The 56,900-nt window shown below is 60.2% G+C and carries 49 protein-coding genes (2 of these 49 cut by a window edge); 27 read left to right on the plus strand and 22 right to left on the minus strand.

Annotated features, from left to right (window positions below):
• From BBB56_RS04810 to BBB56_RS04825, 4 genes are all read left to right on the plus strand, one after another.
• Nucleotides 1–309 carry the 3' end of a sigma-54 interaction domain-containing protein gene (locus tag BBB56_RS04810; protein ID WP_123799308.1) on the plus strand. Its footprint begins 1,143 nt before the window's first position, so the window shows 309 of its 1,452 coding nt (coding positions 1,144–1,452); the start codon falls outside the window, past its left edge; it ends in the stop codon at nt 307–309.
• A 381-nt stretch (nt 310–690) separates the two neighbouring features.
• A complete protein-coding gene (gene rhlE / locus BBB56_RS04815) occupies nt 691–2,028 on the plus strand; it encodes an ATP-dependent RNA helicase RhlE (RefSeq protein ID WP_123799310.1) in 1,338 nt (445 codons plus the stop codon).
• A gap of 4 nt (nt 2,029–2,032) precedes the next feature.
• On the plus strand, nt 2,033–2,983 hold the full coding sequence (gene dusC / locus BBB56_RS04820) for a tRNA dihydrouridine(16) synthase DusC (RefSeq protein WP_123799312.1): 951 nt from the start codon (nt 2,033–2,035) through the stop codon (nt 2,981–2,983).
• A gap of 72 nt (nt 2,984–3,055) precedes the next feature.
• Nucleotides 3,056–4,252, plus strand: a complete 1,197-nt coding sequence (locus tag BBB56_RS04825; RefSeq protein WP_123799314.1) for an MFS transporter — start codon at nt 3,056–3,058, stop codon at nt 4,250–4,252.
• Here the strand turns inward: BBB56_RS04825 and BBB56_RS04830 are convergent.
• Nucleotides 4,249–5,853: an inorganic phosphate transporter gene (locus BBB56_RS04830; protein ID WP_123799316.1), complete on the minus strand. Its 1,605-nt coding sequence runs from the start codon at nt 5,851–5,853 to the stop codon at nt 4,249–4,251. The genes BBB56_RS04825 and BBB56_RS04830 overlap by 4 nt on opposite strands.
• A gap of 269 nt (nt 5,854–6,122) precedes the next feature.
• Between BBB56_RS04830 and BBB56_RS04835 the strand changes: the two genes are divergently transcribed.
• Nucleotides 6,123–6,752 carry a LysE family translocator gene (locus BBB56_RS04835; protein ID WP_123799318.1) on the plus strand — a complete coding sequence of 210 codons (630 nt, stop codon included), beginning with the start codon at nt 6,123–6,125 and terminating at the stop codon, nt 6,750–6,752.
• Between the two features lie 134 nt (nt 6,753–6,886).
• On the opposite strand, the gene BBB56_RS04840 is transcribed toward BBB56_RS04835, so the two are convergent.
• A complete protein-coding gene (locus BBB56_RS04840; RefSeq protein ID WP_123799320.1) occupies nt 6,887–7,972 on the minus strand; it encodes a L,D-transpeptidase family protein in 1,086 nt (361 codons plus the stop codon).
• Between the two features lie 173 nt (nt 7,973–8,145).
• Nucleotides 8,146–9,960: a glycoside hydrolase family 15 protein gene (locus BBB56_RS04845; RefSeq protein WP_123799321.1), complete on the minus strand. Its 1,815-nt coding sequence runs from the start codon at nt 9,958–9,960 to the stop codon at nt 8,146–8,148.
• A 119-nt stretch (nt 9,961–10,079) separates the two neighbouring features.
• On the opposite strand from BBB56_RS04845, the gene BBB56_RS04850 reads away from it, so the two are divergent.
• Nucleotides 10,080–10,862 (plus strand): SDR family oxidoreductase, encoded by a 783-nt coding sequence (locus BBB56_RS04850; protein WP_123799439.1) that lies wholly within the window; start codon nt 10,080–10,082, stop codon nt 10,860–10,862.
• Here the strand turns inward: BBB56_RS04850 and BBB56_RS04855 are convergent.
• Nucleotides 10,859–11,434: a DedA family protein gene (locus tag BBB56_RS04855; RefSeq protein WP_123799323.1), complete on the minus strand. Its 576-nt coding sequence runs from the start codon at nt 11,432–11,434 to the stop codon at nt 10,859–10,861. The two genes, BBB56_RS04850 and BBB56_RS04855, sit on opposite strands and share 4 nt — an antisense overlap.
• Before the next feature lie 210 nt (nt 11,435–11,644).
• Here BBB56_RS04855 and BBB56_RS04860 point away from each other — a divergent pair, with 210 nt between their 5' ends.
• From BBB56_RS04860 to BBB56_RS04870, 3 genes are all read left to right on the plus strand, one after another.
• The gene (locus BBB56_RS04860; RefSeq protein WP_123799325.1) at nt 11,645–12,232 is read left to right on the plus strand and encodes a Yip1 family protein; all 588 of its coding nucleotides are present in this window, start codon (nt 11,645–11,647) and stop codon (nt 12,230–12,232) included.
• 199 nt (nt 12,233–12,431) lie between these two features.
• Nucleotides 12,432–13,376: a D-alanyl-D-alanine endopeptidase gene (pbpG, locus tag BBB56_RS04865; RefSeq protein ID WP_123799327.1), complete on the plus strand. Its 945-nt coding sequence runs from the start codon at nt 12,432–12,434 to the stop codon at nt 13,374–13,376.
• A gap of 134 nt (nt 13,377–13,510) precedes the next feature.
• Nucleotides 13,511–15,943, plus strand: coding sequence for a DUF3772 domain-containing protein (locus BBB56_RS04870; protein WP_123799329.1), 2,433 nt, complete (start codon nt 13,511–13,513; stop codon nt 15,941–15,943).
• Between the two features lie 121 nt (nt 15,944–16,064).
• Here BBB56_RS04870 and dld read toward each other — a convergent pair whose 3' ends face one another.
• On the minus strand, nt 16,065–17,765 hold the full coding sequence (gene dld, locus BBB56_RS04875; RefSeq protein ID WP_123799331.1) for a D-lactate dehydrogenase: 1,701 nt from the start codon (nt 17,763–17,765) through the stop codon (nt 16,065–16,067).
• 157 nt (nt 17,766–17,922) lie between these two features.
• Here dld and bglX point away from each other — a divergent pair, with 157 nt between their 5' ends.
• Both bglX and BBB56_RS04885 read left to right on the plus strand, forming a co-directional pair.
• On the plus strand, nt 17,923–20,220 hold the full coding sequence (bglX, locus tag BBB56_RS04880; protein WP_123799333.1) for a beta-glucosidase BglX: 2,298 nt from the start codon (nt 17,923–17,925) through the stop codon (nt 20,218–20,220).
• Between the two features lie 72 nt (nt 20,221–20,292).
• The gene (locus BBB56_RS04885) at nt 20,293–21,165 is read left to right on the plus strand and encodes an oxygenase MpaB family protein (RefSeq protein WP_123799335.1); all 873 of its coding nucleotides are present in this window, start codon (nt 20,293–20,295) and stop codon (nt 21,163–21,165) included.
• An 84-nt stretch (nt 21,166–21,249) separates the two neighbouring features.
• Here BBB56_RS04885 and BBB56_RS04890 read toward each other — a convergent pair whose 3' ends face one another.
• Complete coding sequence (locus BBB56_RS04890) at nt 21,250–21,543, minus strand: hypothetical protein (protein ID WP_123799337.1); 294 nt, start codon at nt 21,541–21,543, stop codon at nt 21,250–21,252.
• Nucleotides 21,544–21,806: 263 nt separating this feature from the next.
• On the opposite strand from BBB56_RS04890, the gene BBB56_RS04895 reads away from it, so the two are divergent.
• From BBB56_RS04895 to idi, 3 genes are all read left to right on the plus strand, one after another.
• Nucleotides 21,807–22,916, plus strand: a complete 1,110-nt coding sequence (locus BBB56_RS04895; RefSeq protein WP_123799339.1) for a suppressor of fused domain protein — start codon at nt 21,807–21,809, stop codon at nt 22,914–22,916.
• Nucleotides 22,917–23,083: 167 nt separating this feature from the next.
• Nucleotides 23,084–24,979 carry a methyl-accepting chemotaxis protein gene (locus BBB56_RS04900; RefSeq protein WP_123799341.1) on the plus strand — a complete coding sequence of 632 codons (1,896 nt, stop codon included), beginning with the start codon at nt 23,084–23,086 and terminating at the stop codon, nt 24,977–24,979.
• A 265-nt stretch (nt 24,980–25,244) separates the two neighbouring features.
• Nucleotides 25,245–25,778, plus strand: a complete 534-nt coding sequence (idi, locus tag BBB56_RS04905; RefSeq protein WP_123799343.1) for an isopentenyl-diphosphate Delta-isomerase — start codon at nt 25,245–25,247, stop codon at nt 25,776–25,778.
• Nucleotides 25,779–25,817: 39 nt separating this feature from the next.
• Here the strand turns inward: idi and BBB56_RS04910 are convergent, their stop codons facing one another.
• A complete protein-coding gene (locus BBB56_RS04910; protein ID WP_123799345.1) occupies nt 25,818–27,293 on the minus strand; it encodes an MFS transporter in 1,476 nt (491 codons plus the stop codon).
• Between the two features lie 209 nt (nt 27,294–27,502).
• Between BBB56_RS04910 and osmF the strand changes: the two genes are divergently transcribed.
• From osmF to BBB56_RS04930, 4 genes are read left to right on the plus strand one after another with little or no spacing between them, the layout of a single operon-like run.
• On the plus strand, nt 27,503–28,417 hold the full coding sequence (gene osmF / locus BBB56_RS04915; protein WP_123799347.1) for a glycine betaine ABC transporter substrate-binding protein OsmF: 915 nt from the start codon (nt 27,503–27,505) through the stop codon (nt 28,415–28,417).
• Nucleotides 28,418–28,420: 3 nt separating this feature from the next.
• Nucleotides 28,421–29,602 carry an ABC transporter permease gene (locus BBB56_RS04920; protein ID WP_123799349.1) on the plus strand — a complete coding sequence of 394 codons (1,182 nt, stop codon included), beginning with the start codon at nt 28,421–28,423 and terminating at the stop codon, nt 29,600–29,602.
• Nucleotides 29,589–30,524: an ABC transporter ATP-binding protein gene (locus tag BBB56_RS04925; protein ID WP_123799351.1), complete on the plus strand. Its 936-nt coding sequence runs from the start codon at nt 29,589–29,591 to the stop codon at nt 30,522–30,524. The genes BBB56_RS04920 and BBB56_RS04925 overlap by 14 nt, the downstream gene beginning before the upstream one ends.
• Nucleotides 30,524–31,255, plus strand: a complete 732-nt coding sequence (locus BBB56_RS04930) for an ABC transporter permease (protein WP_123799353.1) — start codon at nt 30,524–30,526, stop codon at nt 31,253–31,255. Before BBB56_RS04925 ends, BBB56_RS04930 begins: the two co-directional genes overlap by 1 nt.
• Here the strand turns inward: BBB56_RS04930 and BBB56_RS24040 are convergent.
• The gene (locus tag BBB56_RS24040) at nt 31,236–31,343 is read right to left on the minus strand and encodes a YohO family small membrane protein (RefSeq protein WP_491565906.1); all 108 of its coding nucleotides are present in this window, start codon (nt 31,341–31,343) and stop codon (nt 31,236–31,238) included. The two genes, BBB56_RS04930 and BBB56_RS24040, sit on opposite strands and share 20 nt — an antisense overlap.
• A gap of 77 nt (nt 31,344–31,420) precedes the next feature.
• On the minus strand, nt 31,421–32,161 hold the full coding sequence (locus tag BBB56_RS04935; protein ID WP_123799355.1) for a MerR family transcriptional regulator: 741 nt from the start codon (nt 32,159–32,161) through the stop codon (nt 31,421–31,423).
• 158 nt (nt 32,162–32,319) lie between these two features.
• Between BBB56_RS04935 and BBB56_RS04940 the strand changes: the two genes are divergently transcribed.
• Both BBB56_RS04940 and BBB56_RS04945 read left to right on the plus strand, forming a co-directional pair.
• The gene (locus tag BBB56_RS04940; protein WP_199756195.1) at nt 32,320–32,877 is read left to right on the plus strand and encodes a helix-turn-helix domain-containing protein; all 558 of its coding nucleotides are present in this window, start codon (nt 32,320–32,322) and stop codon (nt 32,875–32,877) included.
• Nucleotides 32,874–33,398, plus strand: coding sequence for a GNAT family N-acetyltransferase (locus BBB56_RS04945; RefSeq protein WP_123799359.1), 525 nt, complete (start codon nt 32,874–32,876; stop codon nt 33,396–33,398). The genes BBB56_RS04940 and BBB56_RS04945 overlap by 4 nt, the downstream gene beginning before the upstream one ends.
• Here BBB56_RS04945 and BBB56_RS04950 read toward each other — a convergent pair.
• Entirely contained in the window at nt 33,395–34,666 is a 1,272-nt protein-coding gene (locus BBB56_RS04950; RefSeq protein WP_123799360.1) for a histidine-type phosphatase, read from the minus strand. The two genes, BBB56_RS04945 and BBB56_RS04950, sit on opposite strands and share 4 nt — an antisense overlap.
• Before the next feature lie 182 nt (nt 34,667–34,848).
• Between BBB56_RS04950 and dinG the strand changes: the two genes are divergently transcribed.
• Both dinG and ybiB read left to right on the plus strand, forming a co-directional pair.
• Nucleotides 34,849–37,029, plus strand: coding sequence for an ATP-dependent DNA helicase DinG (gene dinG / locus BBB56_RS04955; protein ID WP_233592987.1), 2,181 nt, complete (start codon nt 34,849–34,851; stop codon nt 37,027–37,029).
• A gap of 59 nt (nt 37,030–37,088) precedes the next feature.
• Nucleotides 37,089–38,057 carry a DNA-binding protein YbiB gene (ybiB, locus tag BBB56_RS04960; RefSeq protein WP_123799362.1) on the plus strand — a complete coding sequence of 323 codons (969 nt, stop codon included), beginning with the start codon at nt 37,089–37,091 and terminating at the stop codon, nt 38,055–38,057.
• Between the two features lies 1 nt (nt 38,058).
• On the opposite strand, the gene BBB56_RS04965 is transcribed toward ybiB, so the two are convergent.
• From BBB56_RS04965 to hutH, 3 genes are all read right to left on the minus strand, one after another.
• Nucleotides 38,059–39,216 carry a M20 aminoacylase family protein gene (locus BBB56_RS04965; RefSeq protein ID WP_123799364.1) on the minus strand — a complete coding sequence of 386 codons (1,158 nt, stop codon included), beginning with the start codon at nt 39,214–39,216 and terminating at the stop codon, nt 38,059–38,061.
• 272 nt (nt 39,217–39,488) lie between these two features.
• Nucleotides 39,489–41,174, minus strand: coding sequence for a urocanate hydratase (hutU, locus tag BBB56_RS04970; RefSeq protein WP_123799366.1), 1,686 nt, complete (start codon nt 41,172–41,174; stop codon nt 39,489–39,491).
• Nucleotides 41,175–41,184: 10 nt separating this feature from the next.
• On the minus strand, nt 41,185–42,744 hold the full coding sequence (gene hutH, locus BBB56_RS04975; protein ID WP_123799368.1) for a histidine ammonia-lyase: 1,560 nt from the start codon (nt 42,742–42,744) through the stop codon (nt 41,185–41,187).
• 263 nt (nt 42,745–43,007) lie between these two features.
• On the opposite strand from hutH, the gene hutC reads away from it, so the two are divergent.
• Nucleotides 43,008–43,763, plus strand: a complete 756-nt coding sequence (gene hutC, locus BBB56_RS04980; RefSeq protein WP_123799370.1) for a histidine utilization transcriptional repressor HutC — start codon at nt 43,008–43,010, stop codon at nt 43,761–43,763.
• Here the strand turns inward: hutC and BBB56_RS04985 are convergent.
• Both BBB56_RS04985 and BBB56_RS04990 read right to left on the minus strand, forming a co-directional pair.
• On the minus strand, nt 43,747–44,286 hold the full coding sequence (locus BBB56_RS04985) for a HutD/Ves family protein (RefSeq protein WP_123799372.1): 540 nt from the start codon (nt 44,284–44,286) through the stop codon (nt 43,747–43,749). The two genes, hutC and BBB56_RS04985, sit on opposite strands and share 17 nt — an antisense overlap.
• Nucleotides 44,283–45,638, minus strand: a complete 1,356-nt coding sequence (locus BBB56_RS04990) for a formimidoylglutamate deiminase (RefSeq protein WP_123799374.1) — start codon at nt 45,636–45,638, stop codon at nt 44,283–44,285. Before BBB56_RS04990 ends, BBB56_RS04985 begins: the two co-directional genes overlap by 4 nt.
• An 85-nt stretch (nt 45,639–45,723) precedes the next feature.
• On the opposite strand from BBB56_RS04990, the gene hutI reads away from it, so the two are divergent.
• Together hutI and hutG are read left to right on the plus strand one after the other, a co-directional pair.
• Nucleotides 45,724–46,941 carry an imidazolonepropionase gene (gene hutI, locus BBB56_RS04995; RefSeq protein WP_123799376.1) on the plus strand — a complete coding sequence of 406 codons (1,218 nt, stop codon included), beginning with the start codon at nt 45,724–45,726 and terminating at the stop codon, nt 46,939–46,941.
• On the plus strand, nt 46,938–47,729 hold the full coding sequence (gene hutG / locus BBB56_RS05000) for an N-formylglutamate deformylase (protein WP_123799378.1): 792 nt from the start codon (nt 46,938–46,940) through the stop codon (nt 47,727–47,729). Before hutI ends, hutG begins: the two co-directional genes overlap by 4 nt.
• A gap of 17 nt (nt 47,730–47,746) precedes the next feature.
• Here hutG and BBB56_RS05005 read toward each other — a convergent pair whose 3' ends face one another.
• Nucleotides 47,747–48,379, minus strand: a complete 633-nt coding sequence (locus BBB56_RS05005) for a flavin reductase family protein (RefSeq protein WP_123799380.1) — start codon at nt 48,377–48,379, stop codon at nt 47,747–47,749.
• Nucleotides 48,380–48,519: 140 nt separating this feature from the next.
• Here BBB56_RS05005 and rlmF point away from each other — a divergent pair, with 140 nt between their 5' ends.
• Nucleotides 48,520–49,440, plus strand: coding sequence for a 23S rRNA (adenine(1618)-N(6))-methyltransferase RlmF (gene rlmF / locus BBB56_RS05010; RefSeq protein WP_123799382.1), 921 nt, complete (start codon nt 48,520–48,522; stop codon nt 49,438–49,440).
• A 2-nt stretch (nt 49,441–49,442) separates the two neighbouring features.
• Here rlmF and ybiO read toward each other — a convergent pair whose 3' ends face one another.
• From ybiO to rhtA, 6 genes are all read right to left on the minus strand, one after another.
• A complete protein-coding gene (ybiO, locus tag BBB56_RS05015) occupies nt 49,443–51,710 on the minus strand; it encodes a mechanosensitive channel protein (RefSeq protein ID WP_123799384.1) in 2,268 nt (755 codons plus the stop codon).
• 127 nt (nt 51,711–51,837) lie between these two features.
• Nucleotides 51,838–52,560 (minus strand): glutamine ABC transporter ATP-binding protein GlnQ, encoded by a 723-nt coding sequence (gene glnQ, locus BBB56_RS05020; RefSeq protein ID WP_123799386.1) that lies wholly within the window; start codon nt 52,558–52,560, stop codon nt 51,838–51,840.
• Nucleotides 52,557–53,216, minus strand: a complete 660-nt coding sequence (gene glnP, locus BBB56_RS05025) for a glutamine ABC transporter permease GlnP (protein WP_123799388.1) — start codon at nt 53,214–53,216, stop codon at nt 52,557–52,559. The genes glnQ and glnP overlap by 4 nt, the downstream gene beginning before the upstream one ends.
• Before the next feature lie 74 nt (nt 53,217–53,290).
• Complete coding sequence (gene glnH / locus BBB56_RS05030) at nt 53,291–54,037, minus strand: glutamine ABC transporter substrate-binding protein GlnH (RefSeq protein WP_123799441.1); 747 nt, start codon at nt 54,035–54,037, stop codon at nt 53,291–53,293.
• Nucleotides 54,038–54,360: 323 nt separating this feature from the next.
• A complete protein-coding gene (gene dps, locus BBB56_RS05035; RefSeq protein ID WP_123799390.1) occupies nt 54,361–54,864 on the minus strand; it encodes a DNA starvation/stationary phase protection protein Dps in 504 nt (167 codons plus the stop codon).
• A gap of 327 nt (nt 54,865–55,191) precedes the next feature.
• A complete protein-coding gene (gene rhtA, locus BBB56_RS05040; protein ID WP_123799392.1) occupies nt 55,192–56,103 on the minus strand; it encodes a threonine/homoserine exporter RhtA in 912 nt (303 codons plus the stop codon).
• Nucleotides 56,104–56,480: 377 nt separating this feature from the next.
• Here rhtA and ompX point away from each other — a divergent pair, with 377 nt between their 5' ends.
• A protein-coding gene (gene ompX, locus BBB56_RS05045; RefSeq protein WP_123799394.1) for an outer membrane protein OmpX crosses the window boundary here: on the plus strand, nt 56,481–56,900 show its 5' portion. The gene runs 93 nt beyond the window's last position; the window shows 420 of its 513 coding nt (coding positions 1–420); its start codon is at nt 56,481–56,483; its stop codon lies beyond the right edge, outside the window.

Genomic DNA, 56,900 nt, shown 5'->3' on the forward strand with positions numbered 1-56,900 from the left:
CAGAAAAAAACGGGACCGCTGGAAGAGCTGATCTTTAACAGTGAAACCGATGTTGTCAGTAGCTTTCCCACCCAGCCAGAAACAGAGATAAAGCGTTCAGTGGAACAGGCTGGGGCAAAAAGGTTTAATCACAGCGCAACCCTGGCGGAAAAACTCGAAGCATATGAGCGCGAGCTTTTAATCGAAGCGTTAAAAAGTGCGCAGGGGTGCGTGGCGAAAGCGGCCAGGGAGTTAAGGGTGTCGCGTGGGGCTGTGCAGTATAAAGTTAAAAAATATGGTATCGCCTTCACCCTGGAAGAAAAACGCTAATCCCTGGATAAAGCGGGGGGAATTGCCCGATCGCGGCAGGCTTTCGATAAAAGCGGTAAGGGCGCTGGCAAATCACTTAGCAGCCAGTGACGTCAACGGGATATCAGTTAAACGCCGCCGCTGAGGCCGCCTGAAGGACAGGATGCGCTTCAGGCGCGGCTCGCGTTGACCTGCCGCCGTGCGGCTCTCGCCACTCGCTCAGCGCGCCGAAATTACGTAAGACGTGCCTTTCTCGCACCACGCTACAAAAGCTGCTACACTGCCCGCCTTACGCATCGTAGTTTGTGCCCTTTTCACACGTTAGCCGCTGGCTGACGTCACTATCCCCTCTGAAAACTACACCGTGGATCACGGTCAGGGCGGACCGGAGTAACACACTTAATGTCTTTTGACTCTCTCGGCCTGAGTGCCGATATTTTGCGCGCGGTTGCTGAACAGGGCTACCGCGAACCTACGCCTATTCAGCGCCAGGCGATCCCTGTGGTGCTCTCCGGTCGCGATCTGCTGGCAAGCGCGCAGACCGGCACCGGTAAAACCGCTGGATTTACGCTGCCCCTGCTGCAAAAACTCTCTTCTCAGCCTGCATCGGGACGCGGTCGTCGTCCGGTTCGCGCGCTGATCCTGACCCCAACGCGTGAACTGGCCGCTCAGGTGGGTGAAAACGTACGCGACTACAGCAAATACTTGCAGCTGCGTTCGCTGGTAGTATTCGGCGGCGTCAGCATTAATCCGCAGATGATGAAGCTGCGCGGCGGCGTTGATATTCTGGTCGCCACGCCAGGCCGTCTGCTCGATCTGGAACACCAGAATGCGGTCGATCTGTCGCAGATCGAAGTGCTGGTGCTGGATGAAGCGGATCGCATGCTCGATATGGGCTTTATCCACGACATTCGTCGCGTGCTGGCGAAGCTTCCGGCTAAACGTCAGAACCTGCTGTTCTCCGCGACTTTCTCGGACGACATCAAGGCGCTGGCGGAAAAACTGCTGCACAACCCGGAGCAGGTCGAAGTCGCACGCCGCAACACCGCCTCTGAGCAGGTGTCGCAGCAGGTGCATTTCGTTGATAAAAAACGCAAGCGCGAACTGCTTTCTCAGCTGATTGGCGAAGGTAACTGGCAGCAGGTGCTGGTCTTCACCCGTACCAAGCATGGCGCGAACCACCTGGCGGAGCAGTTGAATAAAGACGGCATCACCGCCGCCGCGATCCACGGTAATAAAAGTCAGGGCGCGCGTACCCGCGCGCTGGCGGATTTTAAAACCGGCGCGATTCGCGTGCTGGTCGCCACCGACATCGCCGCGCGTGGTCTTGATATTGAAGAGCTGCCGCATGTGGTGAACTATGAGCTGCCGAACGTGGCGGAAGACTACGTGCACCGTATCGGTCGTACCGGCCGCGCGGCCGCGACCGGCGCCGCGCTCTCTCTGGTCTGCGTGGACGAGCACAAACTGCTGCGCGACATCGAGCGTCTGCTGAAGCGTGAAATTCCGCGTCTGGCCGTGCCAGGCTATGAGCCGGATCCGAGCATCAAGGCGGAGCCGATTCAGAACGGTCGCCAGCAGCAGCCGCGCGGTCGCGGCCGTGGGCAGGGTGCGCCGTCATCACGCCCGCAGGGCGACAAGCGTGCGCCGCAGTCGCGCCGTCAGGGACAGGCCGCGCAGGGCGATAAGCCTGCTCGTCCGCCGCGTCGTCCGGCCGTGAAGAAAACCGGAACCGCGTAACGCCATGCGAGTTTTGCTGGCCCCCATGGAGGGCGTGCTGGACTCGCTGGTACGCGAGCTGCTGAGCGAGGTCAACGACTATGACCTCTGCATCACCGAGTTTCTGCGCGTCGTGGATCAGCTGCTGCCGGTCAAGTCGTTCCACCGTCTCTGTCCTGAGCTGCGCAACGCCAGCCGCACGCCGTCCGGCACGCGGGTGCGTTTACAGCTGCTGGGCCAGTACCCTGAATGGCTGGCGGAGAATGCGGCGCGCGCAGCGGAACTGGGTTCCTGGGGCGTTGACCTTAACTGCGGCTGTCCGTCGAAGCTGGTAAACGGCAGCGGCGGCGGCGCTACGCTGCTCAAGGATCCGGAGCTGATCTATCGCGGCGCGAAAGCGATGCGCGAGGCGGTGCCTGCTCATCTGCCGGTAACGGTCAAAGTGCGCCTCGGCTGGGATTCCGGCGCGCGTCGCTTCGAAATCGCCGATGCGGTGCAGCAGGCCGGCGCCAGCGAGCTGGTGGTGCATGGCCGCACCAAAGAGGATGGCTACCGCGCGGAGGCGATCAACTGGCAGGCGATTGGCGAAATCCGTCAGCGACTGCATATTCCGGTGGTGGCGAACGGTGAAATCTGGGACTGGCAGAGCGCGCAGGATTGCCTGCGCATCACCGGCTGCGATGCGGTGATGATCGGTCGCGGCGCGCTCAACGTGCCCAATCTCAGTCGGGTCATCAAATACCAGGATGCGCCCATGGCCTGGCCGGAGGTAGTCGCGCTGCTGCAAAAGTATACGCGGCTGGAAAAGCAGGGCGACACCGGGCTTTATCACGTCGCGCGCATCAAGCAGTGGCTCGGCTATCTGCGCAAGGCCTATCCGCAGGCAGACGGCCTGTTTACCGAAATCCGCACCTTAAAACACTCCGCTGCGATCGCCGAAGTCATTGATCGGCAGGCGGTCAGCATGACCTCGTGATAAAAATTCAGGCGACCCGTTAGCAGGCTAAGCGTATAGTGGAGGCTATTCTCCATAACAAACCAGCCTGCTATGTCTGATGTCGCGATACTGACTAACGGTCAGCTCAACAAACGCATTCTCTCGGTTCTGATCTTCACCTTTTTCTGCTATCTCTCGGTCGGCCTGCCGCTGGCGGTGCTGCCGGGCTTTGTGCATAGCCAGCTCGGTTTTAGCTCCTTTGTCGCCGGCCTGATTATCAGCCTGCAATATTTCGCCACGCTGCTGAGCCGTCCGCAGTCGGGCCGTCTGGCCGATCGGCTTGGTCCCAAACGCGTCGTGATGCTGGGCACCCTCTGCTGCGGCATGAGCGGCGTGCTGACGATTTTCGCCGCGCTGTGCCGCGACTGGCCGCTGCTGAGTCTGCTGCTGCTGGCAATTGGGCGGCTGTTCCTCGGCGTCGGCGAGAGCTTCAGCAGCACCGGCTCGACGCTGTGGGGAATGAATATCGTCGGCCCGATGCAGACAGCGCGCGTTATCTCCTGGAACGGCGTCGCCACCTATCTGGCGATGGCAATAGGCGCGCCGCTGGGCGTAATGCTGAATCAGGGCATGGGCATCAGCGGCTTTGCCGGTCTGGTGGCGCTAATGGGCGTGACGGGGTACGTGCTGGCGAGCCGTAAACCGGCGGTTGACGTCAGCCAGGGGCAGCGCATTCCGTTTCATCGCGTCTTTTCACGCGTCTGGCTGTTTGGTCTGGCGCTCGGTTTCGGCACCATCGGCTTCGGCGTGATCTCCACTTTTATTACCCTTTACTTCGCCAGTCGCGACTGGAGCGGCGCCGCCTTTGCGCTGTCGCTGTTTAGCCTGGGCTTTGTGCTGTTTCGCCTGCTGTTCAGCCGTGCCATCACGCGCTTTGGCGGGCTGAAGGTGGCTATGTGCTCTTTTCTGCTGGAGTGCGCGGGCCTGCTGATTATCTGGCAGGCGGAAAGCAGCCTGCTGGTGGATCTTGGCGCGCTGCTGACCGGCTGCGGCTTTTCGCTGGTCTTCCCGGCGCTGGGCGTGGAGGCGGTGCGGCAGGTGGAGCGGCAGGATCAAGGCTCGGCGCTGGGGGTCTACTCGGCGTTTCTCGATCTGGGATTAGGGCTGACCGGACCGGTGGCCGGGTTGCTGATAGGCTACTGGGGCATGCAGTCGGTCTATCTGGCGGCGGCGCTGATGGTGCTGGGCGCGTTTGCTATGACGCTGCGGCTGATGCAGCGCGGCATGGCGCCGCGCTTTCAGGATTAAAACTGCGCGAACAGCGCATAAAGCGCCGCAGAGAGCGCCACTGAGACCGGCAGCGTCAGCACCCAGGCCATCGCCAGGTTGCGCAGCGTCGCCAGTTGCAGCCCGGAGCGGTTGGCGGCCATGCTGCCTGCCACGCCGGACGACAGCACATGGGTGGTCGATACCGGCAGGCCAAAGCTGTCCGCCGCGCCAATGGTCGCCATCGCCACCAGCTCGGCGCTGGCGCCCTGCGCGTAGTTAAGATGGGTCTTGCCGATGCGCTCGCCTACCGTAACGACAATGCGTCGCCAGCCAACCATGGTGCCCAGACCCAGCGCAATCGCCACCACCACCTTCACCCACATGGGAATAAAGCGCGTCGCGCTGTCCAGCTCCTGCTTAATCGCCGTCAGATTGCGCTGCGTCTCTTCGGGCATCGGCACCTTATTCGCCTGAATATGCTTAATCGACTCCGAGGCGAGGTACATCTGGTTGCGGGTGTTGGAGACCGCCTGCGCCGGGATATTGTCCATCGAACCGTAGCGGCGAATCTGATCGCTGATGTCGCCCAGCGTCAGCGCCAGCGCGGGCAGGACGCTGGGGGTTAAGGTATTGGTGCGCACATAGTCGGTCAGCGCCTCGCGCGCCGCCAGCGGACGCCCGCTGGCCGGCTGCAACAGCAACAGCTGGTTCTCAGTCACCTGCGCCAGAGCCGCCACGCGCGGGATCTGGTCAGGCGGCAGCGATCGGTTCAGCGCATAGGCGATCGGCATGGTCCCGACCAGGATCAGCATAATCAGCCCCATGCCTTTCTGTCCATCATTGGAGCCGTGGGCGAACGAGACGCCGGTGCAGGTGAGGATCAGCAGGCCACGGATCCAGGCCGGCGGCGGCTCGCTGCTCTGCGGCGCCTCGTAGAGTTCGCGGCTGCGAATAAACGTCTTCATCGCCAGCAGCAGCAGGGCGGCGCAGATAAAGCCCACCAGCGGCGACAGAAGCAGCGAATACCCAATTTTTATCGCCTGATCCCAGTCCACGCCGCTCATGCCGCTGCGGCCGTGCAGCAGCGCGTTAGCGACGCCAACGCCAATAACGGAGCCGATAAGCGTATGCGAAGAGGAAGAGGGCAGACCAAGATACCAGGTGCCCAGGTTCCAGATAATCGCGGAGAAGAGCAGGGCGTAGATCATGGCGAAACCGCCGCCGCTGCCCGTCTGCAAAATCAGCTCTACCGGCAGCAGCGAAATAATCCCGAACGCCACAATGCCGCTGGAGAGCAGCACGCCGAGAAAGTTGCACAGGCCTGACCAGACCACCGCCACGCCTGGCGTCAGCGAGTGGGTATAAATAACGGTGGCTACCGCATTCGCCGTATCGTGAAAACCATTCACGAACTCGAAACCCAGCGCGATCAGCAGCGCCAGGCCGAGCAGCAGAAAGGGCACATAGCTGGTAACGGGCGCGCCGGTCTCCTGCACGTCGCTGAACAGATTGAATCCGGCGAAAGCGAGTCCCGCCACCAGTAAAATCAGAAACAGCGGTCTGGAAAAGCGATTGCGTTTGCCCGTGAGATTCGGACGTGCGCCAGCCGACGGGGATGACGTTAAGCTGTTTTCGCTCATAAACACCTCGGTAAACGATGGCGGGCACGCCCTGTCCGCGCCCTATACTGCCGGTGATACGCGCATTATGTGACAGAACAATGAAGCTGGCGCGGCCAGGCGGAAGTGAGACCGTCTGCTGCCGACGGGCAGGTGGCGTTGATGCTGGCGCGCCGGGCTGGCAAGAGGCGAAGTCCGTCGGCCGTAGCGATCGTTGCGCGGCAGCCATAGCAATTTTTCGCCTGGATCGATATAACTACATGACACTTCTCTTCTCTTTGCGAGCACCTATGGCGCTGTCACATGAATTACTGTTGATCTACACCACTTATCTTGTCGCAACCGCCAGCCCTGGGCCGAGCAATATGGCCATTATGGGCGTGGCGATGCAACAGGGGCGCGGGGCGGCGCTGGCGCTGGCAGGCGGAGTGATTAGCGGATCGATGCTGTGGGCGCTGCTGGCCGCCTGCGGCGTGCTGACCGTGCTGGCGACCTTTGCCCAGCTGCTCGTCGTGCTGAAAGTGGGGGGCGGTCTCTATCTTCTGTGGCTGGCCTTCAGGGCGGGTAAATCTGCTCTGCGTCGGTCGGACGCCGCCGGCTTTAAGGGCAGAGACGGGAAAGTCGCGTCTGGCAGACTGTACCGTCAGGGTCTGCTGATGCACATTGGCAATCCCAAAGCCATTCTCACCTGGGTCGCCATTATGTCCGTTGCGCTTAAGCCAGAGGCGGCCGCCTCGACACTACCGGCGATTATTGGCGGCTGCGCGGCGATTTGCGCGCTGGTGTTCTGCGGCTATGCGCTGCTGTTCTCCACCTCAGTGATGACCGCCTTTTATCTTCGCATCCGTCGCGGGCTGGATGCGCTGTTGGCCTGCTGTTTCGCAGTGGCGGGTCTGAAGCTGATATTGAGTCGTAGCTGAGCAGCGCCGCTGCTCAGGCTTACCGCGCGGCGGACAGGCAGTCGAACCTTTTTGCGCGCCGCCGCCCGGCAGAGACGGTAATAACCGCCCACAAAAAAGCCCGCGTCAGCGGGCTTTTTCACAGCGAAACCTGATTACGACGGATTGTCCGCTGAGGCGGGCGCGGCAACCGGCTGCGGCGCGGCATCAGGCGCGGCAGCGCTAGCGCCCTGCGGCGTAACCGGCGTCATCGGCTCTTCTTTCGGCTGCGCATCCTGGGTTTCCGGCACCTCGGTCGGCGCGGTCTGCACGCTGTCGGCAACGCCGTTGACTTTGGTCGGCATACCGCTGCGGCTCTGAATCGCCGCATTAACCTGGTCCTGGCTGACGCTGGCGTCGGAAATCACCTTCGTTACCGCAGAGGTCAGCGTAATCGGCACCAGTTCGCGCGAGTTAAACTGCTCTTCGGTGGTAGAAAGCGGGTTATGCACCTCTACGTAACGCGAACCGTCCGGCTCGACGGTCGCTTTCACCGGCTGGTCAATGAACTGAACGCGCGTGCCAACCGGCACGTTGTCGAACAGCCACTTAATGTCGTCGGCGCGCAGACGCACGCAGCCGTGGCTGACGCGCAGGCCGATACCGAAGTTGGCGTTGGTGCCGTGAATAGCATAGAGGCGGCCGATATAGAGCGCGTACAGGCCCATCGGATTATCCGGACCCGCAGGGAACACGGCAGGCATGCTCTCGCCGCGCGCGGCGTACTCCGCGTGCATCGCTTTGGTCGGCGTCCAGGTTGGACCCGCTTTCTTGCGCTGCACCGTAGTGGTCCAGTTAACCGGCGTATCTTTGCCTAACTCCCCGATACCGATCGGCAGCACCACAACGGTTTTCGTGCCCTTCGGATAGTAGTAAAGGCGCATCTCCGCGCTGTTGATCACGATGCCTTCGCGCGGGGCGTCAGGCAGGATCAGCTGCTGCGGAACGATCATTTTCTTGCCTGCCTGCGGCAGATAGACATCCATGCCGGGATTGGCTTCCAGCATATTGCTGAGGCCCATCTGGTACTGCGCTGCAAAGGCTTCCAGCGGCAGCTTATTGTCCTGAGGGACAGTAATCTCAATATTTTGCCCAATCAGACGACTGTTAGCCGCCGGTAAAGGGTATACCACAGCAAAAGCAGACTGACTGAATGCAGCCAGGGCCAAAGCCATTGAAGCGAACGCGCGAATCATTTTCATATTTTACAAGTCGTTATGGCCTGTTTGCAGGCTTGTCAGTGTATCGAACCCGTACCGGTCGGCGTGACCGGCTGCACATTATATGGGCATTGTTTCGATCTTGTGAATCAGGATTTTAGCAGCCAACGCAGACTTTAGGTAATCGGCGGCGTTAACTATCCGGGCGATGCCCGTCAGGGCTGCCATAGCGTCACCTCGCCGCTCAGTTTGCGGTTGAGAAAAAAGGCGGCGCTGATCAAGGCCAGGTGGGTAAGCGCCTGCGGCATATTGCCCAGCGCCCGGCCGTGACTGTCAAACTCTTCCGCATATAATCCCAGCGGGTTGGCGTAGCTCAGCAGCTTTTCAAACTCGAAATGCGCCTCGTGAATGCGCCCGGCGCGCGCCAGACACTCCACATACCAGAACGAGCAGGCGCCGAAAGAGCCTTCCGAACCGGTCAGGCCATCCGCGGGCGTTTCGCTGATGTTATAGCGGCGCACCATGCCGTCGCTCACCAGTTCGCGCTTGATGGCGTCGAGGGTGGCCAGCCATTCCGGATCGGTCGCGCCGACAAAGCGCACCAGCGGCATCAGCAGCATAGAAGCATCCAGATAGTCGCCGTGGCGGGTAGAGACGAAATGGCCGCGCTCCGCGTTCCAGAAGTTTTTCCAGATGTCCGCACGAATTTCACTGCGCGCGCTGTCCCAGCGCGCATAGGGCATCGGCAGCGAACGCTTCATGCCGAGGCGCAGCGCGCGATCCAGCGCCACCCAGCACATCAGGCGCGAGTGAAGAAAATGCTCCGGCTCGCCGCGCATCTCCCAGATACCGGCGTCGGGCTGATTCCAGTTTTCGCACACCATATCGATCATCTGCGCGACGTGTTGCCAGCCCCGCTCTGAAATGGCTTCGCCATATTTATTCGCCAGATAGACCGCATCCATCAGTTCGCCGTAAATATCGAGCTGGGTCTGCTGCCAGGCGTCGTTGCCGATGCGCACCGGGCGCGAGTCGGCGTAGCCGGAGAGGTTCAGCAGTTCGATTTCGTGCAGTTCGGTGCCGCTGTCGAGGCGATACATTACCTGCAAGCGCATTTCGTCGTGATGGCTGTTCTCGACGCAGCGGCCCACCCAGTGGGTAAAATGCTTGGCCTCGTCGACATAGCCAAGACGCATCAGCGCATACATGCTGAAAGAGGCGTCGCGGATCCAAGAGGCGCGATAATCCCAGTTGCGCACGCCGCCCAGCTCTTCCGGCAGGCCAAAGGTCGCGGCGGCGGCGATAGAGCCGTGCTGGCTGGAGGTCAGCAGTTTCAGCGCCAGCGCCGAACGCTGCACCATCTCCTGCCAGCGCCCGGTGTAATTGCTTTTTTTACTCCAGCGTCGCCAGTAGTTAATGGTCTCTTCAAAGCAGGTTTCGGTGGCGACGGCTTCGACATGAGCGTCCTCGACGCTGCCTAATTCAAACTCGGCGTGTTCGCCCGCTTTTAGCTCAAAGCGGGCGGTCGCGGCATGCGCTTCGCAGGTGAGCGGCACCGTCGCGGCGAGGCGTAATCCCGGCTGGTTTTCCGCGAGAAAATCGACGCAGCTGCCTGCGGCTTCGGCGCGCGTGTCGGCGCGCGCGTAGTCATGGCGCGGCGCGCAGCGCATTGTGAACCAGGCGCTGCCGCGCACCATTTTTATCCGGCGGATCAGGCGCGGCAGCTTTTTGCTGTCGTCACAGATGGGCATATAATCGGTAATCTCCGCCACGCCGTCCGCGCCCAGCCAGCGGGTCTGAAGGATGTTGGTGTCAGGCAAATAGAGCTGCTGGCGGCGCACCCCTTTCCACTCCGGCGCCAGCGAAAACAGGCCCGCGTCATCGCTGTCGAGCAGCGCGGCAAAAACCGACGGGCTGTCCAGCTCCGGCCAGCAGAGATAATCGATGGTGCCGTCATTCGCAATCAGCGCGCAGGTTCGCAAATCGCCGATAATACCGTGATCTTCAATCGGGCGTTTTATCTTGCTCATCCTTCTCTCCGTTACGGGCAATAGCTCTAACTATAGACAAAGCGGCACCAGAGGCCGCGCCTGGACATGACCGGATTGCTTCTATACTTCACCTTACCCGACACCCTGAGGAGAGAATGATGACCACACCCCAGACCAGAGTAGCTATTGTGACCGCATCGGATTCCGGCATTGGCCGAGCCAGTGCGCTGATGCTGGCGGAGCTTGGCTATGATCTTGGTATCACCTGGCGTTCCGACGAAGAGGGCGCGAAAGAGACGGCGCGCCTGGTGCGCGAGCACGGTCGCCGCGCCGAAATCATCCACCTCGATCTCGCCGATCCGCAGGAAGGCGGCCGCTCGCTCTCCGCGCTGATCTCACGCCTCGGTCGTATTGACGCGCTGGTGAATAACGCCGGCGCGAACGCCAAATCAGCCTTCCTCGATACGCCTTTTGACGAATGGCGCAACGTATTCAGCGTAGATGTTGACGGCGCCTTTGTCTGTGGTCAGATTGCGGCACGCAAAATGGTGGAGCAGGGCGATGGCGGACGCATCATTAATATTACGTCGGTACATGAGCATACGCCGCTGCCTGACGCCGTGGCTTACACGGCGGCCAAACACGCGATGGGCGGCCTGACGAAATCGATGGCTATCAGCCTGATTAAGCATAATATTTTGGTCAATTCCGTGGCGCCCGGCGCCATCGCCACGCCTATGAACAATATGGGCGACGGCGATGCGCAGAAGATTAAAACGCCCGAAATTCCTATTGGCCGGCCTGGCGATGTGCGGGAGATTGCCAGCCTGGTGGCCTGGCTCTGTTCAGAATGGGCCAGCTACACCACCGGACAGTCCTTTATTGTCGACGGCGGCTTTATGCTGGCGAATCCGCAGTTTTACGGCGGGAAAGATATTTAACCGGCGCGGCGGGTGTTCCAGCGGCGGATCACCCAGCGCAGCGCAAAGGCAAATATTACGGCCGCCACCAGCCACAGAATATGTTTCAGGTGCTGGTCGAGTTTATGCAGCCAGGGCGCAATAATGCCTCCGGCGAAATAGCCCAGGGCGACAAAAAGGGTCGCCCAGATTGCCGCGCCGATAATATTCAATACCAGAAACTTTATCGGCTTCAGATGGCTGGCGCCGATAATAATCGGGCCGATAATGCGAAAGCCGTACATAAAGCGCACGCCGATAACAAACAGGCTGGGGTGACGCTGAATGAGGCGGTTGGCCTTAACCACTTTGTCCTGATGTTTTTTCAGCTTGCGCAGAATTTTTGTGCCGTATCGACGGCCAATCCAGTAGAGCAGCTCGTCGCCAATCACGCCGCCAGCCATTGCCGCCAGCACCACGCCAGCAAAGTTCAGCAGCCCCTCATGCGCCGCCACGCCGCCTAACAGGGTAAAGGTCTCGCCTTCGGCGATAGAGCCAAGCAGCAGCGCCAGGTAACCGTACTGGGTAATTAATCCGTTGATATCGAAATGCAAAAGTAAACTCCCTTTTTTAAGCGGCGATTCCTGTATTCTACACTGCATTGGTCGATCCTTCCGGTGGGCTTACCACGCAGCGACAATTTTATGCCGATTGCCGACCCGCTGGCTACAAAAGCAGCAGCGGCGTTTATACTTGAGATGATGCTGCCTGGAGGGTCAGCGGCAAGGATTCAGGGCAGCCTGTCGCATTAGCGAGGTGATTATATGAATCATGTCTGGGGTCTTATGGCGCATCCCGATCGGGAGATGCGCGACATCAAGCAAGAAAACGAAAGCGTTTCGCACCATTACACCCATCACGTTCTGCTTATGGCGGCGATCCCGGTGATCTGCGCGTTAATTGGCACGACGCAGCTGGGCTGGAATCTGGGCGAAGGGCAATATGTTCAACTCAATCTGCTTACCGGGATTGCTCTCGGCGTCTTATTTTATCTGATTATTCTGGGCGGCGTGGCGGTAATGGGCCGCGTCATTCACTGGATGGCGCGCGACTATCCACAGCGTCCGAGCGTCCAGCGCTGTACGGTATTCGCGGGTTATGTGGCGACGCCGCTGTTCCTGAGCGGCCTGGTGGCGCTCTATCCGCTGGTCTGGCTCTGTGTGCTGGTAGGCGCGCTGGCGCTGGTTTATACCGGCTACCTTCTCTATATCGGCATTCCGCTGTTTCTGAATATCGATCGTGATGAAAGCCTGCGCTTTTCCGGCTCGACGCTGGCGATCGGCGTACTGGTTTTCGAGGTGCTGCTGGCGCTTACCGTTGTGCTGTGGGGCTATGGTCCAAAACTGTTTTAACTCCGCGAAAGCGATCTGAATGCACCCCGTCCCGCGACCTTTCCGTCGCGGGACTTTTTTAACGCTCAGAAACATTCTCACCAGGAAATTTCTTACGCATCCGCGTATTATGCTGCTGCCAGCCTCCGCGTGGTCGGCTCTGCGGCAGGCAGCCTGTGTCAAACACGGCGTAATATCTTAATCGGTACTTTTTTACACCATGCCTGTAACCATTCGCTATTCACTGCTTTCACTTGCGCTATTGTTCGGCGCTCAGGCTTTTGCGCCCGCGCAGGCGGCGACTTCACTTTCACAGCTTGCTCCCGTCGCCGAGCCGCAGATTGCCTCCGGCAGCGCGATGATTGTTGACCTGAATACCGGTAAAGTGCTGTTTTCCAGCCATCCCGATCGCGTAAGGCCTATCGCCTCCATCACCAAGCTGATGACCGTTATGGTGGCGCTGGACGCGAAGCAGCCGCTGGACGAGCGAATTTCGGTAGATATTAGCCATACGCCAGAGATGCGCGGCGTTTTTTCCCGCGTCAAACTCAACAGTGAAATTAGCCGACGCAACATGATGCTGCTGGCGCTGATGTCTTCGGAGAACCGCGCCGCGGCCAGCCTGGCGCACCACTATCCCGGCGGCTATGACGCCTTTATCCGCGCTATGAACGCCAAAGCGCGCGCGCTGGGCATGAGCCATACCCGCTACGTCGAGCCTACCGGCCTGTCGATTCACAATGTGTCGAGCGCGGAAGATCTGGTTAAGCTGCTGCGCGCCACGCGCGACTATCCTCTGCTGGGCGAACTGAGCACCACCAAAGAGCAGACCGCGGTGTTCACCCATCCGAGCTATGCGCTGCCGTTCCGTAATACCAACCATCTGGTGTACAAAAATGACTGGCGCATCCAGCTGACTAAAACCGGCTACACCGATGAAGCGGGCCACTGCCTGGCGATGCGTACCGTGATTAATAATCGTCCGGTGGCGCTGGTGGTGCTGGATGCGTTCGGCAAATATACCCACTTCGCCGACGCGAATCGTCTGCGCGACTGGCTGCAAACCGGCAAGGCTGCGCCCGTGCCTGCGGCGGCGCTGGCCTATAAAAAGCAAAAGGCGGGGCAGGTGGCCAGCAACAGCCGCAGCAGCGCTGTCGCGGAGTAACCCTTTAACGACGTCCGCCCGCCGCGGATGTCGATTACTACCTGCATTCCTATAGTTTCCCGGTGCGCCTGGCCCTAAACTACGCGCGAATGGCGACGATCGATCGTCTGAATTTGTGCTGGAATCACACGACTATGTTTACGTTACGCTCTTTTTTTGCGCTGTTTATGCTGCTGGCGGCGGCTTTCGCTCCCGCCTGTAGTCTGGCAGACGACGATGCGGCCGATGCCGCGCAACAAACCGACGCCGCGCCTAAAGTGAACGCAGCGGTCGAACTGCCGAAGATGCAGAAAATTCTCGACAAGCTGAAAGGTCAGGTGTCGGGACAGACCAATGAAAACCAGCTGACCCAGCTCAATGAGATGGCGCTGGAGCTGTCGGGCAATGCCGACACCCTGGCGCAGTCGCTACAGCCTCAGCGTCAGCAGCTCGACGCTCAGCTGGCGGTGCTTGGCCCCGCGCCCAGCGAAGACAGCGGCGTAAAAGAGACGCCGGAAGTGACCCGTAAGCGTAGCTCGCTGGAGAACCAGAAAGGCAAGCTGGACGATCAGATCAAGCAGGCGGAAGGGATCAAGAACAGCGCGCTGATGCTGTCGTCGCAGATCACCAACCTGCGCCGCGACCTGATGAAGACCCAGCTGGCGCTTAACTCCGGCAGTATTTTCGGGCCGCGCTTCTGGGCGCCGCTGTTTGTAAAGCAGGATCTTGATAACGAAAAGATCGATGACTTTTTGCAGGAGCTAAAAGATACCGCCGCGCTGTCATGGGAACCGGGATACCGCTTCGGCACCCTTGCCTGGCTGCTGGCGGCGCTCCTGATCATGACGCTGGGACGCCGTTACAGCGAAGAGTTTCTGGCCTGGATCAGCATCCACAAAATGCCGGAAGGTCGGCTGCGCCGTAGCTTTCTGGCAGCGGCGATCGCGCTGACTACGCTGGCGGCCGTGGTGCTGACCTTTAACTTTACCGCGCTGGCCTTTGCCCGCCGCGACGAAGTTTCCAGCGATGTGCAGGATTTCGTGCTCAGTCTGGTCAAGCTCAGCGTGTTTTGCGGCCTGATCGCCGGTCTGGGGCGCGCGCTGCTCTCTACGCGTCGGCCAAGCTGGCGGCTGCCGGCTATCTCAAATGAAGTGGCGCTGGCGTTAAAGCCGTTCCCGCCGATTACCGCGGCGCTGGTATTTATTTTCCAGACGGTGGAAAACTTTAACTACACCGTTGGCACCAGCCTCAACACCACGATTTTCGCTAACGGCCTGACGGCCTTGCTGATCGGCAGCACGGCGCTGGCCATCAGCATGCGCTCTAACCGCGTGCGCCGTCGCATGGCGCAGGAGGGCAATGTTCCGGAAGTGCGCTCTACGCTGGTAGGGTTGATTCAGCTGGGGCTGACCATCACCGCGATGGCTATCCTGCTGTCGCTGATTGTGGGTTACGTTACGCTGGCGCGCTTCCTGAGCTATGAGGTGGTGTGGTGCGGCATCCTGTTTGGCTCGTTCTACTTCCTGAGCCATCTGGTGAATGACGGCTGCGAAAGTCTGTTCTCGGTGAACAACGCCACCGGCAAACGTCTGCAAACGCTGCTCAATATTGACGAGCGCCATCTGCAACAGACGGCGACGCTGCTGGCCGCGCTGGGTAAAACCCTGCTGATTGGCTTTGTGGCGCTGGCGCTGCTGAATGGCACTTTCGCCTCATCCACCCCCATCGAGCTGCTGCAAAAAGCCATTGAGTTCTGGGGCGGCAAAGGGCTGGAGTCGCTGAACATCGTGCCGGCGCATATGGTCAACGCCATTATCTGCCTGGTGGTCGGCATCTATGTGCTGCGCAACGTGCGCCGCTGGCTCGATACCGATTTCCTGCCGAAAACCACCATGGACGCGGGAATGCGCGTGTCGCTGATCACGCTGTTCAGCAACATCGGCTATGTGCTGGTGATCCTGTTGACGCTCTCTGTTATGGGGCTTCAGTGGAACAAGCTGGCGTGGATCGTCAGCGCGCTGTCGGTGGGTATCGGTTTTGGCCTGCAGGAGATCGTAAAAAACTTTATCTCTGGTCTGATCCTGCTGACCGAGCGGCCGGTAAAGGTAGGCGATCTGGTCTCTATCAGCGGCATTGAGGGCGATATCCGCCGTATTAATGTCCGCGCAACTGAGATCCAGCTAAGTGATAAATCCACCGTGATTGTGCCGAACTCGCAGTTTATCTCGCAGAACGTGCGCAACGCGACCATGGGCAACGCGCAGGGCGTGGTCACCATTATGCTGACGTTTCCGCTGAATATCGATCCGGTGCGGGTGCGCGAGCTGCTGCTGGACGTCTATAACGAGAACGAGCGTATTCTGGAAATGCCTGAGCCGTCGGTGTCCTTTAAGGATCTGACGCCGCAGGGCATCGTGCTGAGCGTAACCGGCAACGTGGCCAGCCAGCGCCAGATTTCCGGCGCGAAGAGCGATCTGCTGTTTGATATTCTGACGCGGCTGCGTAAAGAGGGCATTATGCTGTCAACGCCGCAAACCATGATTATCGAACGGCGCGCGCAGGCGGCGGAAGCCGAGTCGCTCTCCTGACGTAAAAACAAAAAGGCTTCCCGCAGGAAGCCTTTTTTTCTGGCGACAGCGCAACCTGCCGCTGACGCTCTGTGCCGCTCAGCTTTCAGAAAATACAGGCAATCCTCAGCGCCGGATTGTCTCAGCTCGCGCGAACGGCCCAGCCTTTCTGTTTACTGGTTTTACCAATGCCGGGATTAAAGGTATTGGTCGGATCGAGCTGGCGATAAAAAGCCGCCAGCTGCGGTTTCGCCCGGTAGAGATGGCCGACATTATGCTCTGCCGGGTATTCCGCGCCGCGCGCTTCTAACAGCGCCAGCATCTGCTCCTTCAGCGCGTGCGCGTCCACGCCTTTCTTCACAATATAATCCTGATGGAAAACGTGGCAGAAGAAGTGACCGTAATAGAGTCGGTGGCTCAGCGACTGGCTAATTTCCGGCGGCAGGGTTTCATACCAGTCGCGATCGTTGCGGCGCAGCGCAATATCCAGCGCCAGAATCTCCTCGACCTCATCGGCATGCACCGCATGATAGCGCACCGCCGCGCCGGCGGCCGCAAAACGGTGCAGGAAGGCGTGCGCGCCCTCTTTGCCTTCGCATTCGAAAAAGTCGCCGCCGCCCTCGCGGAAGTAATCTTTCAGGTAGTCGCGCGCCTCTTCCACGCCCGCGCCAGACATTTTCAGCAGCAGGTGATGCGCATACTTATCGCGATACTGTTTCATGCGTTTCGGCAAATGCGCCGGGAACAAGGCGCTGATACGCTGCAACAGCCGATCGGTCAGGTGCGGTTTGACAAAGCTCAGCTTCGCCAGCCAGGCGTCGATGCGGCCTTTCAGCGTGAAAAACAGCGGCATTTTGTCTGTGCCCAGTTTGTCGATCATCAGAAAGGTATCTTTACCGTACACTTCGGCGATGTCGTAAATATCACGATGCATATATTCGCCGGCGACGGGCAGATGGGTGAAGTGGGCGAGGATATGGCGACGGATATCGCTCAGCACCGCCGGATCGTTGGTGCCGATATAGAACACCTGCTGCTGCGGCTCGCAGGGAAAGGTATCCAGCCGCACGGCGAACACCGCCAGTTTTCCCGCGCAGCCGGAGGCCTCGAACAGGCGGCGCGCGTCGGCGTTAAAGCGGGCGGGCGTATCGGCATCGACGTGTCGCACGCGCTCGGCATAGTCCGGATCGGAGGCGTGGCGTCCGTCGTGCTGTACATCTTCCGCGCGCCAGCGTTCGTCATCGAGGCGTCCCAGAATCTCTTCCGGCGATGCGCCAAGATCGATGCCGAGATGGTTAACCAGCTTTAGCTTGCCTGTCTCATCCACCTGCGCGAAGAGCGCCATCTCGCTGTAGGCCGGGCCGCGCTTGATCAGCGAGCCGCCGGAGTTATTGCAGATGCCGCCCAGCACCGAGGCGCCGATACAGGAGGAGCCGATCACCGAATGCGGTTCGCGATTGAGCGGCTTCAGGGTTTTCTCCAGCTGGTAAAGGGTGCTGCCGGGGAAGGCCAGCACCTGTTTACCCTCGTCAATCAGCTGTAGCTTATCGAGACGTCGGGTGCTGATAATCACGACAGGCCGGTCGTAATCGTTGCCGCTGGGCGTCGAGCCTTCCGTCAGGCCGGTATTGGCCGCCTGCATCAGAATAATGGCGTCGGCGCTGACCAGCGTTTGCAGCACGCGCCACAGCTCCAGCAGCGTACCCGGAAAAACCACCGCCAGCGCATCGCCTTCGCCGGAGCGAAAGCCTTTGCGGTAGCGCGCCGTCTGTTCTTTTTCGGTCAGCAGATGGGATGCGCCGACGAGGCGGCGGAGATCGGCAAGTAAAGCGGAATGGATCATGTGCAACTCCCTTGTCATTACATGGCGCACTTACTGTAGCACGTCAGCAACAAGCGGGAGGCGGTGTGACGCCGATAGCTACCTGCTATCCTCAACTTGTGGCACACTGCCGCCTGTTTATTCGATATTGCGCAGTCACTTAAGAGAACCCGAACTGATGAAATGGATTTACTCTGTTAGTCTCGCTGTCTCACTCGCTCTGCAACCCGCGCTGGCTGAAGAGTTGATTGGTCCCCACCCGATGAACGCCGAGGCGCGCGACGCCTTCGTTAACCATCTTCTTACGCAAATGACGCTCGACGAGAAAATCGGTCAGCTCAGGCTCATCAGCGTCGGACCGGACAACCCGAAAGAGGCGATCCGCGACATGATCCACAAAGGACAGGTCGGCGCGATTTTTAACACCGTGACGCGTCAGGATATACGCGCCATGCAGGATCAGGTCATGCAGCTCAGCCGCCTGAAAATTCCGCTGTTCTTTGCCTACGACGTGGTGCACGGACAGCGCACGATTTTCCCGATTCCGCTGGCGCTGGCCGCCAGCTGGGATCTGGATGCGGTCAGCGAGGTCGGCCGGGTTTCTGCCTATGAAGCGGCCGACGACGGGTTGAATATGACCTGGGCGCCAATGGTCGACGTCAGCCGCGAACCTCGCTGGGGACGCATCTCTGAAGGTTTTGGCGAAGATACCTGGCTCTCGTCGCAGATGGGCAGCAGCATGGTGAAAGCGATGCAGGGTAAAAGCGCCGCCGATCGCTACTCGGTCATGACCAGCGTGAAACACTTCGCCGCCTATGGCGGCGTAGAAGGCGGCCGCGACTACAATACCGTCGATATGAGTTCGCAGCGCCTGTTTCAGGATTATCTGCCGCCTTATAAAGCCTCGCTGGACGCGGGCAGCGGCGGGGTGATGGTGGCGCTTAACTCGCTGAACGGCGTGCCTGCCACGGCGGACAGCTGGCTGCTGAAAAAAGTGCTGCGCGACGACTGGAAGTTCAAAGGCATTACCATCAGCGACCACGGCGCGATTAAAGAGCTGCTCAAGCACGGCGTGGCGAGCGACCCGCAGGATGCGGTGCGCGTCGCGCTTAAGTCGGGCATCGATATGAGCATGAGCGACGAGTACTACAGCAAGTATCTGCCCGGCCTGGTGAAGAGCGGGGCGGTAAGCATGGCGGAGATCGACGACGCCGCGCGTCACGTGCTGAACGTAAAATACGATATGGGGCTGTTTAACGATCCCTATAGTCATCTTGGCCCGAAAGAGAGCGATCCGCAGGACACCAATGCTGAAAGCCGTCTGCATCGCGCGGAAGCGCGCGACGTGGCGCGCAAGAGCATCGTGCTGCTGAAAAACCGGCTGGAAACGCTGCCGCTGAAGCGCTCAGGCACCATTGCGCTAATTGGACCGCTGGCCGACAGCCAGCGCGACATTATGGGCAGCTGGTCGGCCGCCGGCGTGGCGAAGCAGTCAGTGAGCCTGTTGCAGGGCATGCGTGAAGCCACCGCGGGCAAAGCCACGCTGCTCTACGCCAAAGGGGCGAATATCAGCGATAACAAAGGCATTCAGGACTTCCTTAATCTCTATGAGCAGGCGGTATCGGTCGATACGCGCACGCCGCAGGCGATGATTGACGAGGCGGTAGAGAAGGCGAAACAGGCGGATGTGGTGGTTGCCGCGGTCGGCGAGGCGCAGGGCATGGCGCATGAGGCCTCCAGCCGCAGCGAGCTGAGCATCCCAGCCAGTCAGCAGAAGCTGCTGGCGGCGCTGAAGGCCACCGGCAAACCGCTGGTGATTGTGCTGATGAACGGTCGGCCGCTGACGCTGGTAAATGAAGATCGCATGGCGGACGCGCTGGTCGAAACCTGGTTCAGCGGCACCGAAGGCGGCAACGCGATCGCCGATGTGCTGTTTGGCGACTATAACCCGTCGGGCAAGCTGCCGATGACCTTCCCCCGTTCGGTTGGGCAGATCCCGCTCTACTACAACCATCTGCCGACCGGTCGTCCCTATAACTTTGCGAAACCCAATAAGTACACCTCGCACTATTACGACACGGTAAACGGTCCGCTCTATCCGTTTGGTTACGGCTTAAGCTATACCCGCTTTAGCGTGTCGCCCGTGAAGCTGTCGGCGCAAACCATGCCGCACGATGGCACCATAGAAGCCAGCGTAACGGTCACCAATACCGGCAAGCGCGACGGCGCGACCGTGGTGCAGATGTACCTTAACGATCCGGTCGCCTCTGTCAGCCGTCCGGTGCGCGAGCTGCGTGGCTTTAAGCGCATTATGCTGAAAGCCGGCGAGTCGCAGTCGGTCAGTTTTAAGATCGACGTCGATGCGCTGAAGTTCTGGAATCAGCAGATGCAGCAGGTGGCGGAGCCGGGCAAATTTAATGTGATGATCGGGCTTGACTCTGTGCGTACGCAGAACGCACAGTTCGACTATCAGTAATCATGCGTTACGCCGTTCTCCCGGCCGCCGTGTCGGGAGAGCGGAACAAATGCTTAACCCCGCCAGACCGCTATGAACACACTCCGCAATCGTATCCAGAATCAGGTTTTTCGCGTTAACGGCCTGGCGCTAAACGAATTTGATATTTCGCAGCCGCCCGGCGACCCAGGCTTGTTTGGCCCGGACAGCGTAATCTGGCGCGTGCACGGCGACTTCCCCTCAATGTTGTGCGGCGGCATCAGCGCCTTACTGCTGCAAATGCTGCATCCTTCCGCGCTGGCAGGCGTCTGGGATCACTCGAACTTTCGTCAGGATATGCTGGGGCGCTTGCGCCGGACCAGCCAGTTCATCGCCGTTACCACCTTCGGCAATCGTCATGACGCGAATGTGCTGATTGAGCGGGTCAAAAACATTCATCTGCGCGTCAGCGGCGTCGATAATTATGGCCAGCCCTATGCCGCCAGCGATCCGCATCTGCTGACCTGGGTACACGTGGCTGAAACCAGCGCCTTTCTCGCCTCTCATCTGCGCTTTAAAAATCCGCGGCTCAGCCTGGCGGAACAGGATCGCTATTATCAGGAGGCGGCGCAGATTGCCGAAGCGCTGGGCGCGACCGGAGTGCCCAAAAGCGTCGAAGCGGTCGCGCGCTATCTGTACAGCATGCGCAGCGAGCTGCGTTACGACGAGCGTACCGCGGAGGTAACGCGACTGCTGCGTCAGGCGCCTGCGCCGGGCTGGCAGGCGAAACCCGCTATGCGGGTAATGCTGAAATCGGGCATGGCGCTGCTGCCCGACTGGGCGCAGAAAATGTCGGGCTACCATTTCAGTCCGCTGACGCGCGTTTTGCTCGACGGAGAGATGCGGCTGCTGGCGAAAACGCTGCGCTGGTCGATCACGCGCGGCGCTTATCATCGCGCCATGCTGCGTATGGGGCGGCAACCTTAACGCTGTCTTAACGATTTGCTGAGACAAGGCCGCGCAGAGACCGGCACGGCTTAACAGCGCCGCGCCGGGAAAGATAAAGAGCGGTTAAGTTCGAAACTCATCATGCGGCCGGGTGTAGGTGCGCGGGGCGCGCGCCTGCCGCCGCCGCATCGCCTGACGCTGCTGAGTGTAATGCGCCAGCACGCCGAGTCCGGTGCCGATCAGGCCCAGCGACAGCAGAACAGGGTAAAGCTCGGCAGGCAGCAGCAGCAGCGCCATCAGGCCCGACACCACCAGCGTGGCGGCCAGCGTGAGCCAGGGGTAACGACAGAGAAGCCAGAGAAAAAGCGCGGGAGCCACCACATCGCGCCAGACAAAATCGGGTATGGGCAGCATCATGCGCCTCCGATAAAAAGGGTAAAGCGACCTTAGCACAGGGCTGAACGTGAAAAACGCGAATAGCCTTTCACCCTCCGCCAGGCTCATGCTTTAGCCGGGCTGCGCGTTTATTCGCGCCGTTGCCGCGATCGCTTTACCGTTGCTTACGCTTGTGTTGCAGCCGCGATCCGACTTTGAGATTTTTACCCTTGTCTCGCATGGCGGCAGTCGGGATCCTGCTCTAATCTCGGGGAAATGGATCCCCCAGGCTTTGTCGAGGCGCTATGACATACCAACCTCTGATTGCTGAGGTCCACAATCAGCAACATACACTGACGGCGATTGTCGAACAGGATGAGCGCACCGCTTACTTCTACATCTGGCCGACGGACCTGTTTCGCAGCCAGTATGCGGTGCGCGGCTGCTGGCTGCGCAACCTGCTGCCAGCGCCGGCGCAGGAAGATCGCGCGGCGATGGAGCAGGGCATTGCGCCGCTGCTCAGCGCCGAGTTTTGCCGCACTCTGGAAGCTGAGCCGCCGCTCGATCCGGCAGGTTTGCAGGTATTATGGGAGCCGAGCGATGACGGCGCGGCGCTGTGGTACTACGGTCAGCTGCTGGCGGTAATCCCCGGCTGGAGCCTTTACCAGGATAAACAGGTCAGCTTCTCTGCCGGCTGCATCAAGAAAAACCGCCTTACCGCGCCGCTCGGCTCCGCGTCTACCAACGACTACTACGCACGCGCTGAACATCAGCGTCAGTTCTGGCGCGACTGGCACGACGGCAACGAATGGGAGCGGGTGCAGCTGAAGCTGATGGAGAGCTATCAGGCCCACTTCGGCGAGTCGGTAAAATATTACGCCATCGATCAGGGCAGCTGGCCGCCAATGGCCATCTCCCAACACTGGCATCAGGGCGCGTGGTATTTTCTCACGCTTGGCATGAGCATCCGGCCGATGCCGCAGGTCGACTACCTGTTTGATGAGCTGGCCCCACAGTACCGCCGCATCGAGCTGGCTATGGCGGTAGATGGCGAAGTGATGACCGAGGGCAATGCCGTTCAGATGGCAAGCGCGCTGGCGGAGTTCGCGCATCTGCCCTGGGCGCGCCTGACCTGGCTGGGGGAAGGCCATACGCTGGCGTCGGAAGTGGCGCCGGTGGGTTTTGAAAGTTTCCTGCTTGCCAACGCGCTGGCGGACGACGCGGCGCAGTTCAAGCTGCCAAAACGCGACGGCGACCGGCCGACGCTGCTGTGGGCGACGCCCATCACCGAAGCCGAGCGCCAGTTCGCTCAGGCCGATGAGCTGGGCGGTCAGCAGCTGGCCGAGCGATTAATGGCGGCGGGGAATAACCATATCTTTCGTCCGCGCCAGCAGGTGGTGGACAGCGAAACCTGACCACAGCGCGCTGTTCAGGCAGCGCGCAACGATCTCTCTGTCACCTGCTAAATAGTCACCTGGCTCAACTACTTGTTAAATTTGTGATCCTGCTCGCCTCAAGTTACCCCTGGCCGCGCCGTTAACCCTGATCAGGCAATCGCGCCATTTCTGCCAGGGGAAAGCAGATGTTTAAAACAACTCAATCCCGCTTTACTGCGGTTCTAGTGGTTTTTTTTCTCGTTTTGATGCTAATCACCGTGCTGGTGATCAAACAGTTTATCGCTCCGCAGTTAACCGCTAACCAGAGCCAGCTGGTGCGCTATCAGGTCAACGCGCTGGCGAGCGGCATCGTCGAACAAATGAACCGCGTACAGGCGCAGCAGCGCGCTATCACCGAAAGCGCGGGCGTGATGGAGAGTCCAGCTATCGATCAGCTGCTGCCCGCCCTGGTTAACCAGTATCAGGACAGCAACGTCTTTGGCGGCGGTATCTGGCCGTTGCCCAACCTCCGCGATCCGGCGAAAGAGAAAGACAGCAGCTTCTTTGCGCGCAACGCCAGCAACCAGCTACAGGTGAATACCTACTGGAACTCCGATGCCGCGGATAAATACTGGGAGCAGCCGTGGTACCGGGACGGCATGGCCGCTGCGAAAGGCCAGTGCGCCTGGGCGAAGGCGTATCAGGATGCCGCCAGCCCCCAGCCGCGCACCAACTGCGCGATGGCCATCTACCGTGACGGCACCGTCTGGGGCGTCGCCACCATCGACGTTACCCTCGGCTTTTTCAACCACCTGGCGAAAGAGATGGGCGAAGCCATTCAGGGCCGCGTGCTGATTGTTGAAGCCGATGGCAAAGTGGTCGGCAATGCCGCGCTGGTCGACGGCACGCCGAAGCTGGAGAACCTCGCCGATCTGCAACTGCCGATGGCGGCCCCGCTGAAAACGCTGCTCTCCAGCGCCGGCGCTCAGCCGACCGAAACGACGTTTGACGGCGAAGACGGCGAACATACGCTGTTCCTGCAGGCGATCGCTGGCAGCCCCTGGTATCTGGCCAGCGACGTGCCGACCAGCCTCCTGACCGCGCAAACGCACAGTATGCTGACGCGTCTGGGCCTGGTGCAAATTCCGCTGGCGATCGTGCTGCTGCTGGTGCTGCTGGGCTTTATTCGCTCCATGATGCAGCGCCTCAGCCTGCTCAATCGCAATATCGATGCGCTGTCGCAGGGCGGCGCCGATCTGACTCAGCGTCTGCCGGCCAGCAATAGCCCGGAATTTAACGCCGTCGCGCAAAGCTTCAACAACTTTATCGGTTACTTGCAGGGGCTGATGCGTCAGGTGGGCGACAGCGCGCTGGCCATTACCGCCGCCTCGCGCGAAATCGCCAGCGGCAACGCCAACCTCTCCTCGCGCACGGAAGATCAGGCCAGCTCTATCGTTGAAACGGCGGCGTCAATGGAGGAGCTGACCGGGACGGTGCGGCAGAACGCCGACAACGCCACCCATGCCAATCAGCTGGCGGGCAATGCTTCGCAGGTCGCCGCGCGCGGGACCGAGGTGGTGCGTCAGGTCGTCAGCACCATGGGCGAGATCCACCACTCTTCACGCAAAGTGGTCGATATTATCAGCGTCATCGACAGCATCGCTTTCCAGACCAATATCCTGGCGCTAAACGCCGCGGTCGAGGCCGCCCGCGCAGGGGAGCAGGGACGGGGTTTCGCGGTGGTGGCGTCGGAAGTGCGTAATCTGGCGCAGCGTTCGGCCAACTCGGCGCGTGAAATCAAAAAGCTGATTGAAGAGTCGGTCGCCAACATCGACGCGGGCAGCCAGCTGGTGGAACAGGCGGGCGAAACCATGGATGAACTGATGCAGGGCGTCAGCAGCGTGACGACGCTGATGAGCGAAATCATGTCTGCCAGCCGCGAACAGAGCATGGGCATTGAGCAGGTCAACGTGGCGATCACGCAGCTCGACGGCACCACGCAGCAGAACGCCGCGCTGGTGGAGCAGGTTTCCGCCGCCGCTCAGGCCATGGAGGAGCAGAGCGTCCAGCTGGAGCAGGTGGTGCAGAGCTTCCGTCTGTAATACCAGGGAACCGGCTCGCCTTTCAGACGGCTGCCGCCTGAGCAGGCAACTAAAGCGTGCCGCGCAAGGAAGCGCGCGGGCCAGACCGCCAGGGACGGCCTACGCGTCCAGGCGAGCGGGCCTTGTCTTACCTCGCCGTACAGGGTGATTTCTCTCACGGGCTTGCGCAGGCGGCCCGTTCTCATTTGCGAAAAAGCACAAATTCACGCGGCATAAAATGGCAGGGATGTGCCAGAATAGTTGAGAGTAATCTTAAGGAATCCCCATGTCTGCTATTGAAGTTATTCTTGTCGACCATCTCGATCGCCCCACTGGTAAAATGGAAAAGCTGGAAGTGCATGAGAAGGGATTACTGCATCGCGCGGTGACGGTTTACGTTTTTAATTCCCGCGGCGAACTGCTGTTACAGCGCCGCGCCAGCGGCAAATACCACTGTGGCGGACTCTGGAGCAACACCACCTGCGGCCATCCTTATCCCGCCGAGCCGACCCAGCAGGCGGCGGAGCGCCGTTTGTTTGAAGAGATGGGACTGACGCTGTCGCTTACGCCGGTGTTCGAACTGAGCTATAACCTGCCGCTCAGCAATGGTCTGACCGAGCATGAATATGGGCACGTTTACTTCGCCGTCAGCGACGACCTTCCCGCGCCCAATCCGCTTGAGGCTGACGACTGGTGCTATCGCTCCGTTGGCGATATTCAGCGGGCGATGCTGGACGATCCCCAGCAGTTCACGCCCTGGTTTCTCTATACCTTTCCGCGCATCCCGGCCTATCTGAATGCGCTGAGCATGCCAGCGTAAAACAGCAGAGACCGCCCGGCCGGGCGGCCTTCAGCACCTTTAACGCGCGGCAAAATCCTCAGCGTCCACATCATAGCCCGACGGCTCCCAGCGGATCGCCAGCAGGGCCAGCAGACCGGTCAGCGGCGCCAGCAAGATCACCCAGAACACGCCGGTGCCCAGCGCCGCGACCAGCACCGGAAACAGAAACAGCGAGACGGTGGAGCTGCCGCGCATCAGGGTCTGATTAAAGCCGACGCCGACGCCACGCAGCGAGGTTGGGTAGCTGAGTGAAGCAAAGGTCATGGTGTGCGAGCCGGGACCAAAACCCTGACCAAACAGGAACAGCGCCAGCATTGCGATCGCGATGGCCGCCTCCTGACCGCCTTCGGGACGTCCGATCAGCGCCAGACCCAGCAGCGCCGCGCACTGACAGGCGTAGCCCGCGACCGACATCTTCCACGCGCCGAGACGCGGCACCAGCCGCACCGCCAGCACGCCGCCGACAAAGGCAAACAGCAGATTAAGCGCCAGCGACACCAGAATAGTGGTCAGCATCGACTGGGCGAAAAAGCTGGTAATGATCACCGGCAGGCCAAATGCTACTGCATTATAGGCAAAGGAAGAGGCGACAGAGGTGAGGGTCGCCAGCAGCGTGCGGCGCCGGTAAACGCCCTGGAGCAGCGCGCCATAGTTGCGCCAGCTGGCGCGACGCGCGGGTTGAACCGGCGACGTCGGCGCATCGCTGGCGACCTGCGCATTGATATTCCACGCGCGGCGCAGAATGGCCGCGGCGCCGTTAAGGTCGCCCTGATTAGCGGCCCACACCGGGGACTCGCTCATATAGCGGCTGCGGATGGCGATAATAATCAGCGCAGGCACCGCGCCGAAACCGAGGATCAGGCGCCACAGCCAGTCGGTATGGCTCTCCGGCAGCACCGCATAGAGCAGCAGCACCAGCAGATAGGAGATGCTGATCGCCGCATACCAGGTAGGACACCACATCGCCACGCTGGCGGCCTTATTGCCCTGGCCGCGCAGGCGGGAAAACTCGGCGAGAAACGCCATCGCGACGGGTAAGTCGATGCCGACGCCCAGCCCCATCACAAAGCGCGCGCCGCCGAGCACATACTCATTAGGCGCGAAAGCGCAGGCCAGCGCCGCCACCACAAAAAAGAACATATCCGCCATAAACACACGGTAGCGGCCAATTTTATCGGTCAGGTAGCCGCCGATCAGCGCGCCGACGATAGCGCCGAAGGTAATCGCCGAGGCGACCATACCGGTGCCGGTCGGGGTCAGATTAAACTCGCGCGCGACATCCTTGATGCCAAACGCCAGCGCGCCAAGATCGTAGGCGTCGAGAAAAACGCCGCCCAGCGCAATTGCCACCACGATGCGTGCATTGTTGCGTGCGCCTTCGCCATCGTTAATCAGTCGGGAAACGTCCGCAGCGCTGCGGATCCACTGGGTTTCGCCGCCGGTCTGGCTCCCTGTCAATGCCACCTGAGCAGCAGAAGAAGTAAGGTCGGTCATAATGTTGTCTGTAATTTTAACTAAAGTGAGCGGGCATCTTACCGTCCAGACGTCTGGACGTAAATCATTTTGGTTATTATCCATACGGTAAAATGCTAAAAAAGTCAGGGTGCAAAAGGTCACGCTTTGGATAATGTATGAAGCGGCAGGTGACGGAGCGACTACTCTGTAAAGAAATGTCATCACACATCAAAATAAAGGAATCCACTATGGCAAGGTCTGGTTTTCTGGCATTGACGGCGGCCGCAGTGCTGCTGGCAACAGGCGCGGCGCAGGCCGCCGATCCCGTGCGCGTAGGTTCAAAGATTGATACGGAAGGTTCGCTGCTGGGCAATGTCATTCTGCAAGTGCTGGAGAAACACGGCGTTAAAACGGTTAACAAGATCCAGCTCGGCACCACCCAGGTGGTGCGCGGCGCTATCACCGCCGGCGAGCTGGATATCTATCCCGAATATACCGGCAACGGCGCATTCTTTTTCAACGATGAAAAAGACGCTGCCTGGAAAAATGCCCAGCAGGGCTATGAAAGGGTGAAAAAGCTCGACGCCGAAAAAAATCAGCTGGTCTGGCTGACGCCTGCGCCGGCGAATAATACCTGGACGATTGCGGTGCGGCAGGATGTGGCGCAGCAGAATAAACTCAGCTCGCTGGAGGACCTGAGCGCCTGGCTGAAAAAAGGAGGCACGTTCAAACTGGCCGCGTCGGCCGAGTTTATTGAGCGCAGCGATGCCCTGCCGGCTTTTGAAAAAGCCTATGGCTTTAAGCTGAAACAGAGTCAGCTGCTGTCGCTGGCGGGCGGCGATACGGCCGTCACCATCAAGGCGGCGGCGCAGCAGACCTCCGGCGTCAATGGGGCAATGGCCTACGGCACCGACGGCCCGGTCGCGGCGCTGGGGCTACAAACCCTGAGCGATCCCAAAGGCGTACAGCCCATCTATGCGCCCACCCCGGTTATTCGCGCCTCGGTGCTGAAGGCCTATCCCGACATCGACAGCTGGTTAAAACCGGTTTTCAGCAAGCTGGATGAAAAAACCTTGCAGCAGCTGAATGCCAAAATTGCCGTGGAAGGCCAGGACGCCAGCAGCGTGGCGACCGAATGGCTGCAACAGCAGAAGCTGCTGTAAGCCATGGCGCTATCGCGTGAGGCGATGCTACCGGTGCGCCGTCAGCCGGTCGCGCTGTTGCTGCTGTTGCTGCTGAGCCTGGCGCTCTACTGGCTTCCCTTTCTGAGCTATGCGCCGAACCGGCTGGTTTCAGGCCAGCCGCTGATGCTGGGGCAGGCAGACGATGCCGGATGGTTAGCGCTGCCGCTGGCGGCGCTCTGGCTGTTGCTCTGGGCGCGCCCGACGGCCGCGCCGCTGGGCCTGATGCTGCTCGCCTGCGATGCGCTGCTGGCGGGCATGATATGGCTGAGCGGGCATGAGGCCGCGCGGCTGGCGGCGCAGGGCAGCGCGCTGGCGCGCACCAGCTTCGGCAGCGGCCTGTGGCTGGCCTGCGGCGTAACGCTGCTGCTGAACGCGGAGACGGCGCGCAATCTGACGCGCAATCATCTGTGGCGACTGCTGCTGAACCTACAGGCAGGGCTGCTGCCGCTGCTGATGCTCTTCAGCGGCGAGCTGGACGCGTTATCACTGCTAAAAGAGTACGCCAGTCGGCAGACGGTCTTTGATGCGGCGCTGATGCGGCATCTGACGCTGCTCAGCGGCACTCTGCTGCCCGCGCTGCTGATCGGCGTGCCGCTCGGCATTGCGCTGCACCGGCGTCCCGCATGGCAAAGCAGCGTATTCAGCGTGCTCAACGTGATCCAGACGGTGCCGTCAGTGGCGCTGTTTGGCCTGTTAATCGCGCCGCTGGCCGGGCTGGCAAAAACCTTTCCGTGGCTCACCAGCTGGGGCATTAGCGGTATCGGGATGGCGCCGGCGCTGATTGCACTGACGCTCTACGCGCTGTTGCCGCTGGTGCGCAGCGTGGTGGCCGGACTGCAACAGGTGCCGTACGACGTGCGCGAAAGCGCGCGCGGAATGGGCATGGACCCGATGCAACGCTTCTTTGCCGTCGACATCCCGCTGGCGCTGCCGGTGTGGCTGGCCGGACTGCGCGTGGTGGTGGTGCAGACGCTGGGCATGGCGGTTATTGCCGCGCTGATCGGCGCAGGCGGCTTCGGCGCCATTATTTTTCAGGGATTGCTCAGCAGCGCGCTAGACCTGGTGCTGCTCGGCGTGATCCCGGTTATTGCGCTGGCGGTGGTGATTGACGCCCTGTTCCGCCTGCTGATTTCTCTGCTGGAGGGAACCCATGATTCACTTTAACGGCGTCAGTAAATACTTTGCCGGGAAAGCCGCCGTCAACGCGCTGACGTTAGAGATTGCTAAGGGGACCTTTAGCGTGCTGCTCGGCACCTCAGGCTCCGGTAAATCCACCACGCTGAAAATGATCAATCGGCTGGTGGATTTCGACGAGGGCGACATTCTGTTTGCCGGCGAGTCGATACGCCAGCTTGACGCGCGCGATCTGCGGCGACGTATGGGCTACGCCATTCAGTCTATCGGCCTGTTTCCGCACTGGACGGTGGAAAAAAATATCGCCACCGTTCCTGCGCTGCTGGGCTGGCCGAAAGCGCGCATTCGCGCGCGGGTCGAGGAGCTGCTGGCGTTGCTTAGCCTGGATCCCCTGCTGGCGCGCCGCCTGCCGCATCAGCTGTCAGGCGGTCAGCAGCAGCGCGTCGGGGTGGCGCGGGCGCTGGCCGCCGATCCCGAAGTGCTGCTGATGGATGAGCCTTTTGGCGCGCTCGATCCGGTCACGCGCGGGGCGATGCAGCAGGAGATGCTGCGTATTCACCGTCTGTCGGGCCGCACCATCGTGCTGGTGACGCATGACATTGACGAGGCGCTGACGCTGGCGGACAACATTATACTGATGGACCACGGGGAAATTGTGCAGCAGGGCAAGCCGGCGACTTTGCTGACGCAGCCCAGAAACGACTTCGTGCGCGACTTCTTTGGCCGAAGCGAACTGGGCGTGCGGCTGCTCTCGCTGGGGCAGGTGGGCAACGCGGCGCGGCGCGGCGAGTGGCTGGAAGGCGAACCGCTGATGGCCATGCAGTCGCTTCGTGAAGCCCTGTCGCAGTTTATTGCCCGGCGCACCGACAGGCTGCCGGTGGTTGATGAACGGCAGCAGCCGCTTGGCGTGCTTTACTTCAGCGATCTTCTGACGCTGCGCGAGGGGCAATAATGCGCTGGCGAAAAGATCCGCTTCTTTGGGCAATAGCGGCATTTATTCTGCTGCTGGTGGGGTTGCCCTTCAGCGAGCCGCTTTTTGCATGGTGGTTTCCCGACCAGGCACGTCCACTCTACCAGCAGGAGAGTTTTTTCCGGCTGACGCTGGCACACCTGTTTCTGGTCACGACGGCCAGCGCGCTGGCGTTAATCATCGGCGCAGGCAGCGGCGTGCTGGTTACGCGGCGCGCAGGCCGTCGCTTTCGTCCGCTGGTGGAAACCCTTGTGGCGGCGGGACAAACCGTGCCGCCAGTCGCCGTGCTGGCGATTGCGGTGCCGGTAATGGGATTTGGCGTCTGGCCCGCCGTTGTGGCGCTGCTGCTTTACGGGCTGTTGCCCATTTTGCAGGGCACGCTGGCCGGGCTGGACAGCGTGCCAGCCAGTAGCCGGGAAATCGCTGACGGCGTCGGTATGAGCGCCTGGCAGCGATTATGGCAGGTGGAGCTGGCGCTGGCTGCGCCGGTGATTCTGGCGGGCGTGCGCACCTCGGTGATCGTCAACATCGGCACGGCGGCCATCGCCTCCACCGTCGGGGCAGACAGTCTTGGCTCGCCGATTATTATCGGCCTGAGCGGCTTCAATACGGCTTACGTCATCCAGGGCGCGCTGCTGGTGGCGCTGCTGGCCATTATCAGCGACCGCCTGTTCGAGCGCCTGCAACGCTGGCTTAGCGTGAGTGCAGAATAAGCGTGTAGCCTACCAGCATCAGTCCACCGGTGCCGCCGACGGCCATAATGAAAAACAGCGTTGCGAAGAAGATTTTTTGCCAGTTCATGCCGAAACCTGATTGAAGCCCGAAAGCCGGGGATGATAGCGCGGGCAGAGCCAGGCGAAAAGGGCCCTGCGTGCGTTTTACTGAAAGCGCGTTTCGTGCGCGCGAATGGAAAAGCCCTGTTCCTGCCAGTGCGTTAGCTGCTCCTGCTGGCGGCGAGTCAGTTTTTTACCGGTCCAGACAAAGATCGTCTGACCTGGAAAAAGTTCCGGACGCGGCAGGTCGAGCGGCTCCGCCAGCACGTCCAGGCGCCAGCCGTCCTGGGAGAGACGCCAGGCCTCCAGCCAGATGCGGGTGCGGTCTTCCACTGCCCAGCCGAGGATCAGCGCGTCTTTACCGGCTTTTTTACGGCTCGCGGCAAGACAGAAGGCAACGTAATCGATCAGCGCGCCGTCCAGCAGGCTGCTCATCACGCGAGCGGTATTTTGATCCAGCCCCAGTTTTTGCCGCACCGGCATAATCACATGGTCAATCAGCGCATCGATGGGATTTTCACGGCCCAGCGTGGCGATTTTCGCACGCAGCTTCGATGGTTTGACATGGCGCAACACGCTCATCAGCTCTTCCTGGAGATTAACCCAGCCGTCGTGAACCTTAACGTTTTCGCCTTCAAGCAGCGCCTTGACTTTGCCTACCGGCACGCCGCTTTCAATCCAGCGTTTGATTTCTTCAATGCGCTGAACATCCTCGTCATCAAACTGACGATGTCCACCCTCCGATCGCTGCGGCTTCAATAAACCATAACGTCGTTGCCACGCACGTAGCGTAACTGGATTTATTCCACAGCGTTCGGCAACATCACCGATACTGTAAAAGGCCATAACTTCCCCAAACTTCCTGACCGCAATCAGATAACCTTAACCAACGCGATCAAGTTGTACAAATGTTTTTTAAGTGTACAAGTTGACGCTGAGACGGATTTTACGCTAAATCTCATATCAGAGAAATAATTCCCAAATATGAGAGGAAGCCGGTGCTGATAAGTGAAACCGAACAACGCCTGGCGGCCCGCCTTGCCGAACTGCGCGTTCAGCGCGGCTGGTCGCTTGATGAACTGGCGACGGCCTCCGGCATCAGCCGGGCTTCATTGTCGCGTATTGAACGCAGCGAAACCAGCCCTACGGCGACCTTATTAAATCGTCTGTGCATGGTTTACGGGCTTACTATGTCACGACTGTTAAGCGAAGTGGAAGAGGGCGATAACCTGCTGCTGACGCCGGAACAGCAGCCAGTCTGGCATGATGAGACCAGCGGTTTTGTGCGCCGCAACCTGTCGCCGCCGGCCGCGCATTTTCGTGCTGAACTGGTTGAGGGCCAGCTACGCCCCGCTGCGCGTATTGACTACGACGCGCCGCCTGTTCAGGGGCTGGAACAGCATATCTGGCTTCAGGAAGGCGAGCTGACCGTTGCCATGGACGCGCAGCGCTGGCGGCTTCAGCCGGGCGACTGTCTGCGTTTCCACCTGACGGGCCGATCGTCATTCACCGCTCATCCTGCGCTGGGCGCTCGCTATCTACTGGTGGTATGTAAACCATGACGGACTATAAACAGGCAGATGCCGCTCAGTTGCAGCAGCGATTGACCCAGCTCAGCGATCTTCTACAGGCGTGCGTAGCGGCGGGGGCGAGCATTGGTTTTACCGACCCGCAGGATCGCGCGTCCATTGAGCGTTTCTGGAACAGCCGTGCTGCAAATCTGAGGAGCGGCGAAAGTGAACTTCTTATCGCCTGCCAGCAGGATGTCGTGGTCGGCACGGTAATGATCAACGTCGGTGGTATGCCGAATGGTCGCCATCGCGCCGAGATTAGCAAGCTGCTGGTGCACCCTCGCGCCCGACGGCAGGGCATTGCGCGTCAGCTGATGCAGCGGGCCGAGCAGCGCGCGCAGGCGATGGGAAAAACGCTGCTGGTGCTGGATACCCGCAGCGGCGACGTCGCCAGCCAGCTCTATCTGTCGCTGGGCTGGCAAATAGCCGGGACCATCCCCCGCTACGCCGAATCCATTACGGGCGAGCTGGAAGCCACTACTGTTATGTTCAGGTTACTGAGCGAAGGCTAAGGAACGGCATAGCTGACCGGCGCGATCGCTCGCCGATCGAGATGTCGGCCTAGCGTCTGAACCGCCGTGCGCAGCGGACAGAGCGTGCCGACCGAGGTGAGGCGGCAATCCGCCTGCCGCCACTCTTCGCGCAGCAGAGGATGCGCCGCATCGATCGGTTGCAGACGGCGCAGATCGTTCAGACTCTGCGCCTGAAAGTAAAGGCGTAAAAAACGCTGGCCGCTGGTGGTATCGCGCCAGCGCTCTAGCACCAGGCTGCCGCCAGGGGGAATATTGCCGCGCGCGTAACCGGGCAGCGTCCAGCTAAAGCCCATCAGGGTTCGCACCATAGCAATATTGGTATCGTGCGCCACCAGCAGCAGCCAGCGTGCGTCAGGGGCGGCATCGTCCTGAGCCACTGCCTTTAGCATGGCGTCGAGCAGTATCGATGCGCGTTTCTGAGCGGTGTAGAGCACATCATTGCTGAGGTCATAGTTCGCCGTCAGCAGCGGCAGAATAGCGGTTATCTGGGCCGAACGGGTGATATTGCCCCAGGCGAGCTGGCTGAACGGCAGGTTCTCGCTCCAGCCCAGCCGCAGCGTCTCGGCCATGCTGGCCAGCGCGCTGAGTCCGGCTATATAGGTACTGCCGCTTTTGCTCTGGCGGATCTGCCAGGGTTGATCGAAGAAGGCGCAGCGCGCGTCTGAAACGCAGACGGCCTGTCTGAGCGCCTGAATAGCCGGGCGCAGGCTTTGCTGACGCGCCGCCAGATCGCCTGCCTGCGCGGTGACGGCCGCCAGCTGCCGCGCCGGATCGGTAGCGGTAAGGGCAAACGCCTCTGTCTGAAACAACGGGTCATTTTCGCCCGCGACCTGATGCACCGCAACGCCGCAGCCGGGAAACGCGCCGTCGACCAGCGCCTCGGCGGTCGCGCGCGTGCGCTGCAACGGGCTGGCGCGCACATATATAGCCTGCGGCTGCGGACAGCCAGCGGTCAGCAGCCCCAGCTGGCGATAGTGCTCTCCCTCCCAGCGTCCTTTATTGACTACCGCCGCATAGCCGTGACCGGTCAGCTCGCCGTCGCGCGTGGTCCACAGCGGCCAGCTACGCTGCGTGGCGGCTTCCGCCTCTTTGCGGTTGCCGGAGGTAGGCGGCCGGACGCCATGGCGGCTCAGTTCCACCACTTTTTCCAGTTGATAGTCAGGCTGCGCCGCAGTGTGACTCGCCCAAAGCCCCAGCGCGCAGGCGATAAACAGGCGAGCGGCAGCGCGGCGTCTGGCAATATTCATCTTCTCTTCCTTATGCGAACCGCTGTGACGCCACACCATAGCCCTAAGACGGCGCGATGGCTACCGCCCGCGTTTTCGACATGCGAAATTGTCGAGGCGGCGCGAAAAAATGCGCCCTGAGGCTGACGCTGAAGGATTACTGTGTAAAAATACAGGCCATTTTCACCCGGCGGTACACCCTTATGGCCCTGACAGCAGCAATAAAAAGCCAGATAGCGCAATGGTATAAGGCGCTACAGCAGCAGGTGCCGGACTTTATTCCCCGCGCGCCGCAGCGCCAGATGATAGCCGAAGTGGCGAAATGCCTCGCGGGCGACGATGCGCGCCATCTGGCTATCGAAGCCCCTACGGGCGTCGGCAAAACGCTCTCTTACCTGATCCCTGGCATCGCAGCGAGCCGCGCCGAAGAGAAACGGCTGGTGATCAGCACCGCCAACGTGGCCTTGCAGGATCAGATCTTCACCAAAGATCTGCCGTTGCTGAAAAAGATCATTCCCGATCTGACCTTTACCGCCGCGTTCGGCCGCGGACGCTACGTCTGTCCGCGCAACCTGGCGGCGCTGGCGGCCAGCGACGACCAGCAGGGAGATCTGCTGCTCTATCTGGACGATGAGGCCGTCAGCGGCACGCAGGAGGAGCAGACGCAGTGCGTCAGGCTGGAAAAGTCGCTCGGCAGCTATGCCTGGGACGGATTACGCGATCACAGCGAAGAAAATATCAGCGACAGTCTGTGGCAGCGTCTCTCCACCGATAAGGCGAGCTGTCTCGGCGCGCACTGCCGCTGGTATCGCGAATGCCCCTTTTTCATCGCGCGTCGTGAAATCGAACAGGTGGATGTGGTCGTGGCTAACCATGCGCTGGTGATGGCGGCGATGGAGAACGAATCGGTGCTGCCGCCGCCCAAAAACCTGATGCTGGTGCTGGACGAAGGCCACCATCTGCCGGAAGTGGCGCGCGACGCGCTGGAGATGAGCGCGGACATCACGCCGGGCTGGAGCAGTCTGCAACTCGATCTGTTTGTGCGGCTGGTCGAGGGCATTATGACGCAGATGCGCCCCAAATCGCCGCCGCCGCTCAGCAATCCGGAACGTCTCAAAGCGCACTGCGAAGAGCTGCGCGAGCTGTTGACTCTGCTGAGCCAGGCGCTTAATCCGCTGCTGCCCGCCGACAATCAGCCCGGCGAGTTTCGCTTTGTGCTGGGGGAGCTGCCGGACGAACTGCTGGAGATGTGCGCGCGCCTGTTTAAGCTGAGCGATGCGCTGCGCGGGTTAACGGAAGGGCTGATTAATGCGCTGAGCGAGCAGACCGGCAGCGTCGATCTGATGCGCCTGCACCGCAATTTATTGCAGCTTAACCGGCAATTCGGCTGGTTTGAATCCATCAGCAAGCTGTGGCGGCTGGCGGCGATGCCGAAAGCCTCCGGCGCGCCGGTGTCAAAATGGATCACCCGTGAGCTGCGCGACGGTCAGGCGCATCTGCTGTTTCACTGCGCCGGTATTCGCGTCAGCAACCAGCTGGAAAAACTGCTGTGGCGCAAAATTCCGCACGTGGTCGTGACCTCCGCCACGCTGCGCTCGCTTAACAGCTTTAATCGGTTGCAGGAGATGTCCGGCCTGAATGAAAAGGCGGGCGACCGCTTTGTGGCGCTTGACTCGCCCTTTAATCACGTTGAGCAGGGCAAGCTGGTGATCCCGCAGATGCGCTATGAACCGCTGCTGGCGAATGAAGCGGAGCATATTGCGGAAATGGCGGCTTTTTTCCGTCAGCAGATGAAAACCGGCACGCACAAAGGCGTGCTGGTGCTGTTTGCCAGCGGTCGCGCGATGCAGCAGTTCGTCGCGCAGCTGCCGGAACTGCGGCTGACCATGCTGGTGCAGGGGGATCAACCGCGCTCGCGCCTGATTGAGCTGCACCGCAAGCGGGTGACGAAAGGGGAGACCAGTATCCTTATCGGCCTGCAATCCTTCGCGGAGGGGCTGGATCTCAAGGGCGATTTGCTGAGTCAGGTACATATTCATAAAATCGCTTTTCCGCCGATAGACAGTCCGGTAATTTTGACCGAGGGCGAATGGTTAAAAAGCCTGAATCGCTATCCCTTTGAAGTACAGAGTCTGCCAAGCGCCTCCTTTACGCTGATCCAGCAGGTAGGGCGTTTAATCCGCAGCCATCAGTGCTACGGCGAAATTGTGATTTACGATCGCCGTCTGCTGAGCAAGACCTACGGCAGTCGCCTGCTGGCTGCGCTGCCGGTCTTTCCTATTGAGCAGCCGGAAGCGCCCGCTGCGCTGAAGGTAAAGCGCGCGCCGACCTCTGCTGGCGCGACACGCCGCCCTGCCAGACGCGCAGCGGCGGGAAAACGATAACCACAACGCATTCTGGCCGCAGCGACAGCGACGCCGCGGTCCCTGACGGGAAGCAAAGCATGGAACTGAACAAAGTGATTAAGGAGATCGGGCGCGGTAAGAACCATGCGCGCGATCTCGATCTTGCCACCGCACAGGCGCTTTATACGGCGATTCTGGCGGGGGAGGTGCCGGATCTGGAACTGGGCGGCATTCTGATCGCGCTGCGTATTAAAGGGGAAGGCGAGGAGGAGATGCGCGGTTTCTATCGGGCGATGCAGGCGCGCATCATGAGGTTAGAAGCCCCGTCAGGCGCGCCGCAGCCCATCGTCATTCCCAGCTATAACGGCGCGCGGCGTCAGGGCAACCTGACGCCGCTGCTGGCGCTGCTGCTCAATCGTCTGGGCTTTCCGGTGCTGGTGCACGGCGTCAGCGACGATGCGACGCGCGTAACCAGCGAGGCGGTGTTCGCCGCGCTCGGTATCGCCGCGGTGACCACGCAGCGGCAGGCGCAAGAGGTTCTTGACCGACGCGGCCTCGCCTTTATCACCATCGACCATCTCTGTCCGCCGATGGCGCAGCAGCTCTCGCTGCGCTGGCGTATGGGCGTACGCAGCAGCGCCCATACGCTGGTCAAGCTGGCGACGCCCTTCGGCGAGCGCGACGCGCTGCGTCTCTCCAGCGTTTCGCATCCCGAATATGTGCCGCGCGTGGGCAAGTTTTTCAGCGATATTGACGCGCCCGCCATCCTGCTCAACGGCACAGAAGGCGAAGTCTACGCTAACCCGCAGCGCTGCCCGGCGATAAGCTTTATACCCGGCGCAGGGCGTGAAGCGGAGGTCTGGGTCGAGCGTCAGCCGGAAGTCGCTCTGGCGTTGCCTGCGGACAAATCGGCCGAAGTGACGGCGCGCTGGATTGAGGCGGTGCTGAGCGGTCAGCATCCGGTGCCGCAGGCGCTGCGACTGCAAATCGCCTGCTGCCTGCGCGCCAGCGGAGAGAGTGATTCCCTTGAGGCCGGGCTGGCCCGTCTGGGCGAGGCAGGATTCTGACTCAGGTTTGCGGCAGCGTCTGTTCAACCAGGCGCTGCCAGAACGCCACGCCGAGCGGGATCAGCGCGTCGTTGAAGTCATATTCGGCATTGTGCAGCGGCGCGGAAGGCGTGGCGCCATCTGCGCCAAGCCAGAAATAGGCGCCGGGACAAGCGTCGAGCATACAGGCGAAATCTTCTGATGCCATGGAGGGATTCACCTGCCAGTGAACCTGCTCCTCGCCCAGCATCTGCTGCGCGACCGCGCGCACCTGTTCAGCCGGTCCGGCATGGTTAGCGGTAACGGGATAGCCAGGGAACCAGTGTATGGCGCCGCTGACGCCGAACGGGCGCGGCAGGGTCGCTACAAACTCTTCAATTAACCCCCGCACCTTATTGCGCACGTCGCTCTGCAAACATCGTACGGTTCCGCGCAGCACCAGGGTTTCCGGGATGACATTAATGGCTTCGCCGCCATGGATCTGCGTGACGCTGACCACCGCTGAGGCCAGCGGCGACAGGCGACGCGACGGAATAGTCTGGAGCGCCAGAATCAGTTCGGCGGCGACCACCACCGGGTCGGCTCCGCTTTCCGGCATCGCCGCGTGGCAGCTCTTGCCGCTGAGGGTAATTTCAAAGGAGTCGAGCGACGCCATCATCGCGCCCGTATTCACGGCCAGCGAGCCCAGCGGCAGGCCCGGCCAGTTATGCATCGCATACACCGCGTCCACGGGAAAGCGCTGGAACAGGCCTTCTTCAACCATCTTGCGCGCGCCGCCGAGATTCTCTTCCGCCGGCTGAAAGATAAAGTGCACCGTGCCGCGAAACTGGCGCGTCGTCGCCAGCTGCTGCGCCGCGGCCAGCAGGATAGCGGTGTGTCCGTCATGACCGCAGGCATGCATCACGCCCTTACGTGCAGAGCGCCATTGCGGCGCGCCTTTCTCGTTAATCGGCAGCGCGTCCATATCGGCGCGCAGTCCGATAGCGGGACCCTCGCCGTTGCGCAGCGTGCCGACAACGCCTGTACCCGCCAGTCCGCGATGCACCTGTAATCCGGCCAGCTCCAGCTCGCGGGCAACCAGGTCGCTGGTGTTATGCTCCTGATAACCGAGTTCGGGTTCGCGGTGAAGCTGGTGACGCCAGTGTTGGGCTTTGTCGAGCAGGGCAGGGGATAAAGTCATGCGAAATCACGCTCCTGGTAGTGAGGAGTCTCCACTGTAGTGGCAAGGCGCGGGCGCGTCTATCCTCCCGGCCAGGAATTTGGCTATAGGTCAGAACAAAAGGGTATAAGCCGTCAGCCTGCTGGATGGCACTTTTACCGGGCTACAGGCGAAAGGAAAAGAGGGGGCCTTGCTGCGCGCGACGGCTTTCTCGCCTGCGGATTCCTGCAAAAGAAAGGCGGCGCGCCTGTGCCGCCTTTCTTATCGCCGCTGTGATGAATCCGAGCGCCTGTTTATTTCACCATCGGCAGATTAAGCCCATGCTCGGCCGCGCAGGCCTGGGCACGCTCATATCCGGCGTCGGCATGACGCATCACCCCGGTGGCGGGATCGTTCCACAGCACCCTGCCCAGACGACGGTCGGCTTCCTCGCTGCCGTCGCAGACGATCACCACGCCGGCGTGCTGCGAAAAGCCCATGCCGACGCCGCCGCCGTGGTGCAGGCTCACCCAGGTCGCGCCGCCTGCGGTGTTCAGCAGGGCATTAAGCAGCGGCCAGTCGGATACCGCATCGGAGCCATCTTTCATTGCCTCTGTCTCGCGGTTCGGCGAAGCCACCGAGCCGCAGTCGAGGTGATCGCGACCAATCACAACAGGCGCTTTCAGCTCGCCGTTGCGCACCATCTCGTTAAAAGCCAGTCCGGCCAGATGACGTTCCCCCAGGCCCAGCCAGCAGATACGCGCAGGCAATCCCTGGAACGCGATACGCTCCTGCGCCATATCCAGCCAGCGATGCAGGCTCTGATGATGCGGGAACAGCGCTTTCAGTTTGGCATCCGTTTTATAAATGTCTTCCGGATCGCCCGATAGCGCGACCCAGCGGAAGGGGCCTTTACCCTCGCAGAACAGCGGACGAATATAAGCCGGAACGAAACCAGGGAAGTCAAAGGCGTTCTCCACGCCTTCCTCCAGCGCCACCTGACGAATATTGTTGCCGTAATCCACTGTCGGAATGCCCATATGGCAGAAGTCGAGCATGGCCTGGACGTGCACCGCCATAGAGGCGCGCGCCGCTTTCTCAACGGCTTTTGGATTGCTGACCCGCTCTGACTGCCAGCGCGCCACCTCCCAGCCAGCAGGCAAATAGCCATTCACCGGATCGTGCGCTGAGGTCTGATCGGTCACGATGTCCGGCTTCGGCCCGCCAGCGCGCGCGCGCTGTACCAGTTCAGGCAGAATTTCCGCCGCGTTGCCCAGCAGGCCAACCGAGATGGCGCGCTTCGCCTGCGTGGCCTCTTCAATCAGCTTCAGCGCCTCGTCCAGCGTATAGGCTTTGTGATCGACATAGCGCGTGCGCAAACGAAAATCGATGCGAGACTCCTGACACTCAATCGCCAGCACGCAGGCGCCCGCCAGCACGCCCGCCAGCGGCTGCGCGCCGCCCATGCCGCCCAGACCGGCCGTCAGGATCCAGCGGCCCGCCAGATCGCCGTTATAGTGCTGGCGGCCCGCCTCGACAAAGGTCTCATAGGTGCCCTGGACGATGCCCTGCGCGCCGATATAGATCCAGGAGCCGGCCGTCATCTGGCCGTACATCATCAGTCCGGCTTTATCCAGCTCGTGAAAGTGATCCCAGTTAGCCCAGTGCGGCACCAGATTCGAGTTCGCCAGCAGCACGCGCGGCGCGTCAGCGTGGGTGCGAAAGACGCCCACGGGCTTGCCCGACTGGATAAGCAGCGTTTCATCGGGTTGCAGCAGCTCCAGCGAGCGCAGGATCTGCTCAAAGCACGCCCAGTTGCGCGCCGCTTTGCCAATGCCGCCGTAGACCACCAGATCCTCAGGACGCTCAGCCACGTCGGGATCGAGGTTGTTTTGAATCATGCGCCAGGCGGCTTCGATCAGCCAGTTGGCGCAGTGCAGCGTGGTGCCGTGCGGCGCACGTATTTCACGCGCAACGGACTGGGTGAGAGTTTCGCTCATAGCTGATTCCTTATTCATTGAAAGAAACGGTCCGCTGGCTGGGCAGCAGCGCCGTAAGAAAATCTGGCCAGTCGCTGCGGCTGGCCCACAGACGCATGGCGTCGATGTCGGGCGCCAGCAGACGATCTTCCTCAAGGAAGGCCACCTGCTGGCGAATACGGGCGATCTCTTGCTCAAGCAGCGCGGAGCTTTGCAGCGGACGATGAAACTCAATGCCCTGCGCCGCCGCCATGGCTTCAATGCCCACTACCGCTGCGGTGTTAAAACACATGCTGCCGAGGCGACGCGCGGCATAGGTGGCCATCGACACGTGATCTTCCTGATTGGCTGAGGTGGGCAGGCTATCGACGCTGCCCGGATGGGCCAGCGATTTATTCTCGGAGGCGAGCGCGGCGGCGGTGACCTGGGCAATCATAAAACCGGAGTTAACGCCGCCGTCGCGCACCAGAAAGGGCGGCAGGCCAGACAGGCCGGTATCGAGCAGCAGCGCCATGCGACGTTCGGAGATCGCCCCGATTTCGGCGACAGCGAGCGCGATAATATCGGCGGCGAAGGCGACCGGCTCGGCGTGAAAATTGCCGCCGGAGATCACATCGCCGCTGTCGCTGAATACCAGAGGATTGTCAGAGGCGGCATTGGCTTCGGTCTGCAATACGCGCGCGGCGTGGCTGAGGTTATCGAGACAGGCGCCCATAACCTGCGGCACGCAGCGCACCGAATAGGGATCCTGCACCCGGCCGCAGTTGACGTGCGAACTCAGGATTTCGCTCCCCTCGACCAGCCTCTGTACGGCGGCGGCGACGGCAATCTGTCCCCGCTGGCCGCGCGCCTGATGAATGCGCGCGTCAAACGGCCTCAGCGAGCCTTTAATCGCCTCCAGCGACAGCGCGCCCGCCACCAGCCCGGCGGCCAGCACATTCTCTGCTTCAAACAGGCCGCGCAGCGCCAGCGCGGTGGAGACCTGGGTGCCGTTAAGCAGCGCCAGCCCCTCTTTCGGGCCGAGCACAAAGGGTTGTAACCCGACCGCGTCCAGCGCGTCGCGGGCGGACGTCAGCGTTCCCCTGACGCGCGCCTGGCCTTCGCCCAGCAGCATCAGCGACAGATGCGCCAGCGGCGCGAGATCGCCGGACGCGCCTACCGATCCCTTCTCCGGGATACAGGGCATCACGTCTGCGTTAAACAGCGTCAGCAGCGCCTCGATAAGCGCAACGCGCACGCCGGAGTGGCCGCGGGCCAGACTGATAATTTTGGTCGCCATCACCAGCCGCGCCACGTTGTCCGGCAGCAGTTCGCCCAGACCGACGCTGTGCGACAGCACCAGGTTGCGCTGTAAATCCGCCAGACGACTGGAAGGGATTTGCGTCTGCGCCAGTTTGCCGAAGCCGGTGTTAATGCCGTAAACCACTTTGCCGGACGCCACGATGTCGTCCACGGTTTGCTGCGCACGCAGAATCGCCGCACAGGCGCCTTCATCCAGCGTCAGCGTGACGCCGCCCTGATATATCCTGCGCAGCGCGGCAAGATCCACCTCACCGGGCGTCAGGCGCAGAGCCTCAACCGAACCTGTCATAGTCTACTCCTGTCTATACAAGTTGATGCGCAGAGCCAAAGTCAGAAGCTGTCGTGCTCTGCGCAGCGAATAAAATCGAGTGAAACACAAGTGTCTATTCTTGTCTATACAAGTAGCAAGCTATAAGCATTTGCTATGCCAGCGCGATCACAAATTGCATCGTCCGGCAGGGCTATAGCGCGGCAGGACGGCAGTGGAGGCTGTATATACATTTACGTCCTGAGACAGTAAACTTCAGGCATAATGGCGATAAGGAAATGAATATGGTCGAGCATTCGGCAATAGCACAACTGGCGGCGGCGATGAGCGATGAGCCAGCCCCCATCTACCAGCGCGTGAAGCAGGCGATTATCAGCCAGATCCGCGCGGGCAGCTGGAAGGCGAACCAGCGCGTGCCGTCCGAGAGCGAGCTGGTAAACGAGCTGGGCGTCAGTCGCATGACCATTAACCGGGCGCTGCGCGAACTGACCAGCGAAGGTTTTCTGGTGCGTATGCAGGGCGTCGGCACCTTCGTGGCCGAGATGAAAGGCTACACGGCGATGCTCGAAGTGCATAACATCGCAGATGAAATCGCTCAGCGCGGTCATCAGCATCGCTGCCAGATCCTGGCGCTAGGCCAGAATAAAGCCGATCCGGAACAGGCGGCCGTTCTGGGTCTGAGTACCGGTCAGACCCTGTTTCATTCGCTCATCGTTCACTATGAGAACGACCTGCCGGTGCAGCTGGAGGATCGTCTGGTCAATCCGCAGGTGGCTCCCGATTATCTCAGCCAGGACTATCATCGGGTCACGCCCTACACCTATCTGATGCAGGTCGCGCCTCTGACCGCAGGCGAGCATATTGTCGAAGCCGTGCTGCCGGATGCGCGCCAGCGCAAGTATCTGTCGCTGGACGAGCATGAGCCGTGTTTGCTGATCCGTCGCCAGACCTGGAGCGACACGAAAATCGTCACCTATGCGCGCCTGCTCTATCCGGGATCGCGCTATAAGCTGCTTGGCCGCTTCAAGGGACACGGCTGAGGCGCGTAAACAGCAGCTGTGCGCCCGCTGTCGCTGGCGTCAGCCGCGTCTCTTCATCCAGCCACCACAGCCCTTCAGCGGCGCATAACGTTTTTTCGCCTGCCAGCCGCCAGCAGCCGGAAATCACCCAGGCGACGCCGTGCAGGCTGCTCTCTTCCTGCGTCGTTAGCCTTACCTGTGCTTGCCAGCTGTCGCGTCGCGTCATGATATTAAAATCTTCGCTTTCACCGCGCAGGCTGGCATGGATCGCCCACTCGCCGGGAAAGCGCCAGGGCTGAAGCGGCCTGAGCTGGTGCGAGGCGTCAGCCGCGCTAAGCCTGACGTCGTCGCCGCGCAGCAGGGTAATGACCCTGTCGACGCCGGGAAAGCAGGAGAAGGGACCGTCGCTGGCGATGGTGGCGATGCTGGCGCGCCAGGCAAAATCCGCCTCGTCCGGCGGATAGCTGATGATTTCGCGCGTTTCGCCGCCGCCGTTGCGCCAGCGGCTGACCGGTAATTCGGCGTAGCTGAAGGGCGTTCTCATCGCAGCGCCGCCATAGCCTGTTGAAAAGCCGCCGCGCAGCGCGCTTCCGCCGCGTGGCGGCCCGCCTCGATCACCGCGCGTCCGGCGACCCACACATCGCGGATCTGGTCGCGGCGTCCGGCAAACAGCCAGCGGTTAAGCCGCGCGCTGTCGTCTACGCTGCCGAGCCAGGCGTCCTCTGCCAGAACCAGCCAGTCGGCGCGTTTGCCCGGCGACAGCTCGCCCAGGGAGACGCCGCATGCCTGCGCGCCGCCCTGAGCCGCTCCCTGCCACAGCAGATCGCCCACAGAGGGCTGCCCGGCGGTCACGATGCGGTTACGACGTCGGTCGCGCAGCCGCTGACCGTACTCCAGCCAGCGCAGCTCCTCCAGCGTGCTGAGGGAGACATGGCTGTCGGAGCCGATGCCCCAGCGTCCACTCTGGCCGATAAAGTCGGTCGCCGGAAAAATGCCGTCGCCGAGGTTAGCCTCCGTGGTGGGACACAGCCCGGCTACCGCGCGGCTGGCGGCGAGCTGCGCGATTTCGCGCGCATCGAGATGGGTCGCATGGATCAGACACCAGCGCGCATCGACGTCAAAGCGGTTCAGCAGCCATTCCACCGGCCGCTCGCCGCTCCAGGCGAGGCAGTCATTGACCTCTTTCTCCTGTTCGGCGACGTGAATATGCACCGGCAGCGAGGCGTCGCTGCTGGCAAGCACATCGCGCATCTGCGCTTCGCTGACCGCCCGCAGCGAGTGAAAGCAGAGACCGCGGTTAAACAGCGGATTATCGCGCACTTTTGCCGCCAGACGTTCCTGCTGGCGCAGATAGTCTTCAGTTTGCTGAATAAAGCGTTTCTGGCCCGGCAGCGGCGGCTGTGCGCCAAAGCCGCTGTGGCTGTAGAGCACCGGGAGCAGCGTCAGGCCGATACCGGCGGTGTCGGCGGCCAGCATCAGCTGATGCAGCATATCGTCCCCGGCGTAGGGCGCGCCGCTGGCGTCATGGTGCAGATAGTGAAACTCCGCCACCTGGGTATAGCCGCCTTTCAGCATATCGATATAGAGAAAGGCGGCAATAGCGCCGACCTGCTCCGGCGTCAGGCGCTGCACCATGCGATACATCAGGTCGCGCCAGGTCCAGAAGCTATCCTGCGGATCGCCCGCGACTTCGGCCAGGCCAGCCATGGCGCGCTGAAAGGCGTGGGAATGCAGGTTAGCAATCGAAGGAATCACCGCGCCGCTTAGCGGAATCGCGTCCTGCGCCTCGCTGTCGGGCGTAATGCTTTCAATAATGCCGGCGTCACTGACGCCAATTCGAACCTGTTGCCGCCAGCCGTCGGCGAGCAGCGCGCGTGGAGCAAAATAGAAGGCCATGGTTGATCCTTAAAGGCTGTGGTTGTATATACATATACATACTTTAACGGGCAGAGTAAATCGCCGGTCGCGGAGGAGGTGGGGAATGACAGAAAGCAGGCAGATTGACAGCCTGTGGCTGGGGGCCGATCTGGTCACTATGCGCGATGGCCGTTATCACATCATTAGTGACGGGGCGCTGGCGGTCGAGGCGGGGGAGCTGATCTGGGTGGGACCGCGCGCGGAGATGCCCGCTTTCAGGCCACGCCATCAGCATCGGTTCGACGGCGGCATCCTGACGCCGGGTCTGATCGACTGCCATACGCATCTGGTGTTTGGCGGCGACCGCAGCGCGGAGTTTGAGCAGCGACTCAACGGCGTCAGCTACGCCGACATCGCCGCGCAGGGCGGCGGCATTCTCTCCACCGTGCACGCCACGCGCGAAGCCAGCGAAGAGCAGCTGGTGGCATCGGCGCGCTGGCGGCTTCAGCGCCTGCTGGCGGAAGGCGTCACCACGGTTGAAATAAAATCAGGCTACGGGCTGGATGAGAGCAGCGAACTGCGCATGCTGAGCGCGATACGGCGGCTGGGCGAGAGCGTGCCTGCCGACGTGGTGGCGACCTGTCTGGCGGCGCATGCGTTTCCGCCAGAGTTTAAGCAGCATCCCGACGGCTGGGTCGATCTGGTTTGCGAACGCATCCTGCCGCAGGTAAAAGCCAACGGGCTGGCGGACGCGGTGGATGCCTTCTGCGAGCATCTGGCCTTCTCTCCGGCTCAGGTGGCGCGGGTGTTCGATAAGGCCGCGGAACTAGGGCTGCCGGTGAAGCTCCATGCCGAACAGCTTTCCTCGCTCGGCGGCGCGCGGCTGGCCGCCAGTTACGGCGCGCTCTCCGCCGACCACCTCGAATACGCCACTGAAGAGGACGCGCGGGCGATGGGCGAAAGGGGAACGGTTGCGGTCTTGCTGCCCGGCGCGTTCTATCTGCTGCGCGAAACCCAGCGGCCGCCGGTAGCGCTGTTTCGTCAGCATAAGGTGCCGATGGCGCTGGCAAGCGACGCCAATCCCGGCACGTCCCCTGCGCTGTCGCTGCGCCTGATGCTCAATATGGGCTGCACGCTGTTTGGCATGACGCCGGAAGAGGCGCTGGCGGGCGTTACCCTCTGGGGCGCGAAAGCGCTGGGATTACAGCACACGCACGGATCGCTGGAGGCGGGCAAGGTGGCGAACTTTGTTCACTGGCCGCTGGCGCGTCCGGCGGAACTGGCTTACTGGCTGGGCGGCGAGCTGCCCTGTACCGTTATCTATCGCGGAGAAGCGCAATGACACCTTTTCACTTTACGCCGGGCAGGCTGCCGCTGCTGGTCAGTATTCCTCACGCCGGCACGCAGCTGACCCCTGAGGTCGAAGCCGGGCTGAGCGAGGCCGCGCGCGGTCTGCCGGATACCGACTGGCACATTCCTCAGCTGTTCGATTTCGTGCGCGATCTGGGCGCCAGCGTGCTGATCGGCCACTTCTCGCGGTTTGTAATCGATCTTAATCGTCCGCCCGACGACCAGCCGCTCTATACGACCGCCACCACCGGTCTCTATCCGGAAACGCTGTTTGACGGCTCCCCGACCTTCGCGCCGGGCAAAACGCCAACGGCCGCGCAGCGCGCGGGCTATCTCGCCGACATCTGGCAACCCTATCACCAGCAAATTCAGCGGGAGCTGGCGCGTCTGAAGGCCGAGTACGGCTATGCGCTGCTGTTTGACGCGCACTCTATCGCCAGCGTTATTCCGCGTCTGTTCGAAGGGCGTCTGCCGGATCTCAATATCGGCACCAACGGCGGGCAAAGCTGCGATGCCGCGGTGACGCAGGGGCTGGAAGCGGTGTGCGCGGCGCAGAATCGCTACAGCTGGGTGGTCAACGGGCGCTTTAAGGGCGGCTATATCACGCGCGCCTATGGCAGGCCGGAAGAGAAGGTTCAGGCGGTGCAGCTGGAGCTGGCGCAGCTGAATTACATGGATGAGACGCCGCCGTTCGCCTGGCGTCAGGAGCGGGCTTCAGCGCTGCAAAGCGTGCTGAAGCCGCTGGTTAAAAGCTTTATTGAGCGCGGCAAGCCGGCGTAACGCTCAGCGCGCCGCCGTCAGCGACGGCGCGCATCCGGGCGGACCAGATCGAAACGCTGGCTTTCGCTGATGCCGTAATAGGCGCTCGGCCCGCCGGCGCGCAGAACAGGTTCGGCGCGCGCGGTCTGATAAATCCCGTCGTCCAGCAGCGACTCATCAATATGGATCGCAACCGCTTCGCCCAGCACCAGCCAGCTGTCAATGGGATTGCCCTGCGCGTCCTGAAGCTGAATGAGCTGGGTCAGGCGGCACTCGAAGTTCACCGGGCTTTCCGCCACCAGGCTCGCTTTCACCTGCGAAGCGGCCAGCGGCGTCACGCCAGCCAGCGCAAACTCATCCTCATCCGGCGGCACCGACGCCGAGCTTTCATTCATCGCTTCCGCCAGTGAGCGTGTCGCCAGGTTCCAGACAAACTCTTTGCTCTCGCTGATATTGCGCACGCTATCTTTCCAGCCGCTGCTGGCGAAGCCGATGATCGGCGGATGGTAATTAAAGCAGTTAAAGAAGCTGTAGGGCGCCAGATTGCGCTGGCCCGCTGCGGAAACGGAGCTGATCCAGCCGATCGGGCGCGGCCCGATAATGGCGTTGAGAGGGTCATGGGGCAGGCCGTGGCCCGCGCGCGGCTGATAGGAGTAGCGTTTTAGCGTCATTTTTTATCCCTTAGCGAAGTGGTAACACTATCTTAGTGCGACAGCATCGGCTGCACTGGAAAGAAATATGTAAGCGGATTGTGCGGCTTTATTTTCCCGGCGGCGCGGCGTATTGTACGCGCCTGCAAAACGGAGACGCCATGAACAAGCCAGCCAGTAAACTTTTCCACGCCCGCAACCGCCACCAGGGCGAATATGACTTTGCCGCCTTAACCGCCGCACATCCGCCGCTGGCGACAAAAGTCCGTCCCAACGCCTATGGCGCGCAGTCGATCGATTTTGCCGATGCTGAGGCGGTAATGCTGCTGAATCAGGCGCTGCTCAGGCTGTTTTACGGTCTCGACTGGCAGCTGGCGCCAGGGTCGCTCTGCCCACCGGTGCCGGGTCGCGCCGACTATCTGCACTATCTGGCCGATCTGCTGGCGCTGGACAATCACGGCGTCATTCCGTCGGCGGATATTCTGGATATTGGCTGCGGCGCAAACTGCATCTATCCGCTGATCGGGCAGGCAGAGTACGGCTGGCGTTTTACCGGCACCGACATCGATGAGGCGGCGCTCAAGGCGGCTAACCGCATTGTGGCGGCTAATCCCGGGCTGCAACGCAGCATTCGCCTGCGCCGCCAGAAAAATCCCGATGCGGTACTGGCGGGCGTGGTGAATAAAAATGAATTTTTCCATGCCGTAATCTGTAACCCGCCGTTTCACGCCTCGGCGGCAGAAGCCGCCGCCGGTTCGCAGCGCAAAGTCCGCAACCTGAAGCTGGACAGCGCGGCGCCGCTTAACTTTGGCGGCCAGCATAACGAGCTATGGTGCGAGGGCGGCGAAAAAGCCTTTGTGGGGAAAATGATTGCCGAAAGCGTGGCGCTGGCGCGCCAGTGCGTCTGGTTTACGTCGCTGGTGTCGCGCCGCGAGAACCTGCCCGCGCTGGAAAAACAGCTGCGGGCGCTGGAGGTGGCGGAGGTGCGCGTGGTGAACATGGCGCAGGGGCAGAAGCAGAGCCGTTTTCTGGCCTGGAGCTTTATGCCAGCCGCAACGCGCGCGCAGCGACTGGCGAAGTAGCCTTATTCCGGGGACGGCAGTGCGGGCAGGGCGGTCGCGCTCGCCACGCTGTTGCCGGTCTGCATCATCTCTACCGTCTGGTGCGGCGCTTTAATACCGGCCGCATCAAAATGCTTTTTCACCATATCATCCAGCGCAAAACGCACCGTCCACTGCTTCAGCGGCTGGGTGGTAAAAGAGACGCGCACGGTAAAGGCCTGATTGGTTAATCCTACCAGTCCGGCAAAGTTTGGCTCGCCGATCACCATGCCGCGAATCTCTGCATTTTGCAGCAGCTCCTCAACCGCCGCCTGAAGCACCTGGTTAACGTGGTCGCTGTTCTCGCCGCGATCGACGTCATAGTTAGCCACAAAGGAGCCGATGCCGCGCACGAAGTTGGCAAAGGTGGTGATCGAAGACCAGGGAATAATGTGATACGCGCCGGTATCCTGACGGACGCCGACCGAGCGAATCGACATCCGTTCGACCGTGCCGGTAATGGCGCCGATGGTCACCAGGTCACCGGTATTCATGCCGTTCTCAAACTGAATAAAAATGCCGGTTATAATGTCTTTCACCAGGGTTTGCGAGCCGAACGAGACCGCCAGACCCAGCGCGCCGGCTCCCGCCAGCAGCGGAGCGATATTGACGCCGATTTCCGACAGCAAAATCATAATGGTGATGGTGCTGATAATGACTGCCAGCGCATTGCGGAACAGCGTCAGCAGCGTGCGGGTACGAGCGCTCGGCATCGGGCGTCCATGAGAATCCGAAGCCAGGCGGCTCTCGATCAGGCTGGCCAGCACCGTCCAGCCGACAGCAGAGAGCAGCAGGATCATCACGATGCGGATCAGCACATCCACCAGCTTTTCGCCTGCTCCCACGGTGAGCCAGTGCCAGAGGTCGAACAAATTCCAGGCGTTAAGCAGCAGCAGCAGCGTGGCGAAGACGGTAATAACGCGCGCCAGCTTAAGCATCGCCTTTACCCAGTCATTCACGCGCTTTTGCAGGGCAGGATAGTTGCGGCGCAGATCGGGCGACAGCGTAATGGTTTTGCCAATCCAGCGCGTCAGGATGCCAGAGATAAAGGCGGCGATGCCGACGATAGCCAGCGTGCGCACCGAGGCGGACATCATAAATTTCAGGCTGTCGCCGGGATTGAAAATAGAGAGCAGGAACAGCGCAATAAAGTAGGCGCTCGCCAGCCAGTGCCACACCAGCGCAAAGGCGCGAATAAAGAAGGCGAAAAAGGCCATGCTGCGATCTGACAGCGCCTGAAGCGAGAAATGAATAGAGCGGCGGTTGGTAAAGATCAGGTAGAGCGCCCAGCCGGTCATAATGCCCATGATCACTACGTTCACCACCGCAGCCACCTGCACGTTGACCTGATTTGAGACGATCGGCACGATAACCAGCAAACCGTAGCCAATCAGGCCGGAAAGCCAGCTCAGACGGGTATTCCAGTAGCGGGCGCGCCCGTCGCTGAGATGGAAAAAGCGCAGGTCGCTGTAGCCAGGGCAGAAGAGCAGGCGCAGCACCGCTTTAAAGAACTCGATCAGCGCGAAGGCATTGAGGAACAGCCCCTGCTGGCTGGCGATGGTGCGGCTGTTGCCGTGATAATTGTCGCTGATGATCTGGCCGATAAACAGCGTCAGCGCCAGCAACAGCAGGTCGATAATAAACGCGCTGATAATCGCGACCGGTAGCTGCACCCAGTTGCGCTGCTCGCTGTTTTTGGCGCGGCCCCACTGTCCCATACGGCGATAGACCACCGAGAAGATGCGGCGCAGCAGCCAGTAAAAAGCAAAGAGCGCGGCTGCCAGCACCAGGAAATGCCGCAGCGCGTTAAAGAAGGTGACGGGGTTAAATGCCTTGTGCGGCGCGTCGGCGATATTGTCGTGCAGACGGACAAATTTCTCCGCCACGTCGCCGCCAAATTCCCGCGTCACATCGGTGACGCCTTCCAGCACGGTTTTGTCTTCTTCCACCGGCGGCGTCAGCGCGGGCGCGTTGTTTTTCGCCGTCGCGCTGGAGGCGGCGCGCAGCTGGGCGATCAGCTCTTTGCGCGACTGGTCGTTTTCCAGAATATTAGCCAGCGCGGCCCAGGCGGCCTTTTTTTCGTCGAGCGACGGCTCGCTTTGCGCGCCGCTGGCCGGGGCAGAAGTCTGTTGCGCCGCTACGGCAGCCTGCGGCAGGCTGACCGCCTGCGCGGGGAGCGAAACGCAGCAGCAGAGTATTAACAGCGCGATCCCTTGCCGCAACAGGCGACAATAGTTGTGGGCTGACGACATGGCTTTCTCCTTAGCAACCTCTGGCTCACAGGAGAAACAGTATAGTCAGACGCCGGGAATGAAAGTTCTGAAAGGCATTAATGGTACGGTCGGGAAAGGCGGGCCGGCATGATGCCGGCCCGGTCAGTCAGGAAACGTGCTGCAAAAACTCGCGCAGGCGATCGCTCGGCGGCTGGGTGATTAGCGTATCGGGATCGCCATCTTCCGCGATGGTGCCCTTATCAATAAAAATCAGACGCGAAGCGACTTTCTGCGCGAAGCCGACTTCATGCGTCACAATCACCATGGTCATACCTTCTTCGGCCAGATCCTGCATCACTTTCAATACCTCGTGGCGCAGTTCGGGGTCGAGAGCCGAGGTCGGCTCATCAAACAGCATCATCTTCGGCTTTACCGCCAGCGCGCGCGCGATAGCGACGCGCTGTTGCTGCCCGCCGGACAGCTCCGACGGAAAGTGGTGCGCGCGTTCGGCAAGGCCGACTTTCGCCAGCAGTTCGCGCGCCAGCTTATGCGCATCCTCTTTCTTCGCGCCGCGCACGCGAATCGGGCCGAATGCCACGTTATCCAGCGCGCTCATCTGCGGGAACAGATGGAACTGCTGAAAGACCATGCCCGCTTCCTGACGAATCAGGCGTTCATCGACTTTGGGGTCATTCACTTTCAGGCCGTCAACAATCAGCTCGCCGCTGGTAATCTCTTCCAGCTTGTTGATACAGCGCAGCAGCGTCGATTTCCCTGAGCCGGAAGGACCGATAATAACCACCACTTCGCCCTGATTGATTTTCAGGTTGATATCGTGCAGCACCTGAGTCTGGCCGAAATTCTTCGAGACGTTTTTAAATTCAATCACAGGATTTTCACCCTTTTCTCAATACGGCGCAGCACAAAGCTCAACACCAGCGTAATGACAAGATAGATAATGGCGACGGCGCTCCAGATTTCCAGCGCGCGGAAATTACCGGCAATGATCTCCTGGCCCTGACGCGTCAGTTCCGCCACGCCGATAACGATAAACAGCGAGGTATCTTTAATGCTGACGATCCACTGGTTGCCGAGCGGCGGCAACATACGACGCAGCGCCAGCGGCATAATCACGTAGCGCAGCGTTTCGCGGCGCGACAGGCCCAGCGCCAGACCGGCTTCGCGGAAACCTTTATTGATCGACAGCACGGCGCCGCGCGTAATTTCCGCGATATAGGCGCCGGAGTTGATCATAATGGTCACCACCGCAGCGGTGAAGGGATCGATGCGCAGATCGGGAAAGGCCATCGGCAGCGCAAAGTAGATAAACATCACCTGCACAACGATAGGGGTGCCGCGGATGATCTCAATAAAGACCAGCGCGACGTTGTTGGCGATCCAGCCGCCATAGGCGCGCGCAAAGCCAGCGACCAGGCCGATAATCAAGCCGCCGATCAGGCCGAGCACCGAGATCAGCAGGGTCATTTTCGCGCCTTCAATCAGCACCGGCATAGCGGGCCAGATGACGCTCCAGTCAAACTCCATGGTGTGACTCCAGTTTTGTTGCGATGGAAAAAAGCAGGGAGCCTGTCCCTGCCTAAAGAAAAATCAGTCGATTATTATTTAGGTTCGGTGCCGAACCATTTTTTATAGATCTGGTTATAGGTGCCGTTCTCTTTCAGCGTTTTAAGCGCGCCATTTACTTTCTCGCGCAGCGCGTCGCTGCCTTTCGGGAAAGCCACGCCGTACTGCTGTGCTTCGATAGAGTCGCCTACCGCTTTAAAGCGGCCTTTGCCCGCGGTGTTAATAAAATAGAGAATATTCGGCGTGTCGTGCAGCACCGCGTCGGCACGGTTAGTGCCCAGCTCCATATAGGCGTTGTCGATATTAGGGAACTGGCGCAGGTCTTTGGTTTTGATGTTCGCTTTAGCGTAATCAACCGAGCCGGTGCCGCTCTTCACCGCAACGACTTTGCCGTTCAGATCGCCGATGCCTTTGATGTCGTTTTCGTTATTGCGCACCATGACCAGCAGGCCGCTTTTGTAATAGCCGTCAGAAAACTCAATGGCTTTTTTGCGCTCCTCGGTGATGGTAATGCCGGCCAGCGCCAGGTCGACGTTGCGCGTTTGCAGTGCGGGAATAATGCCGCTGAAGTCCATCGGCTTCAGGCTGTAATCCAGCTTCAGTTCTTTGGCGATGGCGTCCCACAGATCGACGTCAAAGCCCACGTACTTGTCGCCCTGCTTAAATTCAAAGGGAACAAACGCGGTATCGGTCGCGACAATAAGTTTTTTTTCTGCTGCAACGGAAGAGAGAGAGAAGGCCAGCGCCAGCGCGGCCACAGAAACTTTTAACAGTGACTTCATCATTTTTCCTTATTACTACCCGGCTCAAAGCGGTGTTTACGGCTTACCATATGAAAAAATTATGCCAACTTTGCAAGCTGACCAAAATCAGCAGGTTAAACCTAAAAGCTGACACGATTCTGCCATGGTATAAGCAATTGCACCATCACTGGGCACCAAAATGGTGCGTATGGCATTTTTGGTGCAAGGGCACCTTTGCATGCGGGAGATAAGGCTGGAAAGAAGAGAGATGTAGAAGTGTTATGAAGGTCAAAAAACCGTAATTTTCCTGTTAAGCAAAAACAAAAAAGGCGGGTTACCCCGCCTGTTGTCTGTTCTGAAGATTATTCAATGTTTGATTCGATAAACCACAGGAACTTGTCCAGATCGCGTGACGCCGCAGTGAAAATATCCGCCGTATCTTCATCTTTTACTTCTGTGATGGCTTTACGCGTATCGTTAGCTACGATGGCGTAACGATCGGCCAGCGCTTTCAGGTGATCCTGCACGCTGTGAATATTCAGCGGATAGCTTTGCAGCGGGGTTTTGTCGTTGACAACCTGAGTGGTGCCCAGCGCTACGCCGCCTAACTGCACCACACGCTCTGCGATGGTGTCCTGATGATCGGTAATAGTGGTGCGGAAACCGTCCAGCATTTCATGTACGCCGATAAAGTTTGCGCCGCGCATGTTCCAGTGCGCCTGCTTGGTAATCAGCGACAGGTCGATAAATTCCACCACCAGACGGTTGAGCACCTCAATGGTGGCCTTTTTCTCGTCGTCAGCCACATCATTACGGGTGTAAAGCAGATCGGAAGAGTTATTTTTAACCAGTTTTGCGGTACTCATCGTTTGAATCCTCTCTTGGATGGTTGTCCTAATCAAGCACGGAAATAAGTATAGCAGCGCTTTTGCTGTTTGCAGGATTGAGCTGAGCTATGGCTGAAATAGATGGCATTTACGGATAATGCGTAAGCGGAAATAAACCCTGACCCGAACGCATTCGGGCCAGGGTGACGGGTTATCTCTCTGTAAATACGGATTTTTTTATGGCGGGCAGATAAAAATCAAACAGTATGTTTCAGAATGATAATATTAATGTTTATTGTTGGTTAAAATAAAAGCCCTTCTCAGCTGGTAATATTAACCGTCCGCCTGATTACGCAGCAGAATAGGCTATTGAGGCGGCGGCGACGTTATTTCTACCTGTTTTAACCGGGTATTACGGGGTTTGAGCGTCAGCGTCGCGCCGGCCGACGCCGCAATAATCGCCAGCAGACCCAGAGACTGCTGCCACGTCAGCGTTTCGCCGAGAAACAGAATGCCTGACAGCGCCGCGACGGCAGGTTCCAGGCTCATCAGCGTGCCGAAAATGCGTGCCGGCAATCGGGTCAACGCCACCATTTCCAGCGAATAGGGGATAGCGCTGGAGAGCAAGGCAACCAGAAGGGCAACGGGAATAACGCCCCAGTGCCAGATGCCTGGCTCCGCAAAGACCAGGCCTGTGGGCACAAAAATAACCGAAGCAATCAGCGAACCCAGCGCCACCGTGGCCGGACCATGTTCCGCTCCGGCGCGCTGCCCCGACAGAATATATAAAGCCCAGCAGGCCCCTGCGCCCACAGCCAGCGCGGCGCCCAGCGGATCGATAGCCTGCATGTTGTCGCCGAACGGCAGCAAAAACCACAGGCCAGTGACGGCGAGCACCACCCAGATAAAGTCCAGCAGGCGTCGCGTACCCAGCAGCGCCAGCGTCAGCGGACCGGTAAATTCCAGCGCGACCGCCACGCCTAACGGAACGGTGCGCAGCGACAGGTAAAACATAAAATTCATACAGCCCAGCGCCAGGCCATACAGCAGCAGCGGCACACGCTGCTCGCGCGTCACCCGCAAACGCCAGGGTTTAAAGATAAGGCAAAGCATCAGGGTACCCAGTCCGAGGCGCAGTGCGGTGATGCCTGTCGCGCCTACCGCGGGAAACAGCGATTTTGCCAGCGAGGCGCCGCCCTGTAGCGAGAGCATGGCAACCAGCAGTACCGCAACGGACATGGCTGGCGTGAAATTTTTACCTGAGAGAGAAAGTGACATCCTGTAAGCGCGTCCTGATGGTCAGTCTGTATGCGTTAAAAGGGGGCAGTCTACTGGATGCAGGATAAAAAAGAAGAGATCGAAAGCAGGGAAATCCCGCCCGGCCTGGGTGAAATTTAGCCGGTTTCAGGGCCAGTTCCGTAAAGAACTGTCAGGATTTTTTAGGAATTAACTTAAAGGACAATATTTATCAAAAAAAATTCATTGCAGTTTGATGACGCAATTTATAAGTAAAATGAATAACATAGGAAACTTCATTAACTTTCTGTTACACCAAACATTCTGTTAGACAATAATTTGCGGGCAGAGTTTCTGGCTGAGTTTTGTTATATTTTTAGCGTTGTCAGGAGAGAAGTATTATCACATTTGAGGTGGTTATGAAAAAAATTGCATGTCTTTCAGCACTGGCTTGTGTTCTGGCAGTTTCTGCGGGTTCCGCAATGGCGCAGAGCACAGTCACCGGCGGTTACGCTCAGTCTGACTATCAGGGCGTAGCTAACAAAGCTAACGGTTTCAACCTGAAATACCGTTACGAAGACGGCTCTAACCCGCTGGGTTGGATCGGTTCTTTCACCTACACCGAAAAAGATCGCACTGATTCTGGCGTGTATAACAAAGGTCAGTACTACGGTTTCACCGCAGGTCCGGCTTACCGTCTGAACGACTGGGCAAGCATCTACGGTGTAGTCGGTATCGGCTATGGTAAATTCCAGCAGAACGACACCGTTGTTCGCGACAAATCTGATTCAAGCGACGTAGGTTTCTCCTACGGTGCTGGTTTGCAGTTCAACCCGTAT

Source organism: Candidatus Pantoea deserta (genome assembly GCF_003813865.1).
GTDB lineage: Bacteria > Pseudomonadota > Gammaproteobacteria > Enterobacterales > Enterobacteriaceae > Pantoea > Pantoea deserta.

Excerpts from the sequence above, each read along its gene's own strand:
- hutG (WP_123799378.1), top strand. The coding sequence starts at position 46,938 with ATGACACCTTTTCACTTTACGCCGGGCAGGCTGCCGCTGCTGGTCAGT.
- hutH (WP_123799368.1), bottom strand. The coding sequence starts at position 42,744 with ATGACAGGTTCGGTTGAGGCTCTGCGCCTGACGCCCGGTGAGGTGGAT.
- BBB56_RS05005 (WP_123799380.1), bottom strand. The coding sequence starts at position 48,379 with ATGACGCTAAAACGCTACTCCTATCAGCCGCGCGCGGGCCACGGCCTG.
- BBB56_RS04930 (WP_123799353.1), top strand. The coding sequence starts at position 30,524 with ATGCGCTGGCGAAAAGATCCGCTTCTTTGGGCAATAGCGGCATTTATT.
- BBB56_RS04950 (WP_123799360.1), bottom strand. The coding sequence starts at position 34,666 with ATGAATATTGCCAGACGCCGCGCTGCCGCTCGCCTGTTTATCGCCTGC.
- BBB56_RS04870 (WP_123799329.1), top strand. The coding sequence starts at position 13,511 with ATGTTTACGTTACGCTCTTTTTTTGCGCTGTTTATGCTGCTGGCGGCG.
- rlmF (WP_123799382.1), top strand. The coding sequence starts at position 48,520 with ATGAACAAGCCAGCCAGTAAACTTTTCCACGCCCGCAACCGCCACCAG.
- BBB56_RS04825 (WP_123799314.1), top strand. The coding sequence starts at position 3,056 with ATGTCTGATGTCGCGATACTGACTAACGGTCAGCTCAACAAACGCATT.
- hutC (WP_123799370.1), top strand. The coding sequence starts at position 43,008 with ATGGTCGAGCATTCGGCAATAGCACAACTGGCGGCGGCGATGAGCGAT.
- glnH (WP_123799441.1), bottom strand. The coding sequence starts at position 54,037 with ATGAAGTCACTGTTAAAAGTTTCTGTGGCCGCGCTGGCGCTGGCCTTC.
- BBB56_RS04990 (WP_123799374.1), bottom strand. The coding sequence starts at position 45,638 with ATGGCCTTCTATTTTGCTCCACGCGCGCTGCTCGCCGACGGCTGGCGG.
- hutI (WP_123799376.1), top strand. The coding sequence starts at position 45,724 with ATGACAGAAAGCAGGCAGATTGACAGCCTGTGGCTGGGGGCCGATCTG.
- BBB56_RS04830 (WP_123799316.1), bottom strand. The coding sequence starts at position 5,853 with ATGAGCGAAAACAGCTTAACGTCATCCCCGTCGGCTGGCGCACGTCCG.
- dps (WP_123799390.1), bottom strand. The coding sequence starts at position 54,864 with ATGAGTACCGCAAAACTGGTTAAAAATAACTCTTCCGATCTGCTTTAC.
- dusC (WP_123799312.1), top strand. The coding sequence starts at position 2,033 with ATGCGAGTTTTGCTGGCCCCCATGGAGGGCGTGCTGGACTCGCTGGTA.
- BBB56_RS04885 (WP_123799335.1), top strand. The coding sequence starts at position 20,293 with ATGAACACACTCCGCAATCGTATCCAGAATCAGGTTTTTCGCGTTAAC.
- idi (WP_123799343.1), top strand. The coding sequence starts at position 25,245 with ATGTCTGCTATTGAAGTTATTCTTGTCGACCATCTCGATCGCCCCACT.
- BBB56_RS04845 (WP_123799321.1), bottom strand. The coding sequence starts at position 9,960 with ATGAGCAAGATAAAACGCCCGATTGAAGATCACGGTATTATCGGCGAT.
- BBB56_RS04835 (WP_123799318.1), top strand. The coding sequence starts at position 6,123 with ATGGCGCTGTCACATGAATTACTGTTGATCTACACCACTTATCTTGTC.
- BBB56_RS04895 (WP_123799339.1), top strand. The coding sequence starts at position 21,807 with ATGACATACCAACCTCTGATTGCTGAGGTCCACAATCAGCAACATACA.
- dinG (WP_233592987.1), top strand. The coding sequence starts at position 34,849 with ATGGCCCTGACAGCAGCAATAAAAAGCCAGATAGCGCAATGGTATAAG.
- pbpG (WP_123799327.1), top strand. The coding sequence starts at position 12,432 with ATGCCTGTAACCATTCGCTATTCACTGCTTTCACTTGCGCTATTGTTC.
- BBB56_RS04945 (WP_123799359.1), top strand. The coding sequence starts at position 32,874 with ATGACGGACTATAAACAGGCAGATGCCGCTCAGTTGCAGCAGCGATTG.
- BBB56_RS04910 (WP_123799345.1), bottom strand. The coding sequence starts at position 27,293 with ATGACCGACCTTACTTCTTCTGCTGCTCAGGTGGCATTGACAGGGAGC.
- dld (WP_123799331.1), bottom strand. The coding sequence starts at position 17,765 with ATGATCCATTCCGCTTTACTTGCCGATCTCCGCCGCCTCGTCGGCGCA.
- bglX (WP_123799333.1), top strand. The coding sequence starts at position 17,923 with ATGAAATGGATTTACTCTGTTAGTCTCGCTGTCTCACTCGCTCTGCAA.
- BBB56_RS04985 (WP_123799372.1), bottom strand. The coding sequence starts at position 44,286 with ATGAGAACGCCCTTCAGCTACGCCGAATTACCGGTCAGCCGCTGGCGC.
- BBB56_RS04850 (WP_123799439.1), top strand. The coding sequence starts at position 10,080 with ATGACCACACCCCAGACCAGAGTAGCTATTGTGACCGCATCGGATTCC.
- BBB56_RS04890 (WP_123799337.1), bottom strand. The coding sequence starts at position 21,543 with ATGATGCTGCCCATACCCGATTTTGTCTGGCGCGATGTGGTGGCTCCC.
- BBB56_RS04840 (WP_123799320.1), bottom strand. The coding sequence starts at position 7,972 with ATGAAAATGATTCGCGCGTTCGCTTCAATGGCTTTGGCCCTGGCTGCA.
- rhlE (WP_123799310.1), top strand. The coding sequence starts at position 691 with ATGTCTTTTGACTCTCTCGGCCTGAGTGCCGATATTTTGCGCGCGGTT.
- BBB56_RS04900 (WP_123799341.1), top strand. The coding sequence starts at position 23,084 with ATGTTTAAAACAACTCAATCCCGCTTTACTGCGGTTCTAGTGGTTTTT.
- osmF (WP_123799347.1), top strand. The coding sequence starts at position 27,503 with ATGGCAAGGTCTGGTTTTCTGGCATTGACGGCGGCCGCAGTGCTGCTG.
- BBB56_RS04860 (WP_123799325.1), top strand. The coding sequence starts at position 11,645 with ATGAATCATGTCTGGGGTCTTATGGCGCATCCCGATCGGGAGATGCGC.
- ybiB (WP_123799362.1), top strand. The coding sequence starts at position 37,089 with ATGGAACTGAACAAAGTGATTAAGGAGATCGGGCGCGGTAAGAACCAT.
- BBB56_RS24040 (WP_491565906.1), bottom strand. The coding sequence starts at position 31,343 with ATGAACTGGCAAAAAATCTTCTTCGCAACGCTGTTTTTCATTATGGCC.
- rhtA (WP_123799392.1), bottom strand. The coding sequence starts at position 56,103 with ATGTCACTTTCTCTCTCAGGTAAAAATTTCACGCCAGCCATGTCCGTT.
- BBB56_RS04965 (WP_123799364.1), bottom strand. The coding sequence starts at position 39,216 with ATGACTTTATCCCCTGCCCTGCTCGACAAAGCCCAACACTGGCGTCAC.
- BBB56_RS04935 (WP_123799355.1), bottom strand. The coding sequence starts at position 32,161 with ATGGCCTTTTACAGTATCGGTGATGTTGCCGAACGCTGTGGAATAAAT.
- glnP (WP_123799388.1), bottom strand. The coding sequence starts at position 53,216 with ATGGAGTTTGACTGGAGCGTCATCTGGCCCGCTATGCCGGTGCTGATT.
- hutU (WP_123799366.1), bottom strand. The coding sequence starts at position 41,174 with ATGAGCGAAACTCTCACCCAGTCCGTTGCGCGTGAAATACGTGCGCCG.
- ybiO (WP_123799384.1), bottom strand. The coding sequence starts at position 51,710 with ATGTCGTCAGCCCACAACTATTGTCGCCTGTTGCGGCAAGGGATCGCG.
- BBB56_RS04920 (WP_123799349.1), top strand. The coding sequence starts at position 28,421 with ATGGCGCTATCGCGTGAGGCGATGCTACCGGTGCGCCGTCAGCCGGTC.
- BBB56_RS04925 (WP_123799351.1), top strand. The coding sequence starts at position 29,589 with ATGATTCACTTTAACGGCGTCAGTAAATACTTTGCCGGGAAAGCCGCC.